Annotated in this window: 51 protein-coding genes, 1 tRNA gene and 1 pseudogene; 30 read left to right on the top strand and 23 right to left on the bottom strand. The window is 44.0% G+C overall.

Translation table 11 applies throughout. The features are described 5' to 3' along the window. The first annotated feature begins 717 nt into the window (after positions 1-717). The 4 genes from EKN56_RS11325 to EKN56_RS11310 all read left to right on the top strand — a co-directional run bounded on the left by EKN56_RS11325 (position 718) and on the right by EKN56_RS11310 (position 8,911). Positions 718-4,410 carry an autotransporter outer membrane beta-barrel domain-containing protein gene (locus EKN56_RS11325; RefSeq protein WP_130591875.1) on the top strand — a complete coding sequence of 1,231 codons (3,693 nt, stop codon included), beginning with the start codon at positions 718-720 and terminating at the stop codon, positions 4,408-4,410. Between the two features lie 254 nt (positions 4,411-4,664). Continuing rightward, positions 4,665-6,470, top strand: a complete 1,806-nt coding sequence (cysJ, locus tag EKN56_RS11320) for an NADPH-dependent assimilatory sulfite reductase flavoprotein subunit (RefSeq protein ID WP_130591874.1) — start codon at positions 4,665-4,667, stop codon at positions 6,468-6,470. Next, positions 6,470-8,167, top strand: coding sequence for an assimilatory sulfite reductase (NADPH) hemoprotein subunit (gene cysI / locus EKN56_RS11315; protein ID WP_130591873.1), 1,698 nt, complete (start codon positions 6,470-6,472; stop codon positions 8,165-8,167). The genes cysJ and cysI overlap by 1 nt, the downstream gene beginning before the upstream one ends. A 9-nt stretch (positions 8,168-8,176) precedes the next feature. Next, positions 8,177-8,911 carry a phosphoadenylyl-sulfate reductase gene (locus tag EKN56_RS11310; protein ID WP_130591872.1) on the top strand — a complete coding sequence of 245 codons (735 nt, stop codon included), beginning with the start codon at positions 8,177-8,179 and terminating at the stop codon, positions 8,909-8,911. Positions 8,912-9,203: 292 nt separating this feature from the next. Here EKN56_RS11310 and yghX read toward each other — a convergent pair whose 3' ends face one another. The 3 genes and pseudogenes from yghX to adiC form a co-directional block, all read right to left on the bottom strand. Continuing rightward, entirely contained in the window at positions 9,204-10,121 is a 918-nt protein-coding gene (yghX, locus tag EKN56_RS11305; RefSeq protein WP_130591871.1) for a YghX family hydrolase, read from the bottom strand. 142 nt (positions 10,122-10,263) lie between these two features. Continuing rightward, entirely contained in the window at positions 10,264-12,528 is a 2,265-nt protein-coding gene (locus tag EKN56_RS11300; RefSeq protein WP_407656554.1) for an Orn/Lys/Arg family decarboxylase, read from the bottom strand. A 396-nt stretch (positions 12,529-12,924) separates the two neighbouring features. After that, positions 12,925-14,265: pseudogene (adiC, locus tag EKN56_RS11295) on the bottom strand (arginine/agmatine antiporter); the annotation flags it as partial. 343 nt (positions 14,266-14,608) lie between these two features. Between adiC and cysG the strand changes: the two are divergent. The 5 genes from cysG (at position 14,609) to tam (ending at position 20,048) form a co-directional block, all read left to right on the top strand. Further along, positions 14,609-16,045: a siroheme synthase CysG gene (cysG, locus tag EKN56_RS11290; protein ID WP_130591868.1), complete on the top strand. Its 1,437-nt coding sequence runs from the start codon at positions 14,609-14,611 to the stop codon at positions 16,043-16,045. Positions 16,046-16,077: 32 nt separating this feature from the next. After that, a complete protein-coding gene (gene cysD / locus EKN56_RS11285; protein ID WP_130591867.1) occupies positions 16,078-16,986 on the top strand; it encodes a sulfate adenylyltransferase subunit CysD in 909 nt (302 codons plus the stop codon). Positions 16,987-16,993: 7 nt separating this feature from the next. Next, positions 16,994-18,457 (top strand): sulfate adenylyltransferase subunit CysN, encoded by a 1,464-nt coding sequence (gene cysN, locus EKN56_RS11280; RefSeq protein WP_168189644.1) that lies wholly within the window; start codon positions 16,994-16,996, stop codon positions 18,455-18,457. A gap of 6 nt (positions 18,458-18,463) precedes the next feature. Beyond that, the gene (gene cysC / locus EKN56_RS11275; protein ID WP_130591866.1) at positions 18,464-19,060 is read left to right on the top strand and encodes an adenylyl-sulfate kinase; all 597 of its coding nucleotides are present in this window, start codon (positions 18,464-18,466) and stop codon (positions 19,058-19,060) included. A 199-nt stretch (positions 19,061-19,259) separates the two neighbouring features. Next, positions 19,260-20,048, top strand: coding sequence for a trans-aconitate 2-methyltransferase (tam, locus tag EKN56_RS11270; protein WP_130591865.1), 789 nt, complete (start codon positions 19,260-19,262; stop codon positions 20,046-20,048). A gap of 49 nt (positions 20,049-20,097) precedes the next feature. On the opposite strand, the gene EKN56_RS11265 is transcribed toward tam, so the two are convergent. Next, the gene (locus EKN56_RS11265) at positions 20,098-21,087 is read right to left on the bottom strand and encodes a sulfate ABC transporter substrate-binding protein (RefSeq protein WP_130591864.1); all 990 of its coding nucleotides are present in this window, start codon (positions 21,085-21,087) and stop codon (positions 20,098-20,100) included. Positions 21,088-21,262: 175 nt separating this feature from the next. Here EKN56_RS11265 and EKN56_RS11260 point away from each other — a divergent pair, with 175 nt between their 5' ends. From EKN56_RS11260 to cueR, 3 genes are read left to right on the top strand one after another with little or no spacing between them, the layout of a single operon-like run. Beyond that, positions 21,263-21,646 (top strand): hypothetical protein, encoded by a 384-nt coding sequence (locus EKN56_RS11260; RefSeq protein ID WP_130591863.1) that lies wholly within the window; start codon positions 21,263-21,265, stop codon positions 21,644-21,646. Between the two features lie 39 nt (positions 21,647-21,685). Beyond that, a complete protein-coding gene (locus EKN56_RS11255) occupies positions 21,686-22,093 on the top strand; it encodes a lysozyme inhibitor LprI family protein (RefSeq protein WP_130591862.1) in 408 nt (135 codons plus the stop codon). A gap of 23 nt (positions 22,094-22,116) precedes the next feature. Then, entirely contained in the window at positions 22,117-22,530 is a 414-nt protein-coding gene (cueR, locus tag EKN56_RS11250; protein WP_130591861.1) for a Cu(I)-responsive transcriptional regulator, read from the top strand. 187 nt (positions 22,531-22,717) lie between these two features. On the opposite strand, the gene EKN56_RS11245 is transcribed toward cueR, so the two are convergent. Continuing rightward, complete coding sequence (locus EKN56_RS11245; protein WP_130593682.1) at positions 22,718-23,197, bottom strand: NfeD family protein; 480 nt, start codon at positions 23,195-23,197, stop codon at positions 22,718-22,720. Positions 23,198-23,202: 5 nt separating this feature from the next. Then, positions 23,203-24,123, bottom strand: coding sequence for an SPFH domain-containing protein (locus EKN56_RS11240; RefSeq protein WP_130593681.1), 921 nt, complete (start codon positions 24,121-24,123; stop codon positions 23,203-23,205). Between the two features lie 473 nt (positions 24,124-24,596). On the opposite strand from EKN56_RS11240, the gene EKN56_RS11235 reads away from it, so the two are divergent. Continuing rightward, positions 24,597-25,829, top strand: a complete 1,233-nt coding sequence (locus tag EKN56_RS11235; RefSeq protein WP_130593680.1) for an MFS transporter — start codon at positions 24,597-24,599, stop codon at positions 25,827-25,829. A gap of 222 nt (positions 25,830-26,051) precedes the next feature. On the opposite strand, the gene EKN56_RS11230 is transcribed toward EKN56_RS11235, so the two are convergent. From EKN56_RS11230 to tesA, 3 genes are all read right to left on the bottom strand, one after another. After that, a complete protein-coding gene (locus EKN56_RS11230) occupies positions 26,052-26,906 on the bottom strand; it encodes a co-chaperone YbbN (protein ID WP_130591860.1) in 855 nt (284 codons plus the stop codon). 78 nt (positions 26,907-26,984) lie between these two features. Further along, positions 26,985-27,761, bottom strand: a complete 777-nt coding sequence (locus tag EKN56_RS11225; protein WP_130591859.1) for an SDR family oxidoreductase — start codon at positions 27,759-27,761, stop codon at positions 26,985-26,987. Between the two features lie 25 nt (positions 27,762-27,786). Beyond that, positions 27,787-28,440 (bottom strand): multifunctional acyl-CoA thioesterase I/protease I/lysophospholipase L1, encoded by a 654-nt coding sequence (tesA, locus tag EKN56_RS11220; RefSeq protein ID WP_185955890.1) that lies wholly within the window; start codon positions 28,438-28,440, stop codon positions 27,787-27,789. Here tesA and ybbA point away from each other — a divergent pair. Together ybbA and ybbP are read left to right on the top strand one after the other, a co-directional pair. Next, positions 28,411-29,097: a putative ABC transporter ATP-binding protein YbbA gene (gene ybbA / locus EKN56_RS11215; protein ID WP_130591857.1), complete on the top strand. Its 687-nt coding sequence runs from the start codon at positions 28,411-28,413 to the stop codon at positions 29,095-29,097. The two genes, tesA and ybbA, sit on opposite strands and share 30 nt — an antisense overlap. Next, entirely contained in the window at positions 29,094-31,529 is a 2,436-nt protein-coding gene (gene ybbP / locus EKN56_RS11210; protein WP_130591856.1) for a putative ABC transporter permease subunit YbbP, read from the top strand. The genes ybbA and ybbP overlap by 4 nt, the downstream gene beginning before the upstream one ends. Positions 31,530-31,594: 65 nt before the next feature. Here the strand turns inward: ybbP and purK are convergent, their stop codons facing one another. From purK to EKN56_RS11185, 5 genes are all read right to left on the bottom strand, one after another. Continuing rightward, positions 31,595-32,662 carry a 5-(carboxyamino)imidazole ribonucleotide synthase gene (gene purK, locus EKN56_RS11205; protein WP_130591855.1) on the bottom strand — a complete coding sequence of 356 codons (1,068 nt, stop codon included), beginning with the start codon at positions 32,660-32,662 and terminating at the stop codon, positions 31,595-31,597. After that, a complete protein-coding gene (gene purE, locus EKN56_RS11200; RefSeq protein ID WP_130591854.1) occupies positions 32,659-33,168 on the bottom strand; it encodes a 5-(carboxyamino)imidazole ribonucleotide mutase in 510 nt (169 codons plus the stop codon). The genes purK and purE overlap by 4 nt, the downstream gene beginning before the upstream one ends. 229 nt (positions 33,169-33,397) lie before the next feature. Next, positions 33,398-34,123: a UDP-2,3-diacylglucosamine diphosphatase gene (lpxH, locus tag EKN56_RS11195; RefSeq protein ID WP_130591853.1), complete on the bottom strand. Its 726-nt coding sequence runs from the start codon at positions 34,121-34,123 to the stop codon at positions 33,398-33,400. 9 nt (positions 34,124-34,132) lie between these two features. Continuing rightward, positions 34,133-34,630, bottom strand: a complete 498-nt coding sequence (gene ppiB, locus EKN56_RS11190; protein WP_130591852.1) for a peptidylprolyl isomerase B — start codon at positions 34,628-34,630, stop codon at positions 34,133-34,135. Between the two features lie 258 nt (positions 34,631-34,888). Then, a complete protein-coding gene (locus EKN56_RS11185) occupies positions 34,889-35,587 on the bottom strand; it encodes an IclR family transcriptional regulator (RefSeq protein WP_130591851.1) in 699 nt (232 codons plus the stop codon). A gap of 280 nt (positions 35,588-35,867) precedes the next feature. Between EKN56_RS11185 and EKN56_RS11180 the strand changes: the two genes are divergently transcribed. From EKN56_RS11180 to cysS, 5 genes are all read left to right on the top strand, one after another. Next, complete coding sequence (locus tag EKN56_RS11180) at positions 35,868-38,201, top strand: molybdopterin-containing oxidoreductase family protein (RefSeq protein WP_130591850.1); 2,334 nt, start codon at positions 35,868-35,870, stop codon at positions 38,199-38,201. A gap of 2 nt (positions 38,202-38,203) precedes the next feature. Next, entirely contained in the window at positions 38,204-38,758 is a 555-nt protein-coding gene (locus tag EKN56_RS11175) for a 4Fe-4S dicluster domain-containing protein (protein ID WP_185955889.1), read from the top strand. Positions 38,759-38,771: 13 nt separating this feature from the next. Continuing rightward, positions 38,772-39,641: a dimethyl sulfoxide reductase anchor subunit family protein gene (locus tag EKN56_RS11170; protein ID WP_130591849.1), complete on the top strand. Its 870-nt coding sequence runs from the start codon at positions 38,772-38,774 to the stop codon at positions 39,639-39,641. Between the two features lie 110 nt (positions 39,642-39,751). Beyond that, positions 39,752-40,195: a RidA family protein gene (locus EKN56_RS11165; RefSeq protein ID WP_210405298.1), complete on the top strand. Its 444-nt coding sequence runs from the start codon at positions 39,752-39,754 to the stop codon at positions 40,193-40,195. Positions 40,196-40,363: 168 nt separating this feature from the next. After that, positions 40,364-41,752 carry a cysteine--tRNA ligase gene (gene cysS / locus EKN56_RS11160; RefSeq protein ID WP_130591848.1) on the top strand — a complete coding sequence of 463 codons (1,389 nt, stop codon included), beginning with the start codon at positions 40,364-40,366 and terminating at the stop codon, positions 41,750-41,752. Between the two features lie 54 nt (positions 41,753-41,806). On the opposite strand, the gene folD is transcribed toward cysS, so the two are convergent. From folD to EKN56_RS11140, 4 genes are all read right to left on the bottom strand, one after another. Continuing rightward, positions 41,807-42,667, bottom strand: coding sequence for a bifunctional methylenetetrahydrofolate dehydrogenase/methenyltetrahydrofolate cyclohydrolase FolD (gene folD, locus EKN56_RS11155; RefSeq protein WP_130591847.1), 861 nt, complete (start codon positions 42,665-42,667; stop codon positions 41,807-41,809). Between the two features lie 390 nt (positions 42,668-43,057). Beyond that, the gene (locus EKN56_RS11150; RefSeq protein ID WP_130591846.1) at positions 43,058-43,492 is read right to left on the bottom strand and encodes a DUF411 domain-containing protein; all 435 of its coding nucleotides are present in this window, start codon (positions 43,490-43,492) and stop codon (positions 43,058-43,060) included. Positions 43,493-43,562: 70 nt separating this feature from the next. After that, positions 43,563-43,973: a hypothetical protein gene (locus EKN56_RS11145; protein WP_130591845.1), complete on the bottom strand. Its 411-nt coding sequence runs from the start codon at positions 43,971-43,973 to the stop codon at positions 43,563-43,565. A 192-nt stretch (positions 43,974-44,165) separates the two neighbouring features. Further along, positions 44,166-44,242 (bottom strand) — tRNA-Arg (locus tag EKN56_RS11140). Between the two features lie 836 nt (positions 44,243-45,078). Between EKN56_RS11140 and EKN56_RS11135 the strand changes: the two genes are divergently transcribed. After that, the gene (locus tag EKN56_RS11135; protein WP_246019809.1) at positions 45,079-46,935 is read left to right on the top strand and encodes a chitinase; all 1,857 of its coding nucleotides are present in this window, start codon (positions 45,079-45,081) and stop codon (positions 46,933-46,935) included. A 263-nt stretch (positions 46,936-47,198) separates the two neighbouring features. Here the strand turns inward: EKN56_RS11135 and EKN56_RS11130 are convergent, their stop codons facing one another. The 3 genes from EKN56_RS11130 to dkgB form a co-directional block, all read right to left on the bottom strand. Further along, the gene (locus tag EKN56_RS11130; protein ID WP_130591844.1) at positions 47,199-47,573 is read right to left on the bottom strand and encodes a hypothetical protein; all 375 of its coding nucleotides are present in this window, start codon (positions 47,571-47,573) and stop codon (positions 47,199-47,201) included. 247 nt (positions 47,574-47,820) lie between these two features. Beyond that, the gene (locus tag EKN56_RS11125) at positions 47,821-48,030 is read right to left on the bottom strand and encodes a hypothetical protein (RefSeq protein ID WP_130591843.1); all 210 of its coding nucleotides are present in this window, start codon (positions 48,028-48,030) and stop codon (positions 47,821-47,823) included. A 399-nt stretch (positions 48,031-48,429) separates the two neighbouring features. Beyond that, positions 48,430-49,233, bottom strand: a complete 804-nt coding sequence (dkgB, locus tag EKN56_RS11120) for a 2,5-didehydrogluconate reductase DkgB (protein ID WP_130591842.1) — start codon at positions 49,231-49,233, stop codon at positions 48,430-48,432. Between the two features lie 768 nt (positions 49,234-50,001). Here dkgB and cspE point away from each other — a divergent pair. The 6 genes from cspE to EKN56_RS11090 all read left to right on the top strand — a co-directional run bounded on the left by cspE (position 50,002) and on the right by EKN56_RS11090 (position 53,421). Then, positions 50,002-50,214 carry a transcription antiterminator/RNA stability regulator CspE gene (gene cspE, locus EKN56_RS11115; protein WP_108899827.1) on the top strand — a complete coding sequence of 71 codons (213 nt, stop codon included), beginning with the start codon at positions 50,002-50,004 and terminating at the stop codon, positions 50,212-50,214. A gap of 295 nt (positions 50,215-50,509) precedes the next feature. After that, positions 50,510-50,728: a YgdI/YgdR family lipoprotein gene (locus EKN56_RS11110; protein ID WP_130593676.1), complete on the top strand. Its 219-nt coding sequence runs from the start codon at positions 50,510-50,512 to the stop codon at positions 50,726-50,728. A gap of 186 nt (positions 50,729-50,914) precedes the next feature. Then, positions 50,915-51,175, top strand: a complete 261-nt coding sequence (locus tag EKN56_RS11105; RefSeq protein ID WP_130591841.1) for a putative hemolysin — start codon at positions 50,915-50,917, stop codon at positions 51,173-51,175. A gap of 402 nt (positions 51,176-51,577) precedes the next feature. Then, complete coding sequence (locus tag EKN56_RS11100) at positions 51,578-52,114, top strand: hypothetical protein (RefSeq protein ID WP_130591840.1); 537 nt, start codon at positions 51,578-51,580, stop codon at positions 52,112-52,114. 102 nt (positions 52,115-52,216) lie between these two features. After that, on the top strand, positions 52,217-52,870 hold the full coding sequence (gene alkB / locus EKN56_RS11095) for a DNA oxidative demethylase AlkB (protein ID WP_130591839.1): 654 nt from the start codon (positions 52,217-52,219) through the stop codon (positions 52,868-52,870). A 176-nt stretch (positions 52,871-53,046) separates the two neighbouring features. Continuing rightward, positions 53,047-53,421 carry a DUF805 domain-containing protein gene (locus EKN56_RS11090; RefSeq protein WP_130591838.1) on the top strand — a complete coding sequence of 125 codons (375 nt, stop codon included), beginning with the start codon at positions 53,047-53,049 and terminating at the stop codon, positions 53,419-53,421. A 330-nt stretch (positions 53,422-53,751) separates the two neighbouring features. On the opposite strand, the gene copD is transcribed toward EKN56_RS11090, so the two are convergent. Both copD and copC read right to left on the bottom strand, forming a co-directional pair. Beyond that, a complete protein-coding gene (gene copD, locus EKN56_RS11085; protein ID WP_130591837.1) occupies positions 53,752-54,633 on the bottom strand; it encodes a copper homeostasis membrane protein CopD in 882 nt (293 codons plus the stop codon). Beyond that, on the bottom strand, positions 54,633-55,013 hold the full coding sequence (copC, locus tag EKN56_RS11080; protein ID WP_130591836.1) for a copper homeostasis periplasmic binding protein CopC: 381 nt from the start codon (positions 55,011-55,013) through the stop codon (positions 54,633-54,635). The genes copD and copC overlap by 1 nt, the downstream gene beginning before the upstream one ends. Before the next feature lie 408 nt (positions 55,014-55,421). On the opposite strand from copC, the gene leuE reads away from it, so the two are divergent. The 3 genes from leuE to EKN56_RS11065 all read left to right on the top strand — a co-directional run bounded on the left by leuE (position 55,422) and on the right by EKN56_RS11065 (position 56,936). Next, complete coding sequence (gene leuE / locus EKN56_RS11075) at positions 55,422-56,066, top strand: leucine efflux protein LeuE (protein WP_130591835.1); 645 nt, start codon at positions 55,422-55,424, stop codon at positions 56,064-56,066. A gap of 201 nt (positions 56,067-56,267) precedes the next feature. Next, a complete protein-coding gene (locus EKN56_RS11070) occupies positions 56,268-56,648 on the top strand; it encodes a hypothetical protein (RefSeq protein WP_130591834.1) in 381 nt (126 codons plus the stop codon). Between the two features lie 54 nt (positions 56,649-56,702). Beyond that, a complete protein-coding gene (locus tag EKN56_RS11065; protein ID WP_130593675.1) occupies positions 56,703-56,936 on the top strand; it encodes a YceK/YidQ family lipoprotein in 234 nt (77 codons plus the stop codon). Positions 56,937-57,671: the final 735 nt, after the last annotated feature.

Genomic DNA, 57,671 nt, shown 5'->3' with positions numbered 1-57,671 from the left:
ACATCTATTTCTACATTTAGTGCTGTTTTACGCATCTGGCAATATTCGGAGGAATCATTAATACATTGTATTTTATAATTTTTATTACCATATTACATTTTAAAACATTATTTTTATAAGTTTAATGATATTTCTTAAATGTGTGTTATTTCCAGATTTTCAGGGTTTTTACAACTTATTAATACCAATTAAGTTCCTTTTCCTCTTATTTTTTTAATGTAATTTAAAGAATTTATTCTTTAAATACAATTGGTTAATTATTACCATGGTTTTTCACATATGAATTTTATGCTGATTTAATTAAGTGTTATTTTTTTATTTTATTATAAAAATATGATTTTATGATTTTATGATTTTATGATTTTATGATTTTATATATTTTTATTTTTATTTATATTTTTAATAACGTGTTTTTTATTTTTCTTTTTTATTTTTAATTATATTTAAAGATAAAATAAAATCCTTATCTTTCATTCTGTTGTGATTTTACTTGCGTGTATTTTTATTATTATTTAAATTATTTTCAATTAAGTTGGTGGTAATGTGTCGTTTTATTGACAGTTATATTGTGATGATTTTAATATGAGCGCATTAAAGGTTTTTAAAATGGATGCTTTATCATTGAGTGTTTTAATTATTTTACTATTTAGAAATAAATTGGTGAATTAATTATATGCTTTTGATGGATTTGTGTTTAATACAATATGGAATGTTGATATGAATAAGGTTTATCAGATAATTTGGAATAACGCGCTGGGACAGTGGGTTATTGCCTCAGAATTAAGCCGTGGAAAAAAGAAATCTAGCCGTGCGATTTCTCGCAATCATGTTGCCGCAGTGGTATTTGGTGGTTTAAGTTCACTCCTTTCTCTGGATGCCAACTCAACTGACTATAACACTCAAATTTCGGTATCTAACGGTCAGACCTTGACCTTACAGCCGGGAGATACATTAACCCCTTCATTAATCACGGATGCACAGGGTGCAGTTAGTGCATCGGGTCCGGGCACTCTGCTCAATGTTGATGGCACGATTATGACCGTGTTAACTGGCCCATCAAGAGCCGGTTATTATCAAGTTGCTATGCTGTTGGATAATGGTGCAACAGCAAATGTTAGTCAAACCAGTATTGCATTAACTTCCTCAGACAATGGCGCTGATATCGCCAGGATTTTAAATGGTTCAAAAGCTAGTTTTTCTGATTCGAATTTGACTTCAAGTGGCGGAGGAATTTGGGTTATTAATTCTGAGCTAAATATGAATAACAGTAATATCGAATCTACCGATAGTGCAATCAGTGGTTCAAATAATGCCACAGTTTCTTTAACTGACGTTCAAATTAACTTAAACGGCACAGGTTTAGTCAGTACTCAAGCGATAAGCATGATGAACGCTAATAGCTTGACGATGACAAATGTTAAAATAACGGATGCCAGAGATTATTCCAGCGCCATATATACTAATGCCAACACTAATCAGATTGATAAATCTAATATTATCATGAATGGTAATGGTACTGACGGAATCGTTTTTGCTAATGGGCTTAATCTGTTCTTAACCGATACCAATATTACCTCCAATGGTAATACTTCCATAGGTTTACTCTCGGCGGGTGGAGAAAGCGAGGTTAATGGTGGAACCATTACCGCGTTAGGCGCTCAGTCTGTAGGGATTAGCCTACAAAACCCAAGTTTTAATCCATATGATACCGATTCTAACACGTCGGTTATTTTGAAAGCGACGGGCATTCGGGTTGAAATGTACGGTGATATAAGCTGCGGCATTTCAACTGAAAGAGGGACAAGAGCGGAGCTGAACGATAGCGATATTATTACTCATGGAAAAGCAAATCCAGCCTATGGTGATTCTGCGGGAGTTTTTGTCAGTGCTAATACGATTGCTGATGTTACTTATATGACCATTAATAACAGTCGTATTTCTACCAGTGGTGAAGGTTCTGTGGGGCTTTTAACAGCTTACGGTGCAAGTACGGTGTTAAATGGAGGTTCGGTAACCACTTCAGGTACAAAGGCTGCGGCGATCAGAGCATACGCGTCTGGTGCTGATGGTAAATTGGTAGTGAATGACACCCTCATCGAAACTAAGGGAGATGAAGGCAGCGTTGGCGTATCAGTTAATGGTGTGGCTCAAGCGCAGTTGAACAATGCGGTTATTAAAACTGCTGGTCAGAATAGCTTTGGTTTATCGGCTAACTCTCTCTACTTTGACCATGCTTATGGCTATGATAAGTACGCTGAAGCGTTGGGTGCAAGCATTGAAGCTAATAATGTTCAGATTCAGACCACTGGTGTTTCTGGTCATGGTGTTTCTGTTTCTGATGGCAACAGTATTGTTTTGAAAGATAGCTTAGTACATACCCAAGGTGCAAACGCTTATGGTCTGCAGGCGCATAGTGATGTAGGCAGTCTTCAGTCAGATAGCAACTCGGCTCAAATTACGGCTAACAATATCACTATTCTGACTGAAGGGAATAATGCATCCGGCGTAGTCGGTGTTGCTCAGGGTGCTAATGTGAATGCCGTGTTGGTTGAATTAAATGGCGGAACCATTGAAACCAAAGGGGCATCGGCCTATGGATTAAGTGCCGAAGGCGATGCTGACAGCAGAGTAAACATCAACGGTAGTCATCTTCAGATTTTGACGGCAGGAGCCGGAGCTTCTGGTCTATCGGTTAAAGATGGCTCAATTGATTTGAAGAACAGCACAGTGAAGGCTGCTCAGGGAAACGGTATAAACGTTTTAATGAACAGTGAGGTTAACCTGACTGACAGTGAAGTGACCGGTGGTAATGGTACCGCCATTAATGTAGATGGTGCTTCTGCATTTGCCTTTAATGCGAACAACTCTGTTCTGAGCGGTGATGTGTTGGTTGCATCAGACAGCAGTACTGATATGACGTTGAGCAACAATTCAACCATGACAGGTGCTGCACACGGTGTGACTAACCATAACTTAACGGATAGCCACTGGAATATGACCGGCAGTTCTGATGTCGGTTTGTTGAATATTAACCAATCGACGATCTCGTTTACCCCTCCGGTTTCCGGCAACTTTAAAACACTATCGGTGAATACATTAAACGGTAATAACGGTACATTTGTTTTGAATACGGTACTGAATGAAGGCGGTGCTAATACTCAGAGCGATAAAGTGCATGTAACCGGGGATGCCAGTGGTAATCACAATCTGTTGGTAAATAATGCGGGCGGTTTAGGCGCGTTGACAGTCGGTGATGGTATTCAGGTCGTTCAGATTGATGGTAACGAGAGTGGAGCCTTTAAACTGGGTAATACTGTCAGCGCTGGGGCTTATCAATATAACTTGTATCAGGGAGGTACGACTGGTGCAAATGATTGGTATCTGCGTTCCTATCTGGAGCCAACACCACCACCAGCGCCAGCTCAAGAGCCAGATGCAGGAGCAGTTCCAGTTCCGACACCAGCTTCAGTACCTACACCGACGAATACAATATCCTATCGTCCGGAAGTCCCTGGTTACGTGGCGGCACCTTATCTGAACGAGCAGTATGGTTTTGACACCATTGGTACGATGCATGAACGTATCGGCGATAATGTCGTACGTAATACTGGTGGTACGTGGGGGCGTATTGGCGGTCAGCATATCGAGAATGAATCTGGCAGCTTTAGCTATGATACCGATACCTGGTTTGCTCAGTTGGGAGCCGACCTGTATCAGGCGACAAATGAGGCTCAAACAGAGATTACCTCTGGTATCATGTTGACGCTAGGTCAACAAAATACAGATGCTAATGACAGCTCCCGCAGTTTGAATCCAACATTATCAACACAGACAGGTACGGTGGATACTCACGGTTATGGTCTGGGAGCTTACTATACCCGTATGGCACAGGATGGTGGCTATCTGGATTTAGTGACTCAGGGTACTTACTACCGGAATGACTATTCCAGCGATCATAATGCTAAACAGGATGGGTATGGCCTTGCGTTCTCGGCAGAAACCGGTAAGCCATTTGATACAGGGAATAGCTGGAGTATCGAACCACAGGCACAGGTGATGTATCAATATCTGTCGATGAACTCATTCAACGATGATGTGAGTCATGTTGATGGCACATCGCATAATAGCGTGCGTGCTCGCGGTGGTTTACGCATCACCAAACAAATGGAAACCATGAAGCCTTACGTATTGATGGATGTTATTCATACCATAACGGACTCTCCGGATGTCCGGGTAGCAAATACCACCATGACATCTGATTTCGATAAAACCTGGTGGCAAATAGGTAGCGGAATTAGTGCGAAAATATCGGATAATACTTCACTGTATGGTGATGTGAAATATCAGAAATCGTTCTCCTCCAATGTGGATGGCTACAGTGGTCATCTGGGGATCAAAGTTAACTTCTGATAATGCTAAATATCGCTAAGTAAAGAAAACAGAAAGCGGGAGAATGATTCTCCCGTTTTTTATTGAAAATTGTTGTTGGTCGATAACTCCATACATTCCATCGGGGCAAGCAATAGACCCATTGGATTCAGATATCCAGTGGCGTGGCTTACCCCATATGCCTTTTTATTATTTGTTATGTCTATCCATTCTTTAATCTAATGAAACCAGCGGGATACTCTTAGACAGAATAATTCTAAAGGATCCGCATACCCATGTCAGATAAGGCTTTACCTGTCCCGGTTTTACCGTTGTCACAGGAACAATTAGAACGGTTGAAGACCGCTACTTCCGGCTTAACGCCGGTACAGCTTGCCTGGGTATCAGGCTATTTATGGGGATTAACCGATAAGGATAGCAATACGCTTGCTGCCGCCATTCCGTCATCAACTTCTGCTGTTACTGCACGGCCGGTAACCATTTTATCCGTCTCACAGACCGGTAATGCACGCAGGCTGGCCACTCAACTGCGTGACGATCTTAGCCATGCCGGGTTATCAGCAACTTTAGTGAATGCGGGTGAGTATAAGTTTAAGCAAATCGATCAAGAACGGCAGCTTATCGTAGTGGCCTCTACTCAGGGGGAAGGCTATGCGCCGGAAGAGGCGATTGCGCTGTATAAATATCTGTTTTCTAAAAAAGTACCGGCATTGAATCAGACGCAGTTTGCAGTTTTTGGTCTGGGAGATACCTCCTATGAAAATTTCTGCCAGACCGGTAAAGATTTTGACCATCGTCTGGAAGAGCTGGGCGCTAAACGGTTACTGGCGCGAGTAGATGCGGATGTTGATTATCAGTCGCTGGCTGAGCAATGGCGGCATCAAATTGTGGAACGTCTGAAGGCTGAGATTCCTGCATCGTTGCCATCATCTGCAACCCATACACAAGGCATCAGTGAAAGTCATAGTAAATATACTAAAGAGCAACCGTTAATCGCGTCGTTATCCGTTAACCAGAAAATTACTTCACGCAGCTCCGATCGCGATGTCCGTCATATAGAAATCGATTTAGGTGACTCAGGGCTAAGCTATCAGCCGGGGGATGCATTAGGTGTCTGGTTTCAAAATGATGCTGCATTGATTGAAACTTTGCTGTCGGAATTGGGTATTGCGGGTGACACACAGGTTGAGGTTCACGGCAAGCCGCAACCACTGCGGGATGCACTTAAATATCACTATGAGCTGACACAAAATACCAGCGCAATCGTGGAGTTTTATGCCAATCACAGCGGCGATGCGCGTCTGGTAGAGTTGCTGACGGATAAAGCCCGGTTACAGGAATATGCTCATAACACGCCAATTGTGGATATGGTGCGCCATGCACCTTCACCTATGGAGGCGCAGACCCTGTTAACTATGCTGCGTCCTATCACACCGCGCCTCTATTCTATTGCCTCATCGCAAGAGGAAGTGGGGAGTGAAGCGCATCTGACCGTTGGTGTAGTGCGCTATAACGTGGATGGAAATCCTCGTACCGGAGGCGCATCCGGCTATCTGGCGGATCGTCTGGAAGAAGAGGACGATATTGCGGTATTTATTGAACACAACGATAACTTCAGACTGCCGGACGATCCTTCTACTCCGGTGATTATGATTGGGCCGGGAACCGGTATTGCACCGTTCCGCGCGTTTATGCAGCAGCGTGAAGCAACCGGAGCGGAAGGTAAGAACTGGTTGTTTTTTGGTAACCCTCATTTTACTTCTGATTTTCTCTATCAGGTGGAGTGGCAAGGCTATGTGAAAAGTGGCCTGCTAAACCGTATCGATTTGGCCTGGTCGAGAGATCAACAACATAAAGTGTATGTACAGGATAAGCTGCGGGAAAACGGTAGCGAACTGTGGCAATGGATTCAGGATGGCGCCCATCTTTACGTCTGCGGTGATGCAAACCATATGGCAAAAGATGTGGAACGTGCATTACTGGACGTTGTGTCAACGCTCGGGGCTATGGACCCTGAGCAGGCCGACGAATTTTTAAGCGAACTGCGTATCGATAAACGCTATCAGCGAGATGTTTACTAATGAGCAATGATTCAGAGATTAAACTGTCTGACAACGAACGGCTAAAACGTGAGAGTAACTTTCTGCGTGGAACCATTGCCGATGATTTGAAAGATGGCCTCACCGGCGGATTTCGTGGTGACAACTTTCAGCTGATCCGTTTTCACGGTATGTATCAGCAAGACGATCGTGATTTACGAGCCGAGAGGGCGGAGCAGAAGCTGGAACCACTGCTAAACGTGATGTTGCGCTGTCGTTTGCCCGGTGGGATTATCACCCCTCAACAGTGGTTGGGGATCGATCGTTTTGCCGCTGAGGATACGCTATACGGCAGCATCCGCCTGACAACTCGCCAGACTTTTCAGTTTCACGGTGTATTAAAAAACGATATTAAGCCGATGCATCAACTGCTGCACCGCTTAGGGATGGACTCTATTGCCACTGCCGGTGATGTAAACCGTAATGTGTTATGTACTTCTAATCCTGTTGAGTCAGAACTGCATCAGCAGGCATATGAGTGGGCGAAGAAAATTTCGGAACACTTACTGCCAAAAACTCGCGCCTATGCTGAAATTTGGCTGGATGGAGAAAAGCTAGAAACTACCGACGTAGAACCCATTCTTGGTGCGACCTATTTGCCGCGTAAATTTAAAACCAGCGTGGTGATCCCACCGGATAACGATGTGGATCTGCACGCCAACGATCTTAACTTTGTTGCCATTGGTGAAAATGGTCAACTGGTTGGTTTTAACGTGCTGGTGGGCGGTGGTCTGGCGATGACCCACGGGGATAAGCTGACTTATCCCCGTAAGGCTTCTGAGTTTGGTTATATTCCGTTAGAACATACGCTGGCGATTGCGGAAGCGGTAGTAACTACCCAACGCGATTGGGGTAACCGTTCCGAACGTAAAAATGCCAAGACCAAATATACGCTGGAGCGAGTTGGCGTTGACGCCTTTAAGCAAGAAGTAGAAAAACGGGCTGGGGTGAGTTTTGCTCCTGTTGTTCCTTATCACTTTACTCGCCGTGGCGATCGCATTGGTTGGGTAGAGGGCATTGATAAACAATGGCACTTAACGTTGTTTATCGAGAATGGTCGCCTGCTGGATTACCCCGGTAAACCATTAAAAACCGGTATGGCTGAAATCGCCAAAATTCATAAAGGGGATTTTCGTCTGACCGCTAATCAAAATCTGATTGTGGCGGGGGTTGCCGCTAACGATAAAGCTAAGATAGAGAAACTGGCTCGTCAGCATGGGTTAATTAATGATGGGGTGTCAGAGCAGCGTAAGAACTCCATGGCCTGCGTATCGTTCCCTACCTGTCCACTGGCGATGGCCGAAGCAGAACGTTTCTTACCTGATTTTATTACTCAGGTAGAGCAGGTGATGGAAAAACATCAATTGCCTGACGAACATATTATTTTGCGAGTAACCGGTTGCCCTAACGGTTGTGGACGGGCGATGCTGGCTGAAGTCGGATTAGTAGGTAAAGCGCCGGATCGCTATAACCTGCATATTGGCGGCAATCGAGAAGGTACGCGTATTCCTCGTATGTATCGTGAAAATATTACCTCAGCACAAATACTGTCTGAGCTGGATAGTTTGATTGGCCGTTGGGCCAGCGATCGTCAGGAGCAGGAAGGGTTTGGCGATTATGTTATCCGCGCCGGAATTATTAAGCCGGTAGTTGACTCAGCTCGTGACTTTTACGATTAAGGAGACATTATGTCGCACCTGAATTTAGTCCGGTTAAACCAGCTAACGACGGAAGAACAGAAAACTGAACTGGCGGAGATTAACCGTCAGTTAGAGTCGTTATCTGCTGCACGGCGTGTTACCTGGGCGTTGGAGAACTTGCCAGAAAACAAAGTGCTCTCTTCCAGCTTTGGGATTCAGGCGGCAGTTTGTCTTCATTTGGTTACGCGTCAGCAGCCAGATATACCGGTAATTTTGACGGATACCGGTTATCTGTTTCCTGAAACCTACCAGTTTATCGATAGCCTGACGGAGCAGCTTAATCTTAATCTGCAGGTTTATCGTGCTCCTTACTCTCCCGTCTGGCAAGAAAGTCGCTATGGCAAGTTGTGGGAACAGGGCGTTGAAGGTATTGAGCGTTATAATCAGTTGAATAAAGTTGAGCCAATGAACCGGGCTTTGGCTGAGTTGCAGGCACAAACCTGGTTTGCCGGTTTACGTCGTGAGCAGTCGAGTTCCCGGGCGCAATTACCTGTGCTCGCCATTCAGCGAGGTGTGTTTAAATTTCTACCGATTATCGATTGGGATAACCGGCAAATTTATCAATATCTGACGGATAATGGCCTGAATTATCATCCTTTATGGGAACAAGGTTATTTATCGGTGGGGGATACCCACACTACCCGTAAATGGGAACCCGGCATGAGCGAAGAGGAAACGCGGTTTTTTGGTTTGAAGCGGGAGTGCGGGTTGCATGAGGGGTGATATTTGATGATGAAAAACCCGATTAATAGATATTGATGGATATTCCGGTCGTAAAATCAGAGGTGCTTATATTGGGTTTGTGCTCGACCGGAAGACCGTTTGTACTTGAGGTCGGAGTGCGTTGAGCTTGACCGGGCTACGGGCAGTTATAAAACACTCTGCAGTGTTTCACCCTTCGGGCCAGCGCGAGCGCTGTTCAAACAGGCTTTGCCTGTTGTACGTCAAAGTATGCTGGGTGACCAAGTGTGTCAGGCCCAGCATTATCGCGATGAGATTAAAGCCGCCATTGATTTTATGATTGGTGGTTTTTAGTGCTATCCGTAGATATTAAATATTTCCTGAACCAGGCCAGCGTTCTGTCCCAGGCAAGTTCTGCTGCTTCTTTGTCATAGCGCGGTGTGGAATCATTGTGAAATCCATGATTCACGCCGGGGTAAATATAGGCTTGATAAGTTTTATGATTGGCTTTCAGTGCGGCCTCATAAGCGGGCCAGCCTTCATTAATGCGTGAGTCTAGCCCGGCGTAATGCAGCAGTATTGGTGCTTTGATGTGTGGTACATCTTCGGTTTTGGCTTGACGACCATAGAAGGGCACGGCAGCACTCAGTTCCAGGTAGGCTACTGCGGCGGCATTAGCGACTCCGCCACCGTAGCAAAAACCGGTAATGCCTACTTTGCCGGTGGTTGTAGCGTGATGCATTAAAAACTCAATGGCAGCGAAAAAGTCATTCATTAATTTAGTCGGATCGATCTGCTGTTGTAGTTCGCGCCCTTTATCATCGTTTCCCGGGTAACCGCCAACCGAACTGAGTCCATCCGGAGCCAGAGCGACAAAGCCTGCTTTTGCCAAACGTCGTGCTACATCTTCAATATAGGGGTTTAGTCCACGGTTTTCGTGCACCACTACCACACCGGGTACTTTACCGCTGGCTTTCACCGGGCGGACGAAATAACCCCGAACGCTACCATGTCCCAAGGGTGATGGATATTGGATATATTCAGCGATAATTTCAGGGTCGGTAAACTCTACCTGTTGCGCATAGCTATAGTCGGGCATCAGTAATGAGCCAAGTGCCGCTGCCGATACTCCACCGACCACCATCTTGGTTGCCAGATCGAGAAATTCACGCTTGCTTATGCGGCCATGTACATAGAAATCAAAATACTCGAGCAGTGCGGGGGGAAAATCTTTTGCGGTGAGACGAGTCATATACAGGCTCCACATTTGCTGTCATCAGATGAGTACAAATAATGGTCTGCTATTGGTGGTTTTGTAAACCAATGGAATGGATTTGTTATATAAAAAACCGGAAAATTACTTTTCCGGTTTTCAGCCAATTCATATTACAACACTATTTTTTAACACACAGGACTTGATATTCACCATTGACCACTTCAACGCCATGGGTGTCGTGAGTAAATCCCGGGAAGCGTTTGTCAAAAGCTTCCAGCGCTTTGAGATAACCCAGTAGTGGGCCATCAGCAGGACCGGCATTTTCCCCCGGCATCAGTAAAGGAATTCCCGGCGGATAGGGAACAACGCCTGTTGCCACGGTTCTTCCTGCCATTTTATTTAACGGTAGACTTTCTATTTGATTACGTACCAGTTGCTCGTAGGCTTCCACTGGGCTGAAGTCTGGTATAGGTAATTCGGAGAAACCGGCGGACATGGCGGCGGTGGTTTTTAGCTCTTTCATCGCGGCAAACATCGTATCAGACAGATCCCGTAACCCCATACCGGCATAGCGTTCCCGGTTGCTCTCCATCAGAGCCGGTAATACATGTTCCAACGGCGCATTAGCATCATAATCCCGTTTAAAATCCAATAGCGTATTGGCCAATGTGCCCCATTTTCCTTTAGTGATACCAATAGAGAACAGGAACAGGATGGTAAAGTCGGTGGTTTTTTCAACCACAATACCCTGACGATCGAGATAAGCTGTGACGATACTTGCTGGAATACCGGATGGCATTAGTGTTCCATCAATCTGCATGCCCGGTGTAACCACCGATACTTTAATTGGATCGAGCATACAATAATTGTCTTCTATATCACCAAACCCGTGCCATGCAGCGTTAGGGTGAAGCACCCAGTGTTGCGGATTACTAATCAGCTCATCCTGAGGAACCTGATAGAAAGGAACGGTTTTATTCTTCCCAATGTGTGTGGTATCCGGCTGCCAACAGTTAAAGAACCATTGTTTATCTGCTGCAAATTCAGCATGCATTCTTGCCATCATTTGACGAAAGGAGACGGCTTCACTAATGGCATCGGTAGTCAGACTTTTACCACTGGTACCATCCATCATGGCCGCGCTGACATCATTGGAAGCAATGATTGGATAGAACGGTGATGTTGAGGCGTGCATCATGAAAGCTTCATTGAAGCGGGTGTGCTCAATAGGATTTCTGCCATTACGGACATGGATCAGCGAGGCTTGAGAGAAGGCCGCCAGTAGTTTATGAGTTGACTGAGTGGCAAAAACGGTAGGGCCTTTTGCATCGTGATCCTTAGGGTCGCCATGCATAGCATGACGATCCTGATAAATAGGATTGAAACGAGCATAGCCATACCAGGCTTCATCAAAATGCAGACGATCCACGCTTTGGCCTAATAGCTCCTCTACACGTTTGACGTTATAACACAACCCATCATAAGTGGAGTTGGTGATAATGGCGTGCACTGGCGTAGCATCAATATCTTTGGTAACCAGAGGGTTATCAGCAATCGACTTTTTGATAGCTTTAGTTGTCAGATGTTCAGGTTTAATAGGGCCAATAATTCCATAGTAGTTGCGCGATGGCATCATATAAGTGGGAATAGCGCCCGACATGGTCATGGCATGTTCCACGGATTTATGACAGTTACGGTCGCATAGTGCGATTTGATTGCGCGTCACACTGGACATCAGGATCACCCGGTTAGAGGTAGATGAACCGTTAGTAACATGATAGGAGCGATGAGCGCCAAATACTCGTGCGGCGTAGTGTTCACTTTCACCAATAGGGCCTGAGTGATCCAGAAGTGAACCCAACTCCCCTACGGATATGGAGAGGTCGGAACGGAATAATTCCTCGCCAAAGAAGTTGAAAAAAGCTTGTCCTACCGGTGATTTTAGGAAGGCTGTACCGCCAGTATGGCCTGGAGTATGCCATGAATATTCATAAACTTTAGAGAATTCAACCAAGGCTTTAAACATTGGTGGTAATGCATCCTGACGGTAACGTTCGGCGGCGGCAATTATCCGACCACTGATAAAAGAGGCTGTATCTTCCAGTAGCCAAATAAAATCGTCGGCTTTCTGCATTGCATCAATAGAGATTTGTGTGGCGCTGGTTCGGTTAGCTAACAAAAATACCGGCATTGAATCATTGCGGCGACGTAAGGTATCCAGAATAACTGTTGGTGATTGATGCTCAGGATCATTATCAAAATCCCAGTTTAACAGTAAGCATTGAATGGTGGGATTTGAGTCAATGATCGAACAGGCATCTTCTACCTGATGCGCGGCTATAACTTCAGCATCGCATTGTTGTAATTCGCAGGTGAGTTCGCTAATAGCACGACCAACAGCGGTAGAATTATCAGTCACGTTGTGTACTAACAAAATACGTATAGGAAACTTATGTAAGCGAATGTCTTGCATGATAACCCCTGAATTTATTTAGGCTGGCAATCTAAGGTTTTAATGACTGAATTGCCGTGCACAAAGACCATAATGGTTAAAATATTAGTACGAAAAGGATTCTCTGAACGGGTACTGCTCAGTGGTAAATCGAACAGCACCGCGTCTTATTTATGGCGTACCTGTCGAAGTTGCTTTATCCAGTGTCGGAGTAATTGATTGAGACTGGGTAGTGGGTGTCACAATTTGTGGTGCCGGTGTGCTGATATTCTGCATATGCTCACGGGCATGAATAATGGTATTTCGATGTTGCCCAACAGAAACCCAGAAGGTTGCAATTAACGCAATGACGGTCACTAACAGGGTGAAGTAACGTACCCAGCCAGGAACTTTGCCTCCGGGCTGAGTATGGTGTTCTTCCATCTCATTTTTTCGGCTGATGGTCATTTCGTAGAAGATAATGGTGGCAACTACAAACATCAGAGCCCAACGTGTCTGGCTACCGTCAGAACCGATCATGGCGCATAAGCTATAAATTGCGGCCACAAGACCGACAATGGTGTAGAAAATGTATTGCCCATTAGAGATTTTTTTGTAGCTGAGAACCTTGAGGGCTACTGATGAATAGATGTAGGGGAGTAACGTCATAATCACGGCGATGGAAGCGATTTTGCCAAACTGTTCACTGGCGGTAGGGGACATAGTTGCCAGTACCTGCAAACTCATGATGGCAGCGACAATGGCTAACCCCGCGGCAGGAACCCCTTTTGTGTTGACTTTAGCGAAGATATTACCAAACAGACCATCGCTTGCAGCAGCCTGTGCCGTTTGTCCGACGATAAGCGTCCATCCGGCTAGCGAACCCAAACAGCCCAGCGCCGCACATAGTGCAACTACTTTGGCGGTACCGTCACCAAACGCAACACGTACTGCATCGGCAAAAGGCGCTGAAGAGACAATCAGCTCTTTATTCGGGATAATTCCCATGATGGCGGTTGAACTGAGAATGTAGCAGACGGCTGCCAGAACTACGCCAACCACAGTTGCAATAGGAACATTTTTGGTTGGATTTTTTACTACGGCTGCTGATACTGAGGCGCTTTCAACACCAATAAAGGCCCACAACGTAAAATTTAGTGTCATGCCTACTGCGCTAACACTATTAGTGCCAGAAACATTCCAGCCAGCCATATAGGTATCACCGCTGAACCAGAACCAACCAAGCAGAGCCATACCAATAATCGGTAACAGAGCAAAGATTGTTGAGATGGACTGTACTTGTCCTACAATTTTAGGCCCCAGCATATTGGCGTAGGCTAATAACCAGATCACGGCTATTTGTGCAACGGCCATGACTAACGGATCCGTTAGTGAAGGAAAGAATGTACTAAGATAACCTAAACCGGCCACTGCCAGACCCACATTACCCACGACATTGGCTAACCAGTACACCAGATTTGTCTGGTAGCCCATATAGTCACCGAAGGCTTTACGGGTATAGGCGTAGGGGCCTCCGGCAGCGGGGTCAAGTGCTGCATGTTTGGCAAACACTAGAGCCAGAGCGATAGAACCGATAATGGTCACTACCCAGCCGATAATGGCGATACCGCCAATAGCCGCTAAATTAGCAGGAAGCATAAATACGCCAGAGCCCATCATACTTCCGGCGACTAAGAATATAGCGGGGATCAATCCAATTTTATTGTCATCAGCAACAGCCATGCACATTCTCCAGTTAATATGATTTCAATTGCAATGATTGCGTCATGGAATCATTGTAGTCAACGATAAGAATTGGAGAGTATCAAGGTAACAAGCGTGTGATTTTATTGGTTAAATCTTTGCTTCTCTAACGATAAATGGAAGGTAAAACGCGTGTTTATTTAAAACTATATTTTTAGACTGTCTTCAGTCCATTAATATTTATGTATCAAATAAACCTTGCTATTTAGCCCTATGATTATTTCTCCCTATTCCATTCAGCTATATCAAATTCCATTTGGTGATTTCATTCGTTAGCAACGACTCTCTATAGTCAGGTTATTGTTTTGTTAAGAACCTGAAGGTTATTGTGGATTATTTACCCCTGTTTGCCGATTTGAAACACCGTCCGGTGCTGGTTGTTGGCGGCGGTGAAATTGCTGCCCGTAAGATTGGCCTGCTATTAAGTGCCGGAGCGGACGTGTTTGTGGTGGCTAAAGCGCTTGGTGCTGAGGTAAATAAACTGCATCAGGAGAAGGCGTTGCACTGGCTGGCGCAGGAGTTTGATACCCATCAGTTAGATGACATTTTTTTGGTGGTGGCTGCGACCAATGACAGCACGCTGAATGCAAGAGTATTTCAGGCAGCTAATCAGCGCCGTCGTTTAATTAATGTGGTGGACGATCCCGCCCGTTGTTCATTTATTTTCCCTTCTATTATTGACCGCTCGCCTTTGGTCGTGGCGATCTCTTCAGGTGGTAAAGCACCGGTATTAGCCCGCTTGTTACGGGAGAAGCTGGAGGCATTATTACCCGCCAGTCTTGGTCAGGTTGCTGACATAGCCGGTAACTGGCGTACCAAGGTTAAACAGCAGCTCCATTCATTAAGTGAACGCCGTCACTTTTGGGAGCGCCTGTTTGATGGCCGCTTTGCCTCACTGATAGCGGCAAATCGCGCCGAAGAGGCGGAGGCCGAGCTTGAGCAACAGCTATATCATCCCGCGTCAACGGTTGGCGAAGTGATGTTGGTTGGCGCAGGCCCAGGAGACCCAGGGCTGCTGACGTTAAATGCACTACGGGCCATTCAACAGGCCGACGTAGTTTTGCATGATGCGCTGGTTACACCAGAGATACTGGAACTGGTGCGTCGCGATGCCACGTTAATTAGCGTAGGAAAACGTGCCGGAGCGCATTCCGTACAGCAGGAAGAGACGAATCAATTACTGGTTGAATTAGCCCAACAGGGTAAACGTGTTGTGCGACTGAAAGGTGGCGATCCCTTTATTTTTGGTCGGGGTGGTGAAGAGCTGGAAGTACTGGTTAATGCCGGTATCCCCTATCAGGTTGTTCCGGGTATTACCGCCGCTGCGGGAGCGGCAGCCTATGCGGGAATTCCACTGACTCATCGCGATCATGCGCAAAGTATTACGTTTATTACCGGACACTGTAAGCCTGAATCTGATGGCCTTAACTGGTCACAGTTAGCTCAGGGGCATCAAACACTGGCAATTTATATGGGAACAGTCAAAGCCAGCGATATTCAACAACAGCTTATAAATCATGGTCGTGCAGCGTCTACACCGGTGGCGGTTATTAGTCGGGGAACGCGCAGCGATCAGAAAGTGTTAAGCGGTACGCTCTCACAACTGCATGAGCTGGCTCGTGAGGCACCAACACCTGCGTTGCTGGTGATTGGTGAAGTTGCAGCATTGCATCAACGGCTGAACTGGTTCGGTGAATCTGATCAGTCACCATTAACATCACAAAATAGTCCGGCGCAGTGGCAGTCGGTAGTCAATCTGGCCTGATGGCCTTCAGACAGAGAATTGAGGTATTGAACGTGGACGAAAAACGACTGACTCACTTACGCCAATTGGAAGCGGAAAGCATTCACATTATTCGTGAAGTGGCTGCTGAATTTGCTAATCCGGTGATGCTTTATTCCATTGGAAAAGATTCATCGGTCATGCTGCATCTGGCGCGTAAAGCCTTTTTCCCCGGCAATTTGCCGTTTCCTTTACTGCATGTGGATACCGGCTGGAAATTTCAGGAGATGTATCAATTTCGCGATCGTACCGCCAAAGCTTACGGTTGCGATCTGCTGGTACATAAAAATCCGGAGGGCGTTGCCATGGGGATCAACCCCTTTGTGCACGGTAGCGCGAAACATACCGATATTATGAAAACCGAAGGGCTAAAGCAGGCGCTGAATAAGTATGGTTTTGATGCCGCATTTGGCGGTGCCCGTCGTGATGAAGAGAAATCCCGGGCTAAAGAGCGTATCTACTCGTTCCGCGACCGTTTTCATCGCTGGGATCCTAAGAATCAGCGCCCTGAGCTGTGGCATAACTACAATGGCCAAATTAACAAGGGAGAGAGTATTCGTGTATTCCCGCTTTCTAACTGGACTGAACTGGATATCTGGCAATACATCTTTTTGGAAAATATAGAGATTGTTCCTCTGTATCTGGCAAAACCACGGCCTATTCTGGAACGTGATGGCATGTTGATGATGATCGATGACAACCGCATTAACCTGCAACCGGGAGAGGTGATTGTGAAACGTAAAGTTCGTTTCAGAACCCTGGGATGTTGGCCGCTGACCGGTGCGGTTGAGTCTGAAGCCGAAACCCTGCCGGAAATTATTGAAGAAATGTTGGTATCAACCACCAGTGAACGTCAGGGGCGGGTTATCGATCGGGATCAGTCAGGCTCGATGGAATTGAAAAAACGTCAGGGTTATTTCTGAGGAATAGATGATGAGTGAAGAGATTAATCAGCCTGTGAGCGTGAATGATGCTATTGCCAGACAAATCGCGGAACAGGGCGGCGTTGAAGCTTATCTTCACGCTCAGCAAAATAAGAGCCTGCTACGTTTTTTAACCTGTGGCAGCGTTGATGATGGCAAAAGTACACTGATTGGACGGTTGTTGCATGATACCCGCCAGATCTATCAGGATCAGCTCACTACCCTGCACAATGATAGCAAACGTATTGGTACTGCCGGTGAAAAACTGGATTTGGCATTGCTGGTGGATGGCTTACAGGCAGAACGCGAACAGGGCATCACCATTGATGTAGCCTATCGCTATTTCTCTACTGAAAAACGTAAATTCATTATTGCCGATACGCCCGGACATGAACAATACACGCGTAACATGGCAACCGGAGCATCCACCTGTGATGTGGCTATTTTGCTGATTGATGCGCGTAAAGGGGTACTGGATCAGACCCGTCGCCATAGCTTTATTGCCACGCTGTTGGGGATTCGTCATCTGGTGGTTGCGGTCAATAAGATGGATTTAGTGGGATATCAACAGTCGGTGTTTGAACAAATTCGCACCGATTATCTGACGTTTGCTAATCAACTTCCGCAGCAAACGGAGATTAAGTTTGTGCCACTGTCCGCGCTGGATGGGGACAACGTCGCCAGTGTAGGAAGCAATATGCCATGGTATTCTGGAGCCACACTGTTGGAAATTCTGGAGACGGTCAATGTGGTGGCTGAACAACAGCAAAAGCCTCTGCGCTTTCCGGTTCAATATGTGAATCGCCCAAATCTGGATTTTCGTGGTTATGCCGGTACCTTATCTTCGGGCGTAATTGAAACCGGACAGGCAATAAAAGTACTGCCTTCAGGGGTAACCAGCCGGATTAAATCGATTGTGACTTTTGATGGTGAACTTCAAAAAGCCTGGCCGGGAGAGGCAATAACTCTGGTGCTGGAAGATGAGATTGATATCAGTCGGGGAGATTTGCTGGTAGCGGCAGAAGATAACAGTTTGCAACCGGCTACCGGAGCAACCCTGGATGTGGTTTGGATGGCGGAACAGCCGCTACAGGCAGGCCAGAGCTACGACATTAAGGTATCAGGTAAAAAGAGCCGGGTACGTATAGAGCGTATTGTGCATCAGCGGGATATTAATTCTCTGGAGCAGCGCCCATCAGAGATCCTGCCCCTTAATGGCATTGGTGTGGTTGAAGTGGTATTTGATGAACCTCTGCTGTTTGATAGCTATCAGACTAATCAGGAGACCGGTAGTTTTATCTTTATCGACCGATTAACCAATGTGACGGTAGGTGCAGGCCTGATTCAGAAAACCGACATTACCCAAAAACAGCAACCAACCTTTAACAGCGAGTTTGAACAGGAATTGTTTGCTCTGATTCGTCGTTATTATCCTCACTGGGATATCAGTGGGACCGCTAACAAAGGGTGATGGCCGATGGAAAATAACATTGTCTGGCACGCTCATCCGGTTACCCGGATTGAGCGGGAACGACTCAATGAACATGGCGCGGTAGTGGTTTGGCTGACGGGGCTGTCAGGCTCAGGTAAGTCTTCCATTGCCGGTGGATTGGAGCAGGCGTTACATCATCTTAATGTTCATACCTATTTGCTGGATGGGGATAATGTCCGTCACGGCCTTTGTCAGGACTTAAGTTTTTCCGATCGGGATAGGAAAGAGAATATCCGCCGGGTGGGGGAAGTATCTGGCCTGATGATGGATGCAGGATTAGTGGTTATCACGGCTTTTATCTCTCCTTATCGGGATGACAGAGAGAGCGTCTCTTTACGCCTGCCAGCAGGCCACTTTATTGAGGTGTTTGTTGATACACCCATTGAGGTCTGTGAACAGCGCGATCCTAAAGGGCTGTATAAAAAGGCCAGAAAAGGAGAAATCACCCAGTTTACCGGTGTTGATTTACCTTATGAAGCTCCGCTAAAACCGGATGTACATTTGGATGGTCAGCAGCCGGTAGAAGAGCTGGTTATTCAACTTATTGATTATCTGAAAGGGCGAGGGATCATTAAAAGCTAAAGTTTCTATTCCTTTGATAACAAACAAGGCCGGTATGAGCTCTGATTCATACCGGCCTTGTTTGTTGCTAGCCTGATAATTCAGCGCCAGCCAAAACATCATTATCTTTTTAGCGCTGTATATGCTATTCACTTCAAGCTATTGATTCTGTATTTTAGATCTAATCCATCAGCGTATCGGCCGCTCATTAAGGAATATCATGAAAGACTGGAATCCTGACCTCTATTTGCAGTTTGAAGCAGAAAGAACACGTCCTGCCGCAGAACTTCTGTCACGTATTTTTCATCCGGAAGCAAAACATATCAGCGATCTTGGCTGCGGGCCGGGGAACAGTACTGAATTGCTCTATCAAGCCTATCCAAGGGCGAATGTCACCGGTGTTGATAGTTCTGAAAGCATGCTGATACAGGCTAAACAGCGACTACCGGCCTGCCATTTCCAACAGGCTGATATTGGTACATGGCGACCGGATATTCCTCAGGACATTATTTACGCCAATGCTTCATTGCAATGGGTGCCGGATCACGACGAATTGCTTCCTCATTTATTGCAGCAGCTTTCCGATCGTGGTGTTCTGGCCTTTCAGGTGCCAGATAATCTGGAGCAGCCTTCCCATGCATTAATGCGTAAAGTGGCGATGGAAGGGGTCTGGTGGGAGAAGTACAGTGAACAGGTATTTAAACGCAGCCCGTTGCTGACCACCGAAGGATATTACGATTTACTGGCTGGTCATGGTTATCAGGTTGATATCTGGCGCACTACCTTTTACCACGTATTACCATCGGTCTCTTCCATTGTTGAGTGGGTGAAATCAACCGGGCTTCGACCGTTTCTTTCCCCGCTGGATGAGAGGGAGCAACAGCTGTTTTTACAGCAATATCAGGCGGAGCTGGAGAAGGTGTTTACCTCCCGTCAGGATGGGCATGTTTTGCTGCCTTTCCCGAGACTGTTTGTCATCGCCAGTAAAAAACGTTCGGTAATACATTAAGTAAATGATTAATGGCCTGAGGCACAACAAATGCCTCAGGCGATGGTGATTAGCGTTTACTAATTTGATCGAAAATACCATCCGTTGAAAAGTGCTCTTTTTGTGCTTTTTGCCAGCCGCCAAAAAGCTGATCGACGGTAAACAGGCTTAGCTGCGGGAAGTTAGCAGAGAATTGCTTCAGTACTTCCGGATCGCGTGGTCGGTAATAGTTTTTAGCGGCAATAGTCTGGCCTTCTTTGGTGTAGAGATACTTCAGATAGGCTTCTGATACTTCACGAGTACCATTTTTATCCACTACGCTATCGACTACGGCTACTGTTGGCTCAGCCAGAATAGAGACGCTTGGCGTAACAATTTCAAACTGATCTTTGCCTAACTGCTCAATGGCCAGTAGAGCCTCATTTTCCCAGGCAATCAATACATCACCAATACCGCGTTCCACGAAGGTGGTAGTAGAGCCGCGAGCCCCGGTATCCAGCACTTGAACGTTGTTATATAGCGCTTTAACGAACTCCTGTGCTTTGGCTTGATCGTTATTATTATGCTTCAGCGCATAACCCCAGGCAGCCAGATAGTTCCAGCGAGCACCGCCGGAGGTTTTAGGATTTGGTGTAACCACATTCAGGCCCGGTTTAATTAAATCGTTCCAGTCATGGATTTGTTTTGGATTTCCTTTGCGTACCAGGAAAACAATAGTGGAAGTATAAGGTGCAGAGTTATCAGGTAAATGAGTGAGCCAGTTCTTATTTAATTTGCCATGCTCTGCAATCGCATCGACATCATAGGCCAGTGCCAGCGTAACGACATCGGCAGAAATACCGTTGATCACGGATGATGCCTGTTTGCCCGAACCACCATGAGATTGCTTAATGGTTACCGTATCGCCCGTTTTATCTTTCCAATAGGTCGAGAAAGCCTGATTATACTGTTGGTACAGCTCTCTGGTAGGATCGTAAGAGACATTGAGCAGATGTATATCTTTCGCAGATACGCCGGTCGCGGTAAGAAAAAGCAGTATGCCGATATTCCAGTTACGCATGGGTGGTCGCCTCATTAGATGGTTAGGTAATTAACGTATTGAGACTGCCAGAAAATGGAATTGGACAATAAAGAATAAAAAGATACTTTTTATAACAATAAGGAATATCTCATTTATTTACTTTTAGCCTACGGGGTAGCATGGTAGTGACCATGACAATTTGGGGGTGGGATGAATGAAAGGATTTCTGCGTATATTACGCTATCTGGTATTGGTGATTGCGGTGGTTGCAATCTTCTTTACCTGGCAATGGTATTCATTAAAAAAAGAGGCTGAAGCAGCGTTTAACCATAACCCGGTGATTGCTCAATATTTAGGCAAAGTCAGCGTTGAAAAAATGGGTTTAAGCGTATTTGCTGCTCAATGTCCCAGCGGCTGTGAGCACTACCTGATGAAATTACGCGGTGAAAAGGGTAACGCGATGGCGGTGTCGGATTTATCGAAAGGAAGTGAAGAGCTTTCTTATGCCATTTTGTGCCTGTCCAGCGGTGAGAATATTGCGTTAACTAAAGATGCGGAACTGATTGTGGCAAATGAACGTGAGTCAGCCTGCCAGTAATCTTTACTGTCCTGAAAAGTATCAGTTAGCTGAATTGAAATGATAAAGAATAAACAATGGTTATATGTTGTGGCGTTATCCGTTTTTAGCCTGAATGCTTATGCTGAACTGGATTGTAAAAATGCCATGAATACGTTGGAGATTAATGCTTGTGCCGAGCAAGAGCAACAATTAGTGGAAAAGAAGCTGAATCAAACATATCAGGCTGTAATGCAGATGATGAGTCAGCCCGATTTACCGAGCATGTCTTTTGCGGCAGTGAAGAAAGATCTGTTGGAGAGTCAGAGAGCCTGGATAACTTTCCGCAAAAAAGATTGTGATGCGCTGTATGATTTCTATATAGACGGCTCAATTCGCAATGTGGTGTATATCTCCTGCATGCAGAAGCATGCCGAAAGACGAATTGATGATTTAGATCGTTATCTTACGGGTTCTACGCTGAAGTAACGAATTGATAAGCGGGTGATGTTATGAATATCAGTCAGGTTGCAGAGAAAACGGGTTTAAGCAGCAAAGCGATTCGTTTTTATGAAGAGAAAGGGCTGATCACGCCGCCCAATCGTTCATTGAATGGCTACCGTACTTACAATTCACGCAATATTGAGGAACTGACATTATTACGTCAGGCCCGTCTGGTTGGTTTTACTCTGGAAGAGTGCAAAGAGCTACTGGCTCTGTTCCACAATGCCGATCGTCGTAGTGCTGATGTGAAAGCTCGCACGCTGGAAAAAGTGTCTGATATTGATAATCATATTGCTGAGCTCACGCAAATGCGGGAACGACTGATGGAGTTAGTGGCGCTTTGTCCGGGGGATAATGGGGCTGATTGTCCGATTATTGATAGTTTTACCGGGTGTTGTAAGCAGAAGAAAGGGGCTAATTAGAGCGTTTAATCTTAGCTTCGGTGGATATTCCGTCCGTAAAAACACAAATGTATATATTACCTGTGTGCCCGGCCGGAAAACCATCTGTACTTTAGTCTTATGCGCTTCGGGCCTAGCCGGGCTAGGGGCGCTTCGGCAGCTAAAGCTGCTACGACCCCAACGCCCGTCTCTCCCTCAGATTAATTTTTTAGATGTCATTACTAGTTTGGTTGCGATGCTCATCCCTGATAGCTTCAACAATCAGGGTGATGCTTTCTACCGCGACGATACGGATTTCGGTTCCCTCTGGCAGGTCTTCTGAGCAGCGAATCGGCCAACTGCCATCTGCCAGATTGATTCGACCTGCACCGTTAACAATTGGAGAGCTCAGAACCATTTTTTTACCGATTAATAGCTTGTCCGGCTGATTCAGATTCTGTTTATCACTGACGGTTCGGGTTTTTAACCAGTACCACCAGATAATGGCAGTTACCATTGTTAAAACGGCGAAGTTAACCCATTGCCAGCTCCAGTCCATGGGAACTACCCAAGTAACCGCGCCAATAATAATCGCAGATACGCCACTCCAGAGCAGATAACCATAGGTTCCCAGCAGTTCAGCAGCCAGTAACAGGCCTCCGAAAATTAACCAGAAACGATATGGGTAAGCTGCCATGTCCTGAATAATATCCATTATTTTTTCGGCTCGCCTTTAAGTAACTCAGTGATACCGGCAATGCTTCCCAACAGATTGCCAGCTTCCAGTGGCATCATCACCACTTTGCTGTTGTCCGCAGAACCAATAGATTGCAGGGCATCGGTATATTTCTGCGCTACGAAGTAGTTAATAGCCTGAATGTTACCGTCGGAAATTGCATCAGAAACCATTTGGGTGGCTTTTGCTTCTGCTTCTGCCGCACGTTCACGGGCTTCTGCCTGTAAGAAAGCGGCCTGTCTTTCACCTTCAGCCTTCAAAATTTCAGACTGTTTTTGACCTTCAGCACGCAAAATTGCCGCCTGACGAATACCTTCTGCTTCCAGAATGTCGGCACGTTTATTACGCTCGGCCTTCATTTGAGCGTTCATGGCAGCAATCAATTCTGCAGGTGGGCGAATATCGCGAATTTCAATACGGGTGATTTTAATCCCCCATTGATTAGTCGCTTCATCAACCACCTGTAATAAACGAGTATTAATATGGTCGCGCTGGGAGAGCATTTCATCCAATTCCATGGAGCCCAAAACGGTACGAATATTGGTCATAGTCAGGTTAAGAATGGCCGCTTCAAGATTACTTACCTGATAGGCCGCCAGTGCAGAATCTCTCACCTGAATAAAGCAAACGGCATCAATGGTTACGTTGGCGTTATCTTTGGAGATGATTTCCTGAGAGGGGACATCCAGCACCTGTTCCATCACGTTAATTTTGCGACCAACCCGATCCATAAATGGAATAATCAGATTCAGGCCAGGCATTAACGTTTTGGTGTAACGACCAAAGCGTTCAATGGTCCATTGATAGCCCTGTGGTACCACTTTAATTCCGGCGAACAGCACAAATAAAACCAGCAGTACCAGAATGGCAATCACAATGGCAGAAGCATTAGGCAACATAATATCCATCCTATAATCCTTTAAAGTTTGTATACATTAAGTCTACGCGAAATTTAGTATTAAGGAAGCCAGAATGCGTCAGAGGAGGGCTAACTGACACCGGTTTTTATTTGAAAATTGCTTACAGGAATGTTCACTAAAACTGATGAGAATGAAATTTTTTCAGCCAAGGGTAAAAATAATCATATCAAAATTATTTGTAATGGTTATAATTAGAAGGTTTGACTACACCTCTTTAAAATCAATGAATTTGCTTTGTTTTCTATCGCCTTTGGTCGTTAAACCAATAGGTGCTCCTATTCCTGCGCCCAAAATATGGGGTGGAAGGAGAAGTAAGGGCAGAAGGTAAATGCCCTGGCGCAAACAACGCATTGATTAAAGAGATAATTCCGTAGACAAACGTCCGAATAGTAATAACTGATGACGATATAACTAATAAGGCGGGATTAACAGTGACCAACGAAGTGATCAACCTGACAGAAAGCCAAAAAGCGCCGGTTGTCGAAGAGGCAAAAAGAAGAAAGTATGCCTATAAAGCGGTTATCGCTTCTACCGTCGGTTATGCGATGGATGGATTTGATTTATTGATTCTCGGTTTTATTCTTAACGCGGTAGCCTTGGGATTAGGATTAACCACCAGTGAGGCTGGATCTTTGGTTACCTGGACGCTAATCGGCGCGGTTATTGGTGGTTTGGTCTTTGGGGTATTAAGCGATTACTACGGTCGGGTGAAGGTACTTACCTGGTCAATCGTTCTGTTTGCGGGTTTCACCGGCATGTGTGCTTTGGCACAAGGTTACTGGGACTTACTGATTTATCGCACTATCGCGGGCATCGGCCTGGGCGGTGAGTTTGGTATCGGTATGGCGCTGGCTGCTGAAGCATGTCGACCCAATGAGCGGGCCCGCATGTCTTCATATGTTGGTATTGGATGGCAGGCCGGCGTGCTGGCGGCAGCGTTGTTAACACCGCTGTTGTTGCCGGTTATTGGCTGGCGCGGTATGTTCGCCATTGGGGTGATTCCGGCATTGGCCTCTTTTGTTATCCGCCACTATATTGGTGAGCCTGAAATCTTTGTTAAAAAGAGCAAAGAAAAGCGTAAAGGGAACCCATTTAAAGCACTGATTTCCGACCGCGAAACCATCAAAGCCAGCATTGGTATCTCGATTCTTACCTCAGTACAAAACTTTGGTTATTACGGCATTATGATTTGGATGCCATCCTATCTGAGCCAGCAGTTTAACTACTCCTTAACTAAATCAGCCATGTGGACTGCGGTAACCGTATTGGGTATGGCCTTCGGGATCTGGTTATTTGGTCAACTGGCTGACCGTTATGGTCGTCGTCCGATCTTCCTTATCTATCAGGTTGGCGCAGCGCTAATGGTTTTAGCCTATTCACAACTAACCGATCCGTTTAGCCTGCTGATTGGCGGTGCCATTATGGGAATGTTCGTCAACGGTATGATGGGGGGATATGGTGCATTAATCTCAGAAGTCTACCCAACCGAAGCCCGGGCAACCGCGCAAAACGTCCTGTTCAACATCGGACGCGGTATCGGCGGCCTGGGGCCATTGGTAGTAGGATTAATCGTCTCCCTTTACTCCTTCCAGACAGCCATCGCACTACTGGCCTCACTATACGTGCTGGATATCCTTGCCACACTATTCCTGATCCCAGAAAAAGCCGGTAAGCCGTTGGAGTAATAAAATTTATATAAAGCGTTTCGTGTAGTGACCAGATTTTAAAAGTCAATCGTTGGGAGAGACTGCCGTTGGGGTCGACTTGGCGTAAGCCAACGAAGCGCCCCTAGGCTGGCTAGGCCCAACGCACTCCGGACTTAAGTACAAATGGTCTTCCGGCCGGGCACAAAGTCTATATATGCACTTTGTTATTACGGCCGGAATATTCTCAGAATCAAAACAACATTAATACAACAACGAATACAACCGACGTCTAAACTTCGCTGCCAGAGCATCACCGGTTCCCAGCGCAGCCAGAATATCCAATATGGTTTTCTTAGCGCTACCATCTGCGGCATCCAGCGAATGGCTCAGATGCTTCATCAGCAGAGTTAATGCTTCTTCATTACGTCCAACGGTATGCAACTGCAACGCTAACTGAACCGCCAGTTCAGCATTATCTGGCTGAGCTTCAACCTGCTGCTGTAGCTGTTGAATTTCCGGGGTATCGGCCGCCTGCTTCAGCAGTTCAATCTGAGCCACAAGCCCCTGATAGCGAGTATCACGATCCTGAAGTGGGATAGTTGCCAGCACGCTTTCTGCTTCATCGCTTCGATTCAGAGCAATCTGCGTTTCTGCCAGCATCAGGCCAATATCACTACGTTGGTTGCTTAACTGCCAGGCATCTTTCAGTAATGGTAACGCATCAATATATTTACCTTCACGCATTAGCTCATCGGCTTCAGCGGCTTTCAGCTCTTCTTCTTTCGGCAGGAAACGGTTTAACAATTCGCGAATGGCTTCTTCCGGCTGTGGTCCCTGAAAACCATCGGCAGGTTGCCCATCTTTAAACAGATAAACAGTCGGAATGGCGCGAATACCAAATTGACCTGCAATCATAGGCTGAGTATCACAGTCAATTTTTGCCAGAGTAAATTTACCAGCGTATTCAGCTGCTAACTTTTCCAAAACCGGGTCTAACAGCTCGCAATGCTGACTGCGGGGAGACCAGAAATAGAACAGTACTGGTGCCTGGGCTGACTGTTCCAGCACTTGCTGAAAGTTAGACTCGTTGACGTCAATGATGGCATTAGTGGTCATAATAGATTCTCTTTAATCGATTTTTCTGTGAGAGTTATTAAGCAGATATATGGGCATTATTATTAGCTTCAAGCGTTGCTAACCTTTATTTACCAAAATCTTATCCATTAAGCGATCGGGCAGCAGGCGCTTGCATATGGCCATGGCTTTTGTCACCAAAGTAACCCGATAGCGAATTTTTGCGCGCGGGCTTTCCAACGCATGGCGAACAATGGGAATCAGTGCCTCGGGAGGTAGCGTGAAACGCTTAGCCACCGGTGGGTTTTTTACCGGACTATCGCTCTGAGTCTGGTTAACGTTATCGCTAAAGGCGGTGCTAATAGGGCCTGGCTCAATCAAACTAACCTGAATGCCGCTACCGTATAGCTCAAGTCGCAGGGCATCAGACCAGGCTTCCAGCGCATATTTACTGGCCGCATATAACCCACGCCCCGGTGTGGAGATAATACCCATCACTGAACTGGTCTGAATAATACGGCCTTCTCCCTGTTTCAACATCGACGGCAGAAGAAGTTGAGTCAACTCATGTGCACCAAACAGATTGGTGGAAAACTGTTGCTCAAACTGACGGCGGGAAATGGTATTCAGTCGCCCATAGACACCATATCCACCATTGTTGAATAGTGCGTAAAGTTTACCCTCGGTCATGGCCAATACTTCGGCGGCTGCCTGCTGAATACTCTCGCTGTCATCCAAATCCAGCCTGACTACTTCAAACCATTTTTCCCGAAGCGTTGCTATATCTTGTGCTTTTCGGCAGGTAGCAATCACCCGATAACCATGCTGCTTGAGATCGGTTGCGATCACTAAACCAATACCACTGGAACAGCCGGTAATTAAAATCGCCTTTTGCATAACTTTACATTCTCCGTAATCGGGCCTATTTCGCCTGTTTTTCAGCATCAAGACCAACATAGGGAGCCAGCGTTTGCGCCATAAAATCGGCAATTTCCGGCTGTGCTTCGGCAGTAGGGTGCAGGCCGTCAGGCTGCATCAATTCAGGCTTAATGGCGACTTTTTCCATAAAGAATGGAAGTAATGGAATTTGATGTTGTTGTGCTAATTTAGGGTAAATTGCTGTAAAGGCGTCGGTATATCGACGGCCATAGTTTGGGCTGATGCGTATTTGCATTAACAGCGGCTGTGCATTAGCTTGTTTCACTAATGTAATAATATGTGTTAAATCCCGTTCAATATCGGCCGTCGGAAAACCTCGTAAACCATCATTTGCGCCCAGTTCTATCAGAACCCAGCGTGGCTGATGCGTTTTCAGTAACTCCGGCAAGCGGGATAACCCTTGTGCTGCGGTATCACCACTAATACTGGCATTAACTACCGCGGGGGCTTTAGGATTTAATTTCCAGCGTTCACCCAACTGCGTGGCCCAGGCCTGTTGGATGGGAAGCTGATAACCGGCGCTCAAACTGTCGCCCAGAATAAGTAGCGTATCTGCAGCTGCTGCAATACGTATTGATGACAATCCCAGTAATAAAAGGATCGGGATATGCCTGAGAATAATGTTCTTGAAGTTCATCATTTAAATAAATTTGTTGGTGAAGGAGAGCATAAGCTCAACATCCTTACCGGAGTTGAGTTAGTTGTCAAATCTGCTGAAACAATAGCACTAATTGGCGAGTCAGGTTCAGGTAAATCGACATTGTTGGGTATTCTCGCTGGCCTGGATGATGGCAGCGATGGGGATATCAAGCTATTAGGTCAGTCATTACCTGGGTTAGATGAAGAGGCCAGAGCCGCACTGCGCGCTCAAAATGTGGGATTTGTATTTCAATCGTTTATGTTGGTTCCCACGCTGACCGCGTTGGAGAATGTCCAATTACCGGCGCTGTTGCGGGGAGATAATGAACGCAGCAGTAAAGAGCAGGCGATTCAGCTGTTAGAGCAGCTTGGATTAGGTCAGCGTATCGGACATCTACCCGCACAACTTTCCGGTGGTGAACAGCAACGGGTGGCCATTGCTCGCGCTTTCATTGGCCGGCCTAAAATTCTGTTTGCTGATGAACCTACCGGAAACCTTGACCGCCAGACGGGAATAAAAATTGCCGATCTGCTGTTTTCTCTGAATCGTGATTATGCCACCACGCTGGTATTGGTTACCCATGATGAAACGCTGGCGGCACGTTGCCAACGCAGACTGCGCTTACGCGACGGTAAGCTGTGGGAGGAGTCATGATTTGGCGCTGGTTTTGGCGGGAATGGCGTTCTCCCTCACTGCTGGTTGTTTGGTTCTCTCTGACGCTGGCGGTAGCTTGTGTATTGGCACTGGGCAGTATCAGCGACCGTATGGAGAAAGGGCTAAGCCAGCAGAGTCGTGACTTTATTGCAGCCGATAGGGTGCTAACTGCCAGCCGTCCGATATCCGCTGAGTGGTTGCAGCAGGCGGAACAAAATAAATTAACGGTAAGCCGCCAACTGTCGTTTATGACCATGGCTTATGCTAACGATGTGCCTTTGCTGTCATCGGTTAAGGCCGTCGATCTGAATTATCCGTTGTACGGTAAGTTAGAAACAGTGCCTGATAATCTGCGTCCGGAACCAGGGAGCGTTTTAGTGGCACCGCGTTTGCTGGCGCTGTTGAATGCACATCCGGGAGAGATGCTGGAAGTCGGTGATGCAACTTTCCGTATTGTGGGAGAGATTCATCAGGAGCCAGACTCGGGCTTTAACCCTTTCCAAACGGCACCGCGTATTTTAATGAATTATGCGGATATCGAAAAAACCGGGGCAGTACAACCGGGAAGCCGTTTAACCTATCGCTATCTGTTTGCCGGTGCAGAACAGGATCTTAACCGTTTTGGTGATTTTATTGCTCCTCAGCTTCGTCCGGACCAGCGCTGGTTTGGTATGGAACAGTCCGGAACCGCGGTAGGTAAGTCGCTACAGCGGGCACAAAATTTCCTGTTACTGTCAGCTATTTTAACCCTGTTATTGTCCGTTGCGGCGGTAGCCGTTTCAATGAGTCACTATTGCCGTAGCCGTTATAACCTGATTGCCGTATTGAAAACGCTGGGAGCAGGGCGACAGTCGCTGCGTAAGTTGGTGATCGGGCAATGGCTCTCAGTACTGCTTTTGGCCGCTATCGTGGGTTGTTCTATTGGTTTGCTGTTTGAAAGAGGATTAATGGTATTGCTGGCACCGGTTTTGCCGAAAGCATTACCTGCAGCAGGCCTGTGGCCATGGTTATGGAGTCTGGGTACATTATTGTTTATCTCAGTGCTTGTTGGCTTACGCCCTTATAAGCAGTTACTGGCAACCAGGCCTTTACGCGTACTGCGTGAAGATGTGGTGAGCAATGTCTGGCCGTTGAAGTTCTATCTGCCAATGATTAGCGTGGTAGTGGTGCTATTGCTGGCGGCGTTGGTTGGGTTTAACCCTATGTGGTGGGGCGCGCTGTTTGGTATTCTGGTGCTCTCTTTGTTGCTGGGAGCCCTTGGTTGGTGCAGCTTGTTACTGTTACGGCGTATTACGCTCAAGAGTCTGGCATTGCGTTTAGCGGTTAATCGCTTATTACGTCAACCATGGATAACCACCAGTCAGCTTTCAGCTTTTTCATTCTCGTTTATGTTATTGGCTTTGCTGTTTATGTTGCGAGGCGAGCTGTTGGAACGTTGGCAGCAGCAGATCCCGCCGGGTAGTCCTAACTACTTCGTGATGAACATGACCAAACAGCAGTTGCCGGAGCTGGAACAGTTCTTTACCCGTCATCAAATTGCTCCGGGCGAGTTCTATCCGATTGTGCGGGTACGATTAACCCAAATAAACCAGCAGGAAGCCACTAAACTGGTGAAAGAGGACGATCCGGGAGGGGAGGCGGTCAATCGTGAACTGAACCTGACCTGGCTGCCCGTGAATAAGCCATCACCAAACGAGATAACCAAAGGAACCTGGCCGCCGAAATCAGGTGAAGTCTCCATTGATGATGGTCTGGCGGGACGATTGAATTTGAATATTGGTGATAAGCTGACTTTTAGCGGCGATACCCAAACGTTTGAAGCCACGATCTCCAGCCTGCGGCGGGTTGACTGGGAGAGCCTGAAGCCTAACTTCTATTTTATCTTCCCGGAAGGTGCGTTGGACAGTTTGCCGCAAACCTATTTAACCAGCTTCCGCTATCAACAAGAGGGGCCCGCACTGGTCCAGCTAAACCGTCAGTTCCCTACCTTGAGCCTGATGGATATTGGTAGCATTCTTAAACAGATTTCTACTGTATTCCAACAGGTTGCTCAGGCGTTGGAGGCGATGGTGGTATTGGTCGTGGTCTGCGGAGTACTGCTGTTGTTAGCTCAGGTACAGGTAGGAATGCGTCAACGACGGCAGGAGTTGGTGGTGTATCGCACACTGGGTGCTGGAAAACGCTTGCTGCGGCGCACGCTGTGGAGTGAATTTGCTTTACTGGGGCTGGCGGCGGGTATTACGGCAGCTATCGGTGCTGAAGTGTCTCTATGGTGGTTGCAGTATAAAGTGTTTGATTTCCCGTGGCAGCCAAACTACCTGATGTGGATTGTGCTTCCGCCGCTGTGTGCTGCATTGTTATCGCTATGTGGTGGATGGTTAGGGGTAAGTTTGCTGAAAGGAAAGGCGCTGTATCGACGCTATCAGGAGTAGTCATTTCTGATGATTAAGAAAGATTCGTTCCAACCGGAACGAATCCTTCGGTCAAATTTTTCTGGTTAACTTAATTTATCTAAAGCCCAGTCAATACCGGACCAGTAGACTTCGTCCATCATTGGCTTTAGCTGTAATAATGACTGTTTTAATACCTGAGGATCAGGATGATTCAGATTTAAATGTCCAACCTTTCGGCCTTCCCGAACTTCTTTGTCATACCAGTGTAGATGAACCAGTGGTAGCGATAGCCACTGTGGGTTGATATTGGTACCGATCAAATTGACCATTACCGAAGGTGTTGCTACGTCTGGTTGTGGCATTGGCAGGTCCAGAATCGCCCGTAAATGAAGCTCAAACTGACTGACCGAGGCACCATTCTGTGTCCAGTGTCCGCTGTTGTGTACCCGGGGAGCCAGCTCGTTAATCAGTAGATTATCACCTACAATAAAGCACTCCATTGCCATCACACCAACATATTTCAGCTCATTGAGGATTGCACTTAGCATCTCTTCAGCTTGTTGCTGTAAGTGAGCATTAGGTTCCGGTAACGCAACGCTGGTGCGCAAAATGCCTTCTTCATGCAGGTTGTGAGTCAACGGATAGAAAACGCATTCCCCCTGATGGTTACGGGCACCAACCAGAGAAACTTCTCCGCTAAAATAGATGCCTTGTTCAACAATACATTCACCATAAATTTCATCGGGTAAATGCTGTTCATCACCAGGTTTTACTCGCCATTGACCGCGACCGTCATAACCACCAACCCGGCGTTTGACGATGACCAGTGAGCCAAGACGATTGAGAATCGCTGGCCATTCAGTTGGCGCATTTAGTGGCTGCCAGGGAGAGGTTGCCAGATTAAGCTTATCCAGTAATTGCTTTTGTGTCAGACGGTCGGCCAGCAAAGGAAAGATATCCCGATTAACAAAACCACGGTGGTTTGCCAGTACTTGAGTTAATGGTGTATCGGGCCAACGTTCTATTTCAGCAGTAATCACCGCATGTTGATAAGGAACGGCTTCGGGTTCAGCATCCAGTCCTACTGGATAGACGGCAATTCCTAAAGGTTCTCCCGCCTGACGTAACATTCGGCCTAACTGACCATTACCTAATACGCAAACGGGTTTCATGCAGGTTCCCTCGGATCGGGATTATCCAGTACTTCATCGGTCTGTTTACGTCGCCATTCTGTCAGACGAGTGGCAATTGTCTCATCATGCAGCGCCAGTATTTGAGCTGCCAGCAGGGCGGCATTAGCTGCACCGGCTTTACCAATCGCCAGCGTACCAACGGGAATACCTCGAGGCATCTGTACGATGGAATACAGGCTATCGATACCGCTCAGCGCAGCACTTTGCACCGGAACACCAAGCACGGGCACCAGGGTTTTAGCCGCCAGCATTCCCGGTAAATGCGCAGCACCGCCAGCACCTGCGATAATCACATCAAACCCATTGTTTTGCGCTTGCTCTGCAAAACTGAATAATTTATCCGGAGTGCGATGCGCAGAGACAACTTCGGTATGAAAGGGGATGTTTAAAGCGGTCAGAATATCGGCGGCAAATTGCATGGTAGCCCAGTCACTTTTGGACCCCATAACAATAGCGATTTTTGCCTTGGCAGCGTTGGCTGGCATAGGTGTGATGCTCCTGTGTTAGTGCAGGCAGTAATTGAAATTTTAGGATAAAACATAACGCGACAACATACGGTTATCAACCAAAGCGCAACAATCGGTTGCTCCTCTCTGGATGAGGGCGTAGAGGATAACACGGCTGGCGGGTAAGGAAAACGTTTGCGTAATGTGATTTATTATAATTATTGCGGAAAAATCAGCAGCAAGGTGACAGGAATATCGGTTTCAAAAATCAGAGAGGGAAGCTTGCCAACTCAATTTGATCGTTGGGATCGACGCGTAATACCGAGCCAGTATCGTGCCAGGCTCCCAGTACCACTCGTTGAGACAATCGCCCACCAATGGTCATATCATGAATCGCAGGCCGATGAGTATGGCCATGTATCATATGTACCACCTGATGAGCTTTGACTGCTTCGATCACTGCCAGTGGGTTGACGTCCATCATTAGTGAAGATTTGGTGCGATTACTTCTTTTACTTTGACGGCGTAGTTTTCCGGCAATTTTCTGACGTAAAAACAACGGCATTGATAAGAATATTTTCTGGATAATAGGATTGCGAATATAGCGGCGAAAACGCAGATAGCCAGGGTCATCTATACACAGGGTATCACCGTGCAGAATCAGTACTTTCTGACCATAAATGTCGATGACGCACTCTTCCGGCAGTAACACCATTTTACTACGTTTGGCGAAATCTTTACCGAGAAGAAAGTCACGATTACCATGAATAAAATAGCAGGGAACGCCCTTATCGTGCAGTTCGGCCAGCGCCTGAGCTACAATATCATGAAGTTCATTGGGGTCATCATCGCCGATCCAAAACTCAAACAGATCGCCTAAAATATAGAGCGCATCTGCATGGACAGCCTCTCTTTGCAGAAAAGCGAGAAAACCGGCAGTGATTGTCGGTTCATTGTCACTGAGGTGAAGATCGGCGATAAATAGTGTGGTCATCGATGATTATTATTCTTCGTCAACGGTGACGCTATTGATAATCACATCTTCAACCGGAACATCCTGATGCATACCAGAGCGTTTAGTTTTAACGCTTTTGATTTTATCAACCACGTCCATACCTTCAACCACTTCAGCAAATACACAGTATCCCCAGCCGTCACCACTTTCTGAACGGAAATTCAGGAAGTCATTGTCTACCAGGTTAATGAAGAATTGTGCTGTTGCTGAGTGAGGTGCAGCGGTACGAGCCATTGCCAGAGTACCACGGGTATTTTTCAGCCCATTGTTAGCTTCGTTTTTGATGCTGTCGTTAGTGTTTTTCTCATCCATACCTGAAGTGTAACCGCCGCCCTGAATCATAAATCCATTGATCACGCGGTGAAAAAGGGTTCCGTCATAGAAACCACTACGGCAATAGTCTAAAAAATTTTGCGCGGTAGCTGGTGCTTCTTTAGTGAAAAGCTTTATCGCAATATCGCCGTGGTTGGTATGAAGAGTAATCATTGAATATCCTGAAATTTAGTAGTTAATCAATCAACTGTATATTGTATCTCAAGGTGTCTATTGCTGCACCCATTGGTTTATAGCATTTTTAAATAGTTTACCAGTACTTTATTCTGGTTTTGTCACTCAAGGTGAATTATTAATTTATCAATTGCGGATTAATATCGATAATCGTGACTGTCTGCGCATAAATATGAGAACTTTAGGGTAATTCCGCCATTAAAGCTATCCATTATTAATCTAATTAATCTTTAATAATTATAGCTTTATGTCTCGTATTGCCGAGAGAAGTTGAAGGGCCAAAGGATGTAACTCTTTATGTGTATCAGGTAAAAAGCCCATCATAACTGCTGCACCAACCAGTCGTCCTGATGCACTAAATATAGGACAAGAAATTGCGCGAGCACCAGGAATACCTTCAGTTTCTGTCAAACGAATAGAGTAACCTGATTGGATGATTTGCTGCCGTTCCTCTTCGCTTAAGACTTTTTCATGCTTATAGGTTTCGTCGTAGGTTAAAAAGATTTTTCCTGCAGCGCTGTTGGTCAGTGGAATTGGCGTATTATCTTTGTAATCAATCTCAATATTTTTATTGCTGCGATTGTACTGCACCAGATTAATCAAATTACCTTTCTGAATAGCAAGACCGGTAGAAATATTGAGCTTATCCCTGAGTTGGGATAACGCATTATTGATAGCGGTTAAGGTGCCATTCTGTTTTTGTGCCGCAGCGCCTAATACGGATAGCTTATTACCCAGAGAGTAAAGGCTGGTTTCCGGATCCTGATAAATCATATCGCACCGACTCAATGACACCAGATACTTATGTAATCGACTTTTTGATAGCCCGGACAGGCGCGCAATATCAATGGCTCGGGCTGGTTTATCGTATTCAGCAAGCGCTTCCAGAATAGTAATTGCAATCTCTACAGAGTTTATACCCTGGGTATCTGACATCCGAAACACGCCTCAACAAACGATATGAATAGAAAATGACCCAAGAGTTTACCTTTTTTTAGCCGGTCTGACCAGAATAACCCCTAATAACGCTAACCCAAAGGAGGAGGGGGGGATTTTCCCATGCTCAATAATGATTAAGCATAAAGGGGTAATTTGATCTCGATCAGTACACTATATATTAACCATGGTTAACTTATAGTGTCTTTCATGTGTTATTTAATTGGAAGGCGGGCAAATGTGAGGATGACCATAAAACATAAGATGTGGCGGAAACATCATGAAAAACATATCGGATATCAGACTGAATCGTCGAACCTTATTAAAAGGATTGGGGGTAATTGGCCTGGCCAGTATTTCGCCTTGCGCGTTTTCACTGGTGAGTGAGGATAAAAAGCCATTACCAAGAGTTCGCTTAAAGCTCAGCGATTATCAGACTTTTCGCTCCACCTGTGCGATGGAGTGTTTACACTGCAATTTAACGGCCTATGTCTATCAGGGTGAGCTGAAAAAGATTGAAGCCAGTAAAGATTTCAACGTGAAGTGCTGCCTGCGGGGGATGAGTCGCACCAAGTGGGTCTATCATAAACAGCGGGTAAAAACGCCGTTGCTTCGGGTTGGTGAAAAAGGGGAAGGCAAATTTAAGCCCATCTCATGGGATGAGGCATTAGATCTGATTGAGAAAAACATTCGCGACACCATTGCCACCCACGGCAATAAAGGCATGTTGATCTCTACCCATGCAGGCAATATGGATTCTATCAAAAACGACATGGGGAAAGCGTTTTTTGACTATCTGGGTGGTTCAACCAAACAGGCGGGTTCTCTCTGTTGTTCTGCGGTAACCGCAGCCATGATGCCAATGGTTGGATTACGTTATGCAGATATGCGCGATACGATTGCTGATAGTCGCTATATCCTGTGCTGGGGGAATAACCCGGCGGTGACTATGCAGGCCTATTTTAAAGAATACATCAAGGCACAAGCCAATGGTGCCCGTCTGGTGGTCATTGATCCGCGCTTTAATGAAACTGCGGCGAAAGCCGATGAGTGGATCCCTATTATACCGGGTACCGATACGGCACTGGCGCTGGGTATGATAAAAATCATTATGGATGAGCAACGGTATGATGCTGATTTTTTACGTCAGCACACCGGGGCCGTCTATTTAGTTGATGCTCAGAAAAAACAACTGCGGGAAAAACCGGATGATACGGAAAGCTATCTGGTATATGACACCTTAACGCAAACTACCGTTCGTCATGATGCACCAGGCATTGTTCCTGCGCTGACTAAAGCCGAGCTACCTACCAGTGCCGAATACACAACGGTATTTGAGCTAATTCGCAGTGAGTCGCAACAGTGGGATTTAGCCAAAGTCGAAGCAGAAACTGACGTGCCAGCCGCAACGGTACTTCGTCTGGCAAGAGAGTATGCCAGTAATAAGCCATCGATGATCGTACAGAATATGTCCGGGGCACAACGTACTGAGTTTGGTACTTATGTGGCGGCAGGTCAGTTCTATCTGGCGTTGTTGACCGGCAATATGGGGAAAGCGGGTGGTGGGGTGTGTGATGCTGGTGGTGTGCGCCAGATGATGAAAATCAACGCTCCGTTACCGGCACCAAAAGACGTACAAAAGATTCCACCGATCCCGGTATCAAAAGTGGGTGACTGGATCGTTAACGATCGTCCGCACCCGATTAACTTCTGGTGGATTATGACCATGGGGGTACTGACCCAGTTGCCTAACACCAATATGGTGAAAAAAGCGCTGAAGAAGGTACCTTTTGTGGTGGTTGCCGACAACCTGATGACTTCAACCACGCTGTATGCCGATCTGGTATTGCCTGTGACGACGATTTTTGAAGATGTAAGCCTGATGGCCGGGGTTCGTAGTCATTATGTACAGTTGATGGAAAAAGCCGTGGAGCCAGTAGGTGAAGCCAAACCGGACTATTGGATTTTTGCCCGACTGGCAGAACGTTTTGGCTTTGGGGAAGTGTTTAATCAACCGATTGAACATTATATTGAAAACTGTCTGGCCGGAACCGGAATCACTATTGAGCAGCTGCGTAAGGGGCCAATTAAGCCGGTTGATGCTCCATGGATTCCATTTAAAGATGGTATTTTCCGCACGCCAACCAAAAAGGCCCACTTCTTTATTGAAGAGTGGCAAAAAAAGGACTTCGCGCCGATTGTTACCTATATGCAGGTGAAAGAGTCGCCTAAGGGCTCTCCTGAGCTGGCACAAAAATACCCACTGATGGCGGTTCAACGCAAACTGGCGCGTAGTATTCACTCCAGCCACGGTATGAATGAGTGGATCCTCGAAGTTCAGCGTAATCAACCCAATGTAATGATTCATCCGGATGATGCGACCAGCCGTAATATTCGTAATGGGGAATGGGCTGTCGTCTTTAACCATCGGGGAGAGCACCGCGCACTGGCAGTTGTTACCCGTCAAATTAAACGCGGTGTTATCAGTCTGGATAACGGCTGGTGGGAACAGCAGGGGGGCAGCAGTAGCCATGTGACTAACGATTTGATTGAAGTACTGGGCACAGGACATAGCTGTAACAGTACCTTAGTCGATGTCAGAGCGGAGGCATAATCATGGTCAGACAATATGGATTCTTAGTCGATATGCGTGGCTGTTATGGTTGTAAAACCTGCTCAATGGCCTGTAAGTCAGAAAATGCGACACCTACTGGTGTCTTATGGCGTCGCGTCAGAGAGTTTAACTTCGACGACCCTAACGGCATGGCATTTATCAGCATGTCCTGTAACCACTGTGACGACCCTCAGTGTATGAAGGTATGTCCGGCAGATACCTACAGCAAACGGCCTGACGGTATTGTGGTTCAGGACCATGAAAAATGTATTGGTTGCCGGATGTGCATTATGGCTTGCCCATATAACGCTCCGGTATTTGATCCGGTAGAAGGAAAAACCAGCAAGTGCAACCTGTGTGCAGAACGCTTAGATGAAGGGCTGAAGCCTCGTTGTGTAGAGTCTTGTCCGGCTGGCGTATTGCAGTTTGGTGATATTGATGAGTTACGTAAACGTTACAGTGCTGATTTAACACGCATTGAAACGCGCTACAAACTGCCGGATCACCGTATCAGCCACCCGAATATTGTGATCATCCCTGCTGGTGATAAGGAATAAGGAGATACCAATCATGTCTGAATATGAACTTCCTTTAGTCTTTTTCACCGTACTGTGTCAGTGGGCCGTTGGCTCCATTATTGCTATTACGGCACTAATGACGGTTCAACCAGTATGGTTGAATGAAGATACGCGTTTTAACCGCTTGCGCTATATGGCACTGGTTATTTTAGCTATCAATATTGTTGGTTCGTTTTTGTCACTGTTACATCTGGGTTCACCGCTGGGAGCCTATCGCGCTATTTTAGGCCTTGGACACTCCTGGTTAAGTCGTGAAGTTGTGGCGTTCTTCCTGTTGAATGGCGTGGTATTCATCTGGGCCGTAGTCATGTTTCGTTTTAACCGCAATCGTGCTCTGGTGAAAAGTGCCAGTTATCTTGCTTCTCTGGCGGGGATTGCGGCGATTCTGGTTTCGGCTCAGGTCTATTATCAAATGGCCAGCCACCCAATGTGGCATTCATTGGTAACTCACCTCAGTTTTATTGCTACGGCATTATTATTGGGATTTGTCACGATTAGCCTGATGGTGGCGGTTTATCAATATCGCCAACAAGCGCAGCAAGGCAAGATTCCGGGGCTACTGTTGACCGGTATTATGCTGGGTGTGTTGCTTATGTTATGCGTGGTGTTGTGGTACAGCCATGGTTTGAATGGACAAGGCCAGATGATCGGTAGCGCTATTGCCGTATTAGGCTCAGGTTTGATGGGATGGTTAATCTTTGGCGGCTTAATCACCGGAACCGGTGTTGCCACATATCTGTATAAGCAATCATCTATTTCCATGACAAGCGCTACGCTGTTGATGCTGGTAGTGCTCTCAGCCGCCGTTTGCGGGCGGATGCTGTTTTATAGTGGGGTGATGAGCCAATCTCCTTGGTTCTAAATGATATCAACTGAAGCTGTCCGAGAATTTTATTCGGGCAGCTTTTTCATTATCAAATTGAGAAATAACCAATTTGTCGGTGATGTTAAATAATCTATAAGGAAATCTTGATGCTGAAGAAAACTTGTCTGTCTGTTGTGATGGCGACGGTGTTGCTATCTGTTGGTGTGGCTCAGTCAGCTGAGCGCAATGTGGTGATGCCTGAAGGCACTAAACCTTCGGCGCTTTTTTCTCCGGCTATTGAAGCCAATGGCTTTGTTTTTACTTCAGGGCAATTACCTATCGATCCTGCAACCGGAAAAATGGTGGAAGGTATTGAAGCACAAACAGAGCAGGCGATAGCTAACTTGCGTACAGTATTAGAAGCCGGTGGTTCATCTCTGGATAAGCTGGTTAAGGTTAATATTTATCTGAATAATATTGATGACTACGCCAGCATGAATAAGATTTATGCCAAGGCATTTAAAGGCGCACCTCCCGCGCGAACCGCTTTGCAGGTAGGTAAAATCCCACTTGGTGCTTCGATTGAAATTGAAGGTATTGCGGTAAAATAGCGCTTTCTGGTTGGTTTAAGTTTATTGGTAGCAGAGGAGACTCTCCTCTGCTACACCCCATCATAGTGATATATACCTCATGAATCATGGGGTTCCTCTTGCAATGCCCTGATAATCAGGTTTCAATATATCTTTCCAATCAACTAATCAAACGGTAACAGGCTTCCAATGCTAAAGATTTTTAATACCCTGAGCAGACAAAAAGAGGAATTTAAACCCATTCATGCGGATAAAGTCGGCATGTATGTATGCGGGGTAACCATTTATGACCTGTGTCATATCGGGCATGGACGTACTTTTGTTGCCTTTGATGTTGTGTCTCGCTACCTGCGTTTTCTGGGTTATAACCTGACCTATGTAAGAAACGTAACGGATGTTGATGACAAAATTATTCGTCGGGCGACAGAAAATAAAGAGAGCTGCGAACAGCTAACAACCAGAATGCTGGCAGAGATGCATGCCGATTTTGATGCATTGAACATTGCCCGACCTGATTTAGAACCGCGAGCGACTCACCATATTGCTGAAATCATTGAGCTTGTTGAGCTGTTACTGCAACGTAATCATGCCTATGTGGCAGACAATGGCGATGTGATGTTTGCGGTTGATACCGATCCTGATTACGGTTTGTTATCCCGTCAGGATTTAGAACAGCTTCAGGCTGGAGCACGAGTTGAAATTGCCGATGTAAAACGTAATCCAATGGATTTTGTGCTGTGGAAAATGTCTAAGCCGGGCGAACCAAGCTGGGCTTCTCCATGGGGTGATGGTCGTCCTGGCTGGCATATTGAGTGTTCCGCGATGAACGGTAAGCAGTTAGGTGAACATTTTGATATCCACGGTGGGGGTTCAGATCTGATGTTTCCTCATCATGAAAACGAAATTGCTCAGTCGACCTGTGCTCACGATGGCCCTTACGTTAACTACTGGATGCATTCCGGTATGGTAATGATTGACCGGGAAAAAATGTCCAAGTCATTGGGTAACTTTTTCACTATTCGTGATGTGTTGAAACATTATGATGTTGAAACCGTGCGTTATTTCTTAATGTCCGGTCACTATCGTAGCCAACTGAATTACAGTGAAGAAAATCTTAAGCAAGCAAGAACTGCTCTTGAGCGTCTGTATACGGCGTTGCGCGGTACGGATGAGGCGGTAAAAGCCGTAGGCAATACAGAGTTTGAAGTTCGATTCCGTGAAGCAATGGATGATGACTTTAATACTCCGGAAGCCTATTCCGTACTGTTTGATATGGCGCGTGAAATTAACCGGCTGAAAGCTGAAGATATGGCTGCTGCTAATCAGCTTGCAGCGGAACTACGCCGTTTATCTGGCGTATTAGGTCTGTTAGAACAGTCTCCGGAATCTTTCCTACAGGGCGCAGGCCAAAGTGCCGATGACAGTGAAGTTGCAGAAATTGAAGCATTGATTAAGCAGCGTAACGATGCTCGTCAGACAAAAGATTGGGCGATGGCGGATGTGGCGCGTAATCGCTTAACCGAGATGGGTATCATTCTGGAAGATGGCCCACAAGGAACGGTTTGGCGTCGTAAGTAACTATTTTACTTGTAAAAAAAGCGCCATCTGGCGCTTTTTTTGTATCTATCAACATCACATTGGATCGTGATAAAGCTCGCAGGCCTGTAAGGTATTCTGCATTAGCGTAGCCACCGTCATAGGGCCAACACCACCGGGAACAGGGGTGATCCAACTGGCGCGTTCGGCTGCGGCTTCATATTCCACATCACCAACGACTTTCCCGCTTTCTAACCGATTGATACCCACATCGATAACGATAGCGCCAGGTTTAATCCACTCTCCGCGTACAAAGCCAGGACGACCAACGGCGGCAACAATCAAATCAGCCTCTCTGACTTTCTTTTCCATATTGGTAGTAAAGCGATGGGTAATGGTGGTAGTACAGCCAGCCAGCAGTAATTCTAACCCCATTGGGCGACCAACAATATTCGACGCGCCAATAACCAGAGCATCTAAGCCGTAGGTATTGATTTCACAGCGTTGCAGCATGGTAATAATGCCACGCGGTGTACAGGGGCGAAGTTTTGGTGTGCGTTGGCACAAACGACCGATATTATAAGGATGGAAGCCATCAACATCTTTTTCCGGAGAGATACGTTCCAGAATCTTGATGTTATCAAAGCCCTGTGGCAGTGGTAATTGAACCAGAATTCCATCAATCAGCGGATCGTTATTCAGAGAGTCAATGAGTTCAAGCAGCTCGTTTTCAGTGCAGGTCATATCCAGATTGAATGAACGAGACAAAAAGCCAACCTCTTCACAGGCACGGCGTTTGCTATTGACATAAATCTGAGATGCGGGGTTCTCACCAACCAGAATAACAGCCAAACCAGGGGCACGTTTACCTGCCTGAAGGCGTTGTTGAACACTTACGGCAATTTCAGTTCTTAGCTGTTGAGCGATTGCCTTACCATCAATAATCTTTGCTGACATCTGAGAATAGATCCATTTTTTAACAACGGGTGTCATATTCTGTCAGAAGCGAAGCGTTCTGTCAGGGAGAAGTTGTGATTAATTAGAAAAGTGGGGAAATCAAAGATAATGAAGGGCTATGAACCGTTTCGGTTTGCATATCATTATCTGACCCATTCCATCCAGATGGCAACCATATAGAAAACTGAGCAGAGAATAATAAATGAGGTTGTGTACATGATCTTTTCCATATCTGACTTCCACGCCTTATTATTTTATTTCAAAGTATAAATATAGCATTGAAATCTTAACTAATTCTTAAATGGTGAAATTAGTCAGAAATGACGTTCATTTAGTCGTGCGACTCAGTGCGAGAATAGCTGTTTTCGCACTGAGTCATCAGTAAAAAACTTAATGTGAGCTATAAACGGTACGTTTATCGTTGGCATCAAAAGTCATTACTGAATAGGCCTCTTTTTCATAACCATCATCCATTCCTGGGCTACCACCGGGCATTCCCGGCGTGCTCAGACCAATAATATTTGGGCGCTCTTTTAACAGACGCTTAATATCATCCGCAGGAACATGGCCTTCAATCACATAACCATCGACTACCGCAGTATGGCAAGACATATACTCCATAGGGATCTTATGCTTTTGTTTTAGCTGATAGAATTCGCGGTCGTTATTTATCATCACCGTTTCTACTGTAAATCCACCTTCTTCCATCTTTTTCGCCCATAAGGAGCAGCAACCACAGGTAGGGGATTTATACATGGTTATGTTGGTAGCCAGTACTGAGCCCGAACAGAACAGTAAAATTAAAGCTAATAAGCCAGATTTCATTACGATCTCCAAAAATATTTATCACGTTAAAAAGTCGAATAACAAACTTAATCGGGGAAAATATCCGGAGCTATTCTCGAAAACGGCAAAAGCGGATTTCAGCCGTCAGTTCCTGTATTGGAGGGGTAAGGCAGTTTAATGAGGGAACCGGTTCTGACTGTGGAGAATAAACCAGCGACTGGGTAGTTTCGGGTATTAATGCGACGACAACATGATTACCTGAATCGATTTGCGTTGCATCAGGCAAACAATGTTTTTCACATAACGGAGAGAAATCTCCATCATCCTGATTTTCGGATAGTGGTTGTGTATGCTGACTATGTAACGTTTGTACAGTGGCTTCGGCATCCGCCATTCGACAATCATGACTGGCAATAGCAAGCTGCGTGCTTAACCATAAGCAGGTGAAAGTCAGTATCCATACAAAAGAACGTTTACTTAAACGATTTATGAACCGCAGCAGTGAATGATTTTTAGTCATTATTCTGTTCATGTTTATAGAGGGCTTTGAAACGCAACAAGGCTGAAAACTATCTTAAAGTAACTCAAATAGCAATCATGTCTCAACAGACTAAATACCATACTGTAATCCAGATATATGATGAACTGAAGGAAAGTCGTGATTTGCTCAGCGTTAAAAACACCCGCGGTATGTAATGGTGATAACGTAAAGTGGCGCCCCCAGAAGGATTCGAACCTTCGACCTACGGCTTAGAAGGCCGTTGCTCTATCCAGCTGAGCTATGGGAGCGTAGAAGAAATGACTATAACTAAAAAACACCTTCAGATGTTTCAGTGGGGTCGAATTATACGGCTCTTGCGGGCTCAGTCAATGGCTTTTACGTGTTAATTCGGAGGGAATGCTGTTTTCATCAGCATACTGAATATATCTTAACCAATTGCCTTGATTTTTATTATATTGCTACTTAAATATTATAATAGAATAAGAGTAAGTGGCTAAGTTAGCTGACTGTTTTAAAATGGCATTTAAAATAAGGAGGATAATATTTTTCTTTTTTTAGATAAAGTTATTTACTATCAACAAGACTCGATTTTATTACTTGATTAGTATTTTATTTTTGTGTGGTGACTTGAATGATTTAATAATTAAATGGTGAAAGTTATGGTGAGGTTTTTATCTAAAATCATCATCGAGTAATAGTCTGAATTTAATCTTAGTAAATTCAATGTCAATGCAACTAATGTATTAAATTTTTGATGGATAAAATTTTCACTGAATCAGGTTGTTCATAACAAATTGTTTTATATTGTTTATTTTTAAATTTCTCATGGTTGAATTTTATTGTGTCAGGTATTTTTCAAAATTATTGTGTAACATATTTTCACTACCATTACTTTTGATGATGAATATTCTGATTAATATCGTTATGATTTTTTGTGTTTTTAATTTTTTTGTTTTTAAAAATATAAATTTTAATCATGAATTCGTGTGATTATGAATAACTAAAGTTCAATTATTTAAAAAATATACTTCATTTAAATGAGCTAAATTAATAGTGTTGCTTAAAAATTGGGTAATGAAGTGCTTGTCATCTGTATTTACTTATTAAGGTAAGAGGTAACACTATGCATTTTAAAAAAATAAAAATTATAGGGGGACTGACTGCTGCAATAGTATTCAGTACGTTCTCTGCTCATGCGGTACTTCAGGTCACCAGTACCGCAACGCCATATACAATTAATGCCAGCGACCTGGACAAAAAAGAAAAGGAGCTGACCAAAGATCCATTAATGCAGAAAGTAAAAGAATCTATACGTACCGCCAGCAATGATATTGTAGAGCAAATTGCCGCAGGGCGTTCTACTAACCCGGAAAACGTGAAACGTGTAGAGAAAATTATTACGCCGGAAGCCTGGAATTACTTATTCCCTTTACGGGCGCCGGAATATACCTATGAAAATTTCCTGAAGGCGATTGGTAAGTTTCCTGCCGTATGTGGAACTTACAGTGATGGGCGCGATTCTGATGCTATTTGTCGTAAGGGACTGGCAACCATGTTTGCCCATTTTGCTCAGGAAACTGGTGGGCATGAAAGCTGGAAGCCGGAGGCTGAATGGCGACAAGGATTGGTTTGGTTACGTGAAATGGGATGGAAAGAAGGAGATCCGGGGGGATATAACGGAGAGTGTAATCCGGAAGTGTGGCAAGGACAAACCTGGCCCTGTGGTAAAGATAAGAATGGTCAGTTCCTGAGTTATTTTGGTCGGGGAGCTAAGCAACTTTCTTATAACTACAACTATGGACCGTTTTCTGAGGCTATGTTTGGCGATGTTCGTACACTGCTGGATAAACCTGAATTAGTTGCTGATACCTGGTTAAATCTTGCCAGTGCAGTTTTCTTTTATGTTTATCCGCAACCACCAAAACCAAGTATGTTGCATGTAATTGATGGAACCTGGCAACCCAATGCCCATGATAAAGAGAATGGGCTTGTTCCGGGATTCGGCGTAACGATTCAAATTATTAATGGTGGTGTAGAGTGCGGTGGCCCAACTGAAATCGCTCAGTCATTAAACCGCATAGCTTACTATCAGGAGCAGACCAAATACTTGAAAGTACCGGTTCCGGGCTCGGAAGTTCTTGGCTGCAAAAATATGAAGCAGTTTGATGCGGGTGGTGCGGGTGCCTTACCAATCTATTGGGAACAGGATTGGGGATGGAGTCCGGATACACCTGATGGAAGTACTTACGCTTGTCAGTTAGTTGGATATCAAACACCATTTACTGCTTTTAAAGAAGGTGATTATAGAAAATGTGTTGAACATTTCTTTAATGTAAAAGTTGTTGGTGGTGATGAACCAACTCCAACTCCAACTCCAACTCCAACTCCAACTCCGACACCAGAACCAACGCCGGAGCCAACCCCTACACCAACTCCGGAACCGACACCAACACCAACTCCGGAACCTGAGCCAGTACCGAATGCCGCTCCTGTCGCAGTTTTAACCGGGCCAACAGGGCCAGTAACCAGCGGTGCTCATGTTGTATTGAATGGTGCAAATTCCAGCGATCCTGATGGCGATAAGCTGACTTACAGCTGGATTATACCTGATGGTCAGACTATCACCGGTGAAGATAAACAGAGTCTGTCATTTGTTGCTCCAGAATTAACTGAAGGGAAGCAATATCAGTTCACGCTGACCGTTACTGACGGGAAATTGAGCAGCGCCGCGGAATATACACTGACAGTGATGCCAGCGGCTAAACCAGCTCCAGTTCCTGAACCAACGCCATCAGGAGATACAAACCAATATCCTGCATGGTCAGCGAAAAAAACCTGGAAACCAGGGGATATAGCGACTAACCGTGGAAAAACTTATCAGTGTCGTCCATTCCCTAATGGCGCATGGTGTAATGTAGCTCCAGCCTATTATGAGCCAGGAAAAGGCTTAGCATGGCAAGATGCCTGGACTCTGAAATAGGTCGTTTCGGTCATTGTTATTTAACGTTCACGCCAGCAATGTTGCTGGCGTGAAATTAAACGTTAGGTAGATTATCAAGCCAATGAAATAGTAAAGATGAATAGAGGACTTGGTGTTTTAAAAACTAATCCCTGTACCTACACCAATACTGGCGCCAGAACTCCCCCCAGAACCACTGACACCCGTTCCCTGATATGAAGAACAGGCCGTGAGTAATAGAATTAGTATCGCTGGCATCATTCTTTTCATCTGTTTGCCTCGGTTTAATTACAAAGTTTGGTTGTGAAGTTTTGGCTACCTCGGTTAGGTTTGCACTTCCATAATACTGATTTCTTTTTGATAACCCAATTCTCATTCTTTTTCGTTAAATGAAATTTAGTCATGATGGCTTCTAAAGAGTCGTCCAAGAGGTGCGTTTCTACTATTGTGATGATGGCTGTTGTTGGTGATTCAGCCGAAGCCTCTTGAGTAATTTTGAAATTGGTGGCCTCTGAAAAACTCTCATCCATGGCACCTAACGCGATTTGCAATGGGGATTGGTTGATAATTTCTTTATTATTATCAGCTTGTTGTGCCAATACAAATGAATTAATAGATAAAGTAAAACCTAAAAGTAAAAATAGTGATAATTTTTTCATATATAAAATTAGTAAAGAGATAACGAATCAACCGACGTTATACCAGGTAATATTGTTTTTCAACTTTTAATGAAATGATTTTTTGGGGTATAACAATTATATAATTTATGTAATGAAATTCTATACATAAATACTGTTAATATTAGGTAAGCGATTTTTATCGAGTGTGTGGAGTTAATATTGTGAGTGAGGTGTTATATAAAACAGCAGGTACTTTTAATTCCCCGCTGTTTGACTATCTAATCTCTTACTTTTTAAATGCGCCAAATGGATCTTTCAGCATATTAACGATAGAGGTACCAATCCATGGAAGCTTACCCAGAGTCGCTTCAATGATTTTGTTCTCAAAGTTATTGATTGATTCTGCGGCAGCACCCAGACCTAGTTTACCCAGAGCTGAACCAAAGATACCGGCACCATTTACTTGTTCAATTTCTTGTTCTGTCAGATTTCTCATGATCATATCCTTATATTTTTCGGAGAGAAAAATTATATTAAAATTCATATTTCATTTAACTAAAGCGTTTTAATGATCTGTGCAAATTTATTTTTTGCACAGGTGTAATTTAATGGCTATCGAATATTAGTCAATGGTGTATTTATACGATCGTGTTGTTTATTTATCATCAATTATATTTATTAAGCGGAGTCTTATTTTTATTTTATATTAAATTAAGCGTTGGTTTATTTTTATCTAAAATGTCATGTGGTAATGATATTATTAGTAATGAAATTATTTTAATTATTGGGAGTTTGACTTATTGATATGGAGATTTGGGGAGGTATTTGTATAAAGCTCAAATATCATTAGCGGGTATTGTTAATAATACCCGCTTTAACTAAGAGTTAGACGATACTAATCCCAATCTGGGGCCAGCCCTTCTGGGCTTACCAGACGGTCAGAACATTCTAAACTGGCTATTTCAGCCATATCCTCTGCTGACAGGTTCAGCTGCTGAGCCAAAAGATTGCTGGCCAGATTCTCACGTTTTGTCGAAGAAGGAATCACGGCGTAACCTGATTGCATAGCCCAGGCAAGGATAACCTGTGCTGGCGTAGCTTTGTGGCGAACAGCTATATTTTTGATGATTTCATCTTGTAGTGCCTTGCCGTAAGCCAGTGTCATATAAGAGGTAATACTGATGTTATGCTTTTTGGCAAATTCAACGACTTGCTTATTTTGTAGATAAGGTGAGAGTTCAATCTGGTTAGTGGCAATATTTTTTGCACCAATGGCGTCTATCGCACTTTGCATTAGTGCAATCGTAAAATTGGATACACCAATCTGGCGAGTTAATCCCAGTTCTTTGGCTTTGACCAGCTCTGCCATATATTCAGCCACTGAGACTTCGTTGTTGGGAGAAGGCCAGTGAATTAATGTTAGATCGACATAAGAGGTTTTTAATTTTTTTAGACTGTCTTGCAGGCTGGGGATTAACTTTTCTTTACTCAGGTTAGCTATCCATATTTTTGTAGTAATAAAAAGTTCTTCGCGTTTGATGCCACTTTGACTGATAGCCGTACCAATATCAGCCTCATTTTCATAAATTTGTGCCGTATCAATAACGCGATATCCTAAATCGAGCGCATTACTGACGGAATCAATTACCACTTCATTCTGAAGGCGGAAAGTACCTAATCCGAATACAGGAATACTCATGTCTTTTTCTCTTTTGTATGATAAGGGGAATGTAATCATTTTGTTACTGTTTGATCATCATGGCAAAAAAGAGAGAGTAGAAAAAGTCACTTCGTAGCATAACTGTTTTGCTTTAACTGCAAGGATCGTTTGAGTCAAGACGATATATCAGCGGAAGTTGAATAAATAAAAAAATATCCCCATCAGTAGACAGGGATAATCATCTTGGTATCTAAATTTTTTTGTTATTGTAATAGTAGCAGTGACATGATGAACGCCGCTTTGATTACAATGGCATATGCCAGTTCGAACACCAAATTAATAATAGTGATAATAAATTCTTTTTGTTAAGTACTTCTTAATTCTTTGACAATAATAAACAGGCTAAAGTAATTCGATTTTATTGTTCACAGACAAAGTTGCAAAGTGTAAATCTTATTTTTATCTTATAATTCAAATTGATAAATTCATTATGTTTTTCTGTGCCAGATTTTTTTGGTTAAATTAAGGTGTTGTTCATTTATCAATACTGCTTTTTAATCACAAAATGTCATCCGGGTGAAAATAAATGGAAGAAATGATTGTGTAATCTAACTAAGTGTGGCTTAATGATCACCGGTTTGTAGTACAGACCTATTTATGTATAGTAATTTAAAGCAGTTCGCCATTTAGCGTTATCTTAGATATCACTTCTTCAAGAATTCCTTCTAATTAGTTCCCATAAGTAAAACTGACAAACAGACCATCAAATAATTTATGGTAATTTAATAAGAGTTAGAGGAATACACGATGTCTAATACAATGACTGGTTTAGTAAAATGGTTTAACAGCGATAAAGGTTTTGGTTTTATCTCTCCTAAAGATGGTAGCAAAGATGTATTCGTACATTATTCAGCTATTCAGGGAACAAATTTCAAAACTTTAGAAGAAGGTCAGGAAGTATCTTTCTCTATCGAGAATGGTGCTAAAGGCCCATCAGCGGTTAACGTTGTTGCTTGCTAATCAGCATTTCTGATAATTCAGTATGTAGATTGACCTGATGGCTTAACACATAACGAATTATTAATAAAAACCTGGGATATTTACCCGGGTTTTTTTATGCCTCCAATTCATCACTTCCCCCGTAGAACCTCGCCATATTGCCGCACAAAAAGACTAAAAATGGTGTTTATGGTTAGTCGATTTAGCACAACCTGTTTGTCATTGGTTTAAATATTGAGCTATGTTTAAAAAGTGAACATAATTTTGATAACAGAAAATCATCTGAAGATGAGCACGATAGGGGGAAATTGACATGATTAAAAAATTAACAATGATTTTATCGAGTCTGGTTTTAGTATTTGGTCTTTCTGCATGTGCCAGCGATTATGTAATGACGACCAATACCGGTCAAATTATCATTTCACATGGAAAACCCGTTTTAGATAAAGAGACTGGCATGACTAGTTATGTTGATCAGGATGGGAATGAGCATCAGATTAAATCTGATGAAATTTCAGAGATGGTCGAGAAGTAAAGCTTTATCATTAAGTTAGTGAATTTATATAACATCAGGGCCTCAGTATAATACTGGGGCCCTGATGTTATATAAGTAGATAATCACCTGCAGTAATTGATTATGTGATTTATAGTTATTAATGTTCTGCCAGATTGAGTTGGTGTCTTACCAGCTTGAGAGATATCAGTGAATAGGGGTCTGTTGATGAGAAAAATGATAAAGGTAGCATGTATTACATCAGGGCTATTTGTCGTTGCACTGATTCAATGGTGTTCTACTGATTCAAAAACACAAGATGTTGCTGCCATTGGTGGGCAAGGAAACCCCGCTGATACATATTGCACCAGCGTTGGTGGTAAAGTTCAGCCAAGGCAAAATGCCAAAGGCAGTTATTCAGTTTGTTCTTTTAAAGATGGCATACAGCTTGATACATGGGAACTCTATCGCGCTAATCATAAGAGTTAATATCGGCTCCTCATCATGAATATAACGATCAATTGAACTGACATCAGGGCTATACCTCAAATTTGTTATTGACTTAACCTATCGTTATATATTAATTTATACAGCGATTAAGCACATCCTCACCGAATGGCTTGATTAGATGTACTGTTAAATTGCTCGCTTCGCCCTGATCGCCATCAGGGCTTTTTCTTTTCTGCGTTCAGTTAAAGTTACCTGTATTTTGTTATTTAGGGATGGGGTAACTTATCGTGCTAAAAATCATCCGGGAAAATTGATTTCAGTAATATATGTTGGGAATTTCTCTGTAACGAGATTCTTGCGGCAGATATCTGGTAAATATCTTTTTCAACATGCTAAAGTTAAAGCGTTGGAACAGGAATCATTGTTAACAAGGGATATTTTATGAAAAAAGCCGTACTTGCATTAGCTATATTTATGAGTTTGCCAGCACTGGCTGAAGAAAGTTCAGTGGTGAAAGACAGTATTAAGAGTACTGTGTCCGGAGTGATTGCTGCGGGTAAAGATGCGCTTAGTGGTGTGAAAGATGGTGTCGATGATGGTCGTCAGTCAGGGAGTAGTATTGATGGCGCAATTATTGTGACAGATAAAGAGAGTCTGACTAAATATGTTACCGTCTCGGTTTTATCGGCGGAAAAAGTAGCGGATCAGGAGTATAAACTGACGCTGGCTTTACGTAATAATACCGATAAAATTGTTCGCCTGTCGAATCTCAATGAAAGTAAATCGCTTATTCTTATAGATAAAGATGGGTTTATTTCCTCGTTAAAAACACCGCTAACACCAGATGAATTTGATATCACGATTCCGGAAAAGGCTGGCGTTAAACAACGTTATGTTTTCGGTGGCGTTGAAGATGTTCCGGCAACATTACGTCTTTATGGTATGGATATTGCGGTACCAGCCCCTGTAACTAAGTAAACATTTCTAATTAATATTTTCAGTTTTACTATTCTGTACAGTCATGTTTCCGGCGATATTATAAAATATCGTCGGACCTTCCTGCTTTGAGTAACCATAACGATGACATTTGATCTGTTTGAACATCTTGAACCGCCAGATGTAGTTCGGGAAGAATTTGCACCAGGGGCGGTGATTTTACGTCATTTTGTTCTTCCTCAGGCGAAAGCGATACTTGCTGAGGTAGCGATAGTTGTTGAATACTCACCATTCCGCCATATGACCACGCCAGGTGGTTATGCTATGTCTGTAGCAATGACTAACTGCGGAGATTATGGGTGGGTAACGGATCATCAGGGATACCGTTATAGCGCAGAAGATCCTCTCACCGGTAAATCATGGCCGCCTATAGCACCATTACTTTACCAATTGGCTGTAGAAGCGGCGGTACAGGGTGGTTTTCCAGATTTTCAGCCAAACGTTTGTTTGATTAATCGTTATGCCATTGGTGCGAAGATGTCGTTACATCAGGATAAAGATGAAAAGAATTTTGACTATCCGATTGTTTCAATGTCATTCGGTTTACCGGCCATATTTCAATTTGGTGGATTTTCTCGCAGCGACAGTGTGCAAAGGTGTTTACTGACGCAGGGGGATGTGGTGGTTTGGGGAGGCAGTTCACGTTTGGCTTACCATGGAATTTTACCGGTAAAAGCAGGCTATCACTCGGATACGGGGGATTGTCGTATTAACCTTACTTTTAGAAAGGTTAACTAAGATTGTTTTTCCATTAGCTGAGTGAGTAATGGTAGTGATTTGAATAAACCTTTTTTAGATTGATGATGGATGTGATTTACGAAATGGCCATATTCATTTCCTGTTAACCTGACGTATATTGATTCATTGGTTACGAAAATATGCAAAAAAGCGCTAATTAACTCAAGGGTGATAATGTGTCAGATATATTCAATGCCTGGTTAAATGGATATCGGCAAATTTTTGACTATAAAGGTAGAGCGAGACGACGGGATTTTGCCAGGTTTCTGTTGCTACAGTTAGTCTTCTTTTTTGCTGCTGCCAGCGTAACCAGTATTCTGTTTGGTAACAGTGGAATAATTACTGAAACAGTTGCCAGTGTGCTAATGATGATAACAATATTAACCACCTTGTCGTATAACGTGCGTCGTTTACATGACTGTGGTCAGAGCGGATGGTGGTGTTTTGGCTATGTGATTCTTGCCGGCGTATTCATTGTTGCCTCGCTGATGCTGAGACCAACAGATGGAAGTAATCAATATGGCCCGGATCCCAGGGCTGCAACTCATTAATTTTACACTATAATAAAAGGGTAGCTTAAAGTTATCCTTTTATTACAGGTATTCCAGATGGCCGGTTTGCCCCTATTAATTTTTATTATCTTTCCTGCCGGATTGGCGTTGTTAATACGTTTTTGCTCCCGGTTGGCTGGTAAAAATGTGCGATTTTTTCCGATTTTTTTATCTCTGGTAGTTATCAGTTTTTCTCTGTCAGTGGCTTATGTGGTTTATCACTATGGTTTTCATAAAATTAACTGATAGAGATAAATAGTTATCATCAATTCTGATTTTCATATTGGAATGTGAGTAGGATAGTGTTGTGAAATTTGGGTATATAAAGTTTCAGGCTGGAGGAAGGGTGGCAAATACGCTAACCAGCGAGAGTACAATGATGCCCAGTAGGATCTCCAGTAAGGTGCAAAATACGAAATATCTCATTGCATTGTTACTTTGCTGATTCATTTTGGGCACCAGTTTATAACGGTTATACAGGGCAATCATAACCATCGCCATGACCATAAAGACTTTGATTGCGAGTAATTGTTGATAAGCAGATGACCAGTCAACTGGCCAGCGTTGCAGGATCAGTGCAGTATTGATGATGCCGGTTAAAATCACCAGAATGACAGCCAGATGACCCACCTGAGAAAATCGAATAAATGTGCCTATGGCATCCGAACGATACTGCTCAACGGATAAATAACGTAGACAAATTAATAAAGGAATAAGCGCGCCTAACCAGTATCCTCCACATATTAAATGCAATGCATGATTTACCCGATGTAACCAACCGATAGCGCCGCTATGTAGCGTAACATGACCGACAAATCCCAGTGAGATTAATAATAAGAAGGCCAATAGGGTAATTAGATTCAAACGCCAGTGGATGGGAAGGAGCAGGCAGACAGATGCAGTTAATGTAAATATAATCTGCCAGCGCCAGGCCTGACCAAATGTAGTTGAGAGCACATCAGCAATAACGCTTCCTTTAATGGTATCCGGCCAACCATCTCCCATTAATCCACTTTGTATGGCGAGTAGTCCAACTGAAGTCAACAATGCTATTAACAGGCTATAAGTTAATAATCTGCGTAAATTGTACTGAAGTGTGAGACGAAAATTGCCATGACTCAGACAACGGATAAACACGGTGATACCAAACAATAATATCACCGCGGAAAAATGCAATAATCTGAAAAATATATAGAAATTGTCCAGACTCATTAATCAGGCTTTACCATAAACTGGAACTTGCCTTTAGTTTTATGGCCATCAACAGAGACGACATGCCAGTTAACAGTATATTGACCAGCTGACAATGATGTTTTTAGAGGAGCTATCAGACGAGCGCTATTAGTCGCATCCAGAAGTAAATTATCAATAGGTATGACTTTATTATTCGAATCGAGTAACTCTATTTTGCTGAATTTTACCTCGATATTTTCCGAATACGTTAATGATATCTCTTTTGGTGAAGTTGTCAGGGAGCTTTCTGCTGCGGGCATCTGTTGTTTCAGATGGGCATGGGCCAGTACCGAGGGTGAAGTTAAACTGAATAGGATAACTAACAGGAAAGTTAATAAATGGGGCAAACGGAGAAACATAGCTAACCTCAAAGGCAAGAAACCAAATGATGGATCAAAATGTTAACATTGTTCATTTTGTCTGTATAGAATTGATAACAATTCTCATTGATTGTAAACCAAATAGTTCATAAAACTTTCCATAACTCCCCAAATAATCATTATTTATTTTTTAATATGAGTAATTCTTCGTTTTTATCTGAAATTGATTTTAATTTGGTTTTTTGTTCTTGTATTTATTTTGTTTTCATATCTTATTTGCTGGTTTGTTGGGTTTTATTTGGTTTTAAAATCTTTTAATGTGATTTGATTTTGGTTTATTTGTCTGTATATTTCTCGTTCAAGGTATCTTGATTATGATTATCCGGATAGATGTGGGGCTAAGGGTTTGTCCGGGCAAGTTTTCTGTTTGGCGGAGCGGATACGAAAATGCTTGAAAATTTTGGTGTAATAAATATCTGGACTTATGTTGTCGGTGTTATTTTCATTACATTAATACCCGGACCTAATTCTATTTTTGTACTGACCAGTAGCGCTAAACATGGAATAAAAGAAGGATATAAAGCTTCTTTTGGCGTTTTTCTGGGAGATGCCACATTGATTTTTCTGGCATTTATTGGCGTAGCCTCATTGGTCCGTACATCACCACTATTTTTTAGCATTGTTAAATATGCCGGGGCGGCCTATTTACTCTATTTGGGTGGGCGCATTCTCTATACAACCTTAATAAAAAGAGAAGGGCATACGGTAGCTGAAACACCAAAAGCGACCAAAGAGCATACTTTTAGAAAAGCGCTGCTATTAAGTTTAACTAACCCTAAAACGATTATTTTTTATGTTTCATTCTTTGTTCAGTTTGTTAGTCCTGACTATCCCAATACGGCGGTTCCTTTCTTTATTTTGGGTAGCATATTAGAAGCGTTTAGTATGTTGTATCTTTCAGTCTTGATTTTTGGTGGGGCTACACTGGCTTCTATGTTTCGCCAGCGTTATGGACTGGCTAAACTATCCAACGGATGTATCGGTACATTATTTCTGGCATTCGGACTTAAACTAGCATTAGCAAGCTCGTAATTCTAAATGGTGTATACATGCTTAATGTCAGTTCTCGTTTAAACATGGGAATTGACATTTTTTTGTTAATAAATTGAAAGTCTGCTTGAGATAAGAAAGATTAGCTGATATCAAAGATTAATGTGTTGGATAACGGGAGGTTATCCAAAATATGATCGATTTTGATACCCGATAATCAGTAAGCGAAAGGAAATCATTAGAATGAAATATAGTTTGCAGGCATTGTTAGCCATTACCGCTGTGGTTGTAACCTTTAATTTGCCAATCGCTCAGGCCGAAAGTTATCAGGTTTGTGTTGATAAATATACTGATGCCTCTGGTAATCGAACAGCATCTCTTAGTGATTGCCATGGTAATGACTATGTTATTCGTCCTCAATCCGTAAGGCCTAACTCAGTTGTTTCCGGCTCCGATCGTCGTATGTATTCTTCTGGCAGAGAACGTTCATCTGATCGTTATCAGGTTGATGAGTCTACCTATGCCAGCGATCGCTGGTGTGATGACAGTGGGTGTTACCGTATTCAAAACAAGCGTAATCTCTGCGTACTGGAAGTCACGGGTGAATTGGTTGACTGCAATTAATCGGTATTGATGAGCTGCAGTTGTAACTATCTGGCTAATAAAGGAGAGGGGTAGATGATTAAAAAAATGATTATATTAGCGATTCTCTCTTCATTTCTCGGTGGTTGTGGCAGCTTCGCCAGTCGATTTGAAGGGGGGTATCATGATGAATATTACTCCGGTGTGAAATATTCAGTACACCAGGCCGACAGAGGTTATCGGGCTTACTATCTTGATGTTCCTTTTTCTTTTATCTTCGACACTGTGATGCTACCAGCTGATATTATTCGGATAGAATCCACTCATTAATTGCTTGTAAAATGATCAGGTTACTAAGTATTTCTGGTGCTAAAAAAGATTATTTTTAGCACACTTTTATTCTCTTCCACAAAATATTGTTATGAGATTGATAAATAATTTTACTCGAATGGTGAAATTGCGGTGATATGTTTTATATTTCTCTATTTCGATCATAAAAATAATTAGATAGTTATCTTTTTGAAATATAGAAATCAATAGGTAAGAAACCAATTGAGGTTGGGGAAGTATAAGGTAATAGAGCTAATTGATATTTATTATCACTAAGTCGTTGGAACATTCGGGATTACTTTCCTTTGTATAATCAATTGAATACGTCTTATTTTATGTTCAGTAATATCATGAATACCTACAGGCTTATAGCATTCAGAACATATTGAACCATAAATATCATCAAAAGATTCCACCCGTTGGTCGGATCGAAATGATGTGTTGCCACACCTTGAGCATTGAAATTTAAAGTCAGGACACATAATCGCCCCTCAATAGGTTTAGCTAATAATTTCTTAAATAATTTATACCATATTTATTATATTAAAATAGGTGTTCTTTAGTACACTAAATTAAGATAACTGTTTCAGTTTGTGTTTTGTCTTATGTTTTAGTTATCTTTAATATGTTTATATATTATTTAAAATAAATTTGATTGTGTTTTTTTAGTTTATCTGATTATAGATATATTGTTATAAAGGTTAATTATTAGTTAACTAATATATTGTGGTGATT

The organism is Limnobaculum zhutongyuii (genome assembly GCF_004295645.1).
Taxonomy (GTDB): domain Bacteria; phylum Pseudomonadota; class Gammaproteobacteria; order Enterobacterales; family Enterobacteriaceae; genus Limnobaculum; species Limnobaculum zhutongyuii.
Note: the sequence above shows the minus strand (reverse complement) of the source record. Positions and strands in the feature narration are given on the sequence as shown.

What these genes read in the sequence shown, in the direction of transcription:
- purK (WP_130591855.1), bottom strand. Translation starts at nt 32,662, where the DNA reads ATGAAACCCGTTTGCGTATTAGGTAATGGTCAGTTAGGCCGAATGTTA.
- dkgB (WP_130591842.1), bottom strand. Translation starts at nt 49,233, where the DNA reads ATGAGTATTCCTGTATTCGGATTAGGTACTTTCCGCCTTCAGAATGAA.
- EKN56_RS11225 (WP_130591859.1), bottom strand. Translation starts at nt 27,761, where the DNA reads ATGCAAAAGGCGATTTTAATTACCGGCTGTTCCAGTGGTATTGGTTTA.
- cysJ (WP_130591874.1), top strand. Translation starts at nt 4,665, where the DNA reads ATGTCAGATAAGGCTTTACCTGTCCCGGTTTTACCGTTGTCACAGGAA.
- EKN56_RS11145 (WP_130591845.1), bottom strand. Translation starts at nt 43,973, where the DNA reads ATGACTAAAAATCATTCACTGCTGCGGTTCATAAATCGTTTAAGTAAA.
- EKN56_RS11260 (WP_130591863.1), top strand. Translation starts at nt 21,263, where the DNA reads ATGAAAGGATTTCTGCGTATATTACGCTATCTGGTATTGGTGATTGCG.
- EKN56_RS11065 (WP_130593675.1), top strand. Translation starts at nt 56,703, where the DNA reads ATGATTAAAAAAATGATTATATTAGCGATTCTCTCTTCATTTCTCGGT.
- EKN56_RS11135 (WP_246019809.1), top strand. Translation starts at nt 45,079, where the DNA reads ATGCATTTTAAAAAAATAAAAATTATAGGGGGACTGACTGCTGCAATA.
- EKN56_RS11070 (WP_130591834.1), top strand. Translation starts at nt 56,268, where the DNA reads ATGAAATATAGTTTGCAGGCATTGTTAGCCATTACCGCTGTGGTTGTA.
- EKN56_RS11170 (WP_130591849.1), top strand. Translation starts at nt 38,772, where the DNA reads ATGTCTGAATATGAACTTCCTTTAGTCTTTTTCACCGTACTGTGTCAG.
- ybbA (WP_130591857.1), top strand. Translation starts at nt 28,411, where the DNA reads ATGCCTGAGAATAATGTTCTTGAAGTTCATCATTTAAATAAATTTGTT.
- EKN56_RS11105 (WP_130591841.1), top strand. Translation starts at nt 50,915, where the DNA reads ATGAGAAAAATGATAAAGGTAGCATGTATTACATCAGGGCTATTTGTC.
- lpxH (WP_130591853.1), bottom strand. Translation starts at nt 34,123, where the DNA reads ATGACCACACTATTTATCGCCGATCTTCACCTCAGTGACAATGAACCG.
- yghX (WP_130591871.1), bottom strand. Translation starts at nt 10,121, where the DNA reads ATGACTCGTCTCACCGCAAAAGATTTTCCCCCCGCACTGCTCGAGTAT.
- EKN56_RS11185 (WP_130591851.1), bottom strand. Translation starts at nt 35,587, where the DNA reads ATGTCAGATACCCAGGGTATAAACTCTGTAGAGATTGCAATTACTATT.
- EKN56_RS11100 (WP_130591840.1), top strand. Translation starts at nt 51,578, where the DNA reads ATGAAAAAAGCCGTACTTGCATTAGCTATATTTATGAGTTTGCCAGCA.
- EKN56_RS11310 (WP_130591872.1), top strand. Translation starts at nt 8,177, where the DNA reads ATGTCGCACCTGAATTTAGTCCGGTTAAACCAGCTAACGACGGAAGAA.
- copD (WP_130591837.1), bottom strand. Translation starts at nt 54,633, where the DNA reads ATGAGTCTGGACAATTTCTATATATTTTTCAGATTATTGCATTTTTCC.
- cysN (WP_168189644.1), top strand. Translation starts at nt 16,994, where the DNA reads ATGATGAGTGAAGAGATTAATCAGCCTGTGAGCGTGAATGATGCTATT.
- ppiB (WP_130591852.1), bottom strand. Translation starts at nt 34,630, where the DNA reads ATGATTACTCTTCATACCAACCACGGCGATATTGCGATAAAGCTTTTC.
- alkB (WP_130591839.1), top strand. Translation starts at nt 52,217, where the DNA reads ATGACATTTGATCTGTTTGAACATCTTGAACCGCCAGATGTAGTTCGG.
- EKN56_RS11175 (WP_185955889.1), top strand. Translation starts at nt 38,204, where the DNA reads ATGGTCAGACAATATGGATTCTTAGTCGATATGCGTGGCTGTTATGGT.
- tesA (WP_185955890.1), bottom strand. Translation starts at nt 28,440, where the DNA reads ATGAACTTCAAGAACATTATTCTCAGGCATATCCCGATCCTTTTATTA.
- ybbP (WP_130591856.1), top strand. Translation starts at nt 29,094, where the DNA reads ATGATTTGGCGCTGGTTTTGGCGGGAATGGCGTTCTCCCTCACTGCTG.
- tam (WP_130591865.1), top strand. Translation starts at nt 19,260, where the DNA reads ATGAAAGACTGGAATCCTGACCTCTATTTGCAGTTTGAAGCAGAAAGA.
- cysC (WP_130591866.1), top strand. Translation starts at nt 18,464, where the DNA reads ATGGAAAATAACATTGTCTGGCACGCTCATCCGGTTACCCGGATTGAG.
- cueR (WP_130591861.1), top strand. Translation starts at nt 22,117, where the DNA reads ATGAATATCAGTCAGGTTGCAGAGAAAACGGGTTTAAGCAGCAAAGCG.
- purE (WP_130591854.1), bottom strand. Translation starts at nt 33,168, where the DNA reads ATGCCAGCCAACGCTGCCAAGGCAAAAATCGCTATTGTTATGGGGTCC.
- cspE (WP_108899827.1), top strand. Translation starts at nt 50,002, where the DNA reads ATGTCTAATACAATGACTGGTTTAGTAAAATGGTTTAACAGCGATAAA.
- cysS (WP_130591848.1), top strand. Translation starts at nt 40,364, where the DNA reads ATGCTAAAGATTTTTAATACCCTGAGCAGACAAAAAGAGGAATTTAAA.
- cysI (WP_130591873.1), top strand. Translation starts at nt 6,470, where the DNA reads ATGAGCAATGATTCAGAGATTAAACTGTCTGACAACGAACGGCTAAAA.
- EKN56_RS11165 (WP_210405298.1), top strand. Translation starts at nt 39,752, where the DNA reads ATGCTGAAGAAAACTTGTCTGTCTGTTGTGATGGCGACGGTGTTGCTA.
- EKN56_RS11150 (WP_130591846.1), bottom strand. Translation starts at nt 43,492, where the DNA reads ATGAAATCTGGCTTATTAGCTTTAATTTTACTGTTCTGTTCGGGCTCA.
- EKN56_RS11230 (WP_130591860.1), bottom strand. Translation starts at nt 26,906, where the DNA reads ATGACCACTAATGCCATCATTGACGTCAACGAGTCTAACTTTCAGCAA.
- EKN56_RS11130 (WP_130591844.1), bottom strand. Translation starts at nt 47,573, where the DNA reads ATGAAAAAATTATCACTATTTTTACTTTTAGGTTTTACTTTATCTATT.
- EKN56_RS11325 (WP_130591875.1), top strand. Translation starts at nt 718, where the DNA reads ATGAATAAGGTTTATCAGATAATTTGGAATAACGCGCTGGGACAGTGG.
- EKN56_RS11125 (WP_130591843.1), bottom strand. Translation starts at nt 48,030, where the DNA reads ATGAGAAATCTGACAGAACAAGAAATTGAACAAGTAAATGGTGCCGGT.
- EKN56_RS11255 (WP_130591862.1), top strand. Translation starts at nt 21,686, where the DNA reads ATGATAAAGAATAAACAATGGTTATATGTTGTGGCGTTATCCGTTTTT.
- EKN56_RS11240 (WP_130593681.1), bottom strand. Translation starts at nt 24,123, where the DNA reads ATGTTGCCTAATGCTTCTGCCATTGTGATTGCCATTCTGGTACTGCTG.
- EKN56_RS11180 (WP_130591850.1), top strand. Translation starts at nt 35,868, where the DNA reads ATGAAAAACATATCGGATATCAGACTGAATCGTCGAACCTTATTAAAA.
- EKN56_RS11265 (WP_130591864.1), bottom strand. Translation starts at nt 21,087, where the DNA reads ATGCGTAACTGGAATATCGGCATACTGCTTTTTCTTACCGCGACCGGC.
- folD (WP_130591847.1), bottom strand. Translation starts at nt 42,667, where the DNA reads ATGTCAGCAAAGATTATTGATGGTAAGGCAATCGCTCAACAGCTAAGA.
- copC (WP_130591836.1), bottom strand. Translation starts at nt 55,013, where the DNA reads ATGTTTCTCCGTTTGCCCCATTTATTAACTTTCCTGTTAGTTATCCTA.
- leuE (WP_130591835.1), top strand. Translation starts at nt 55,422, where the DNA reads ATGCTTGAAAATTTTGGTGTAATAAATATCTGGACTTATGTTGTCGGT.